The organism is Bradyrhizobium sp. USDA 4472, assembly GCF_054058595.1.
Genome location: NZ_JBSSAM010000001.1, coordinates 7,285,851 through 7,341,985 on the forward strand (window position 1 = coordinate 7,285,851; position 56,135 = coordinate 7,341,985).

Sequence of the window (56,135 nt, forward strand, 5' to 3'; positions counted from 1 at the left end):
CAAGAGCACGATCGCGCCCATCATGCGGTCAGCGCCCTACCATTTGAAAGCCGCGGAGATTTCGTAGGTTCGGGGCGCGCCCAGCAGGACCTGGTCGGGATAGAACGGGTCACCCCAGATCGCATAGCGCCTGTCGGTGAAGTTGCGGACCCTGACGGCCAGGCGAGCCTGGTCGACGGCAAAGAAGACCGTCTTGGGGACGTCGACGAAGGCGTAGAGATCGCCGACCGTGTAGGCATTCATGGTCACGGCGTTGGCATCGCAGTTGTAGCGGTCGCCGACATGGCGGCCGACGATGCCGAGCTCCACGGGCCACGGCGTCGAGAAGCGCCAGGATGCGCCCGCATTGGCGACGACGCGGGGCGCATTCGGCGGCGTGTTGCCGGAGAACGAGCCGCCGGCAAAATCATAATCGGCATAGCGCGCATCGACATAGGCGGCGTTGCCCCAGAGACGCAAAGGCTCGATTGGGCGGATCGATCCGGCGAGCTCGACGCCCTTGGACTCCTGCCGCCCCGCGATGTTGAGCGTCATGCCGCCGGCCGCCGCATAGACATTCTTGCGCAGGATGTCGTAGGCCGAGAACGACCACTCCGCCCTGTTGTCCCAAAACACGTGCTTGACACCGGTCTCGTAGGTGCGCGCGGTGGTCGGATCCAGATTCTGGGTCGGCGCGAGCAAGAAGATGTTGTTGGCCGAGATGTCGGCGCCGGTGGCGTACTGGCTGAAGAAGGTCAGGCCGGGAACGGCTTCCCAGCTGTAGCCGATGCGGCCGGTGACGGGCGCCCAGTCCTTTGTGAACGGGAAGCTCGCCTTCTCCAGGCCATTGACGTCGGTCGAGTTGCGGTCGAGCCCGATATGCTCGACGCGCAGGCCGCCGATCAGCGCGAAGGTCCGCGTCAGCTTCAGCCGGTCCTCGAACGACAGCGCCTCGTTGTCGATACGCGCTGTCTGCTGCTGCGTCGTGAGATCGCCGTAGAGGCCGCGATCGGGATCGACCAGCGAGACAAAATCGTTCGGGAAGTTTGCCGCGCCCGGCCGGACGAAGTCGAGATAGCTCGACGACAGCGTCGTGACCATGCGGTTGTCGAAACCCGCGATGTTGGCGTCCCAGACCAGATCAGTGATGTTGCCGACGAGGCGCTGGCTGTGCGCGACATAGAAGCGCTCGCGATAGACCTGGTTGTTTGTGGAATTGAACGCCTCGATCTCGTTGTTGAACCAGCTGCGCTCGGCGCCATAGCCGTAGGCTTGGCTCTTCAGTGTCAGGTCGGGCGCCAGCTTCAGCTCGAAACCGCCGCGCAGCCACACTTCCTGCGCAACGTTTCTATCGTCGAGGACATTGTAGTTCGTATTGAAGGTACGGTCATCGATCGTGACGGCCCCAAGGTCGGTTCTGTTGAAATAGCTGCCGGAGACGATGCCGCTCGTCGCGTGCGAACCGCTGAAGGCCGCCGGCACCAGCGGCGCGCCCCAATAGGCTTTTGAACGGTCCTCGCGATACTCGATCGCCCCCCAGACCTTGAGGCTGTCGGAGATGCGGTCATTGAGCTGGCCGGAGACGTCGAGTGTCTTGGTATTGGTGTCGTCGGCAAAGCCGTTGAGCGAGGACCGGCTGACGTCGAAACGGTAGTCCAGACCCTGCACGTTGGTGCTGCCCCCGGAACCGTAATGCGTACGGAAGGAATTCAAGGAATCGAACGAAAAGTCTGCTTCGTTCTGGATCGGCCCCGTGCGCGGCTGCTTGGTCACGAAATTGATGGCGCCGCCCGCGGCGCCCTCGCCCGACATCAGGGAGGCCGGACCTTTGAGGATTTCCACGGCTTCGAGATTGGCCGTGTCCATGATCCGCGAGGTCATGTTCTGCGGACCGATCTTGATGCCGTTGTAGAGCGTGTTGATCTGGCTGTTGGTGAAGCCGCGCATCGAGAACGCGGACGGCTCGGCCGGATTGTCTCCGGCAGTGACCCCGACCGCGCCTTGCGCGACGTCGGAGACGGTGCGGTAGCCCTGCTCGCGGATGGTCTCGGCGCGGATGACCTCGACGGTTGCCGGCGTCTCGCGCACCGTCAGGCCGAGGCGCGAAGCGCTCTCCGCGACCGCGTTGCTGTTGAGTGGCGTTGGCGCTGCGGAATTCGGCACGACCGGCTTGGACGCGGTCGATGCGGTCGAGGGTCGCCGCACGGCCCTACGGCGCGCGCTCTCTGCACTTTGGCCATTGGGTTTGGCCTGCTTGCGCGATTGCGGCGGCGACACCTCCACGGGCGGCAGGGGCTCGCGGGCCTGCTGCGCCAGGGCAGCCGTCATCTCGATGGTAGCGAAAGATGTGAGAGCGGCGGACGCCAGCAGAAAGCGGCGTGGTCGTACAATACGGATGGAAGACACGGTCCTGGACCTCGGTGTGACGTCAGTGGCACGTCACCGCGAACCAAGGTCCCACCATCAGGCTGTCAGCCTTCCGATGAAGCCGAATGTCTGTACTCCCCGACCGACATCTTCGCGTGTGACCACGGCTGACGGCAGGTCTCCTGGCTCGCGGGTCGTGACCGCTTCGTCGCCTTCCCGGGACCGAGGACCCAGTGGCTTTTCGACGAAGGATTCACCGCTTACAGTTGCGGGGGCAGCTGCGGCATTGGGGACAACGTCCCCGCACCGCATTCCCTTTTCATCCCCTTTCGGGGAAACCGTCACCGCCATCTAGGATTACGGCGAAGACAGAGTCAATGTGCCGGATGCGGCGATATTGCCGCGGCGGCGAGCTTCCCTGGGAGATCTGCATGGAAGGCGAGACCTTCCTTTGGCTGATACGCCATGCCCGCGTCGACGGTGTCGCGGGGACCATCCATGCGGCCGACGCTCCGGCCGATCTCGACGATCGCGCGCAGCTCGAGGCGCTGCGCCGTCTTCTGCCGCCGAATGCGGCGAGCTATGCCAGCCCGGCGCGCCGCACGGTCGAGACGGCGCGGGCGCTGGGGCTTGAGCCTGAACTGATGCCCGAATTCGGCGAGCAGGATTTTGGCGGCTGGACCGGCCGCCGGCATGACGAGCTCGCAGCCAGCGGGGGCGAAACCTATGCGCAGTTCTGGAGTGATCCGGCACGCCGACGGCCACCAGGTGGAGAGAGTTTTGAGGATCAGGTCGCGCGCGTCCGGCTCGGGCTTGCGCCGATAGGTGCCGGCCCCGCAACGCTCGTCGTGCATTCCGGCACCATCCGCGCCGCCCTCTGCATCGCCCTCGATCTCTCGCCGCAAGCAGCCTTGCGCTTCGTGATCGATCCGCTGTCACTGACCCGGATCGACCGGCTCGCGACCGGATGGCGGGTTGTGTCAGTCAATCGGCAAGTCAGCTAGCTCTGTCCGGCACATTGGCCTGCGCGAACGTCGCCATGTCATTGTGCAGCGCGCAGGCCGAACGCACCAGCGGCAGGGCGATCGCGGCGCCCGACCCCTCGCCGAGCCGGAGATCGAGGCTGATCAGCGGCTGCACGTTCAGCGCGCGCAGCACCAGCCGATGCCCCTGTTCCGCCGACTGGTGTGACGGCAGCAGGAACGGCTGGCACGACGGGTTCAGCCGCACCGCCGCGAGCGCCGCTACCGAGACGATGAACCCGTCGATCAGCACCGGAATCCGCGCTTGCGCGGCCGCGATGATGGCCCCGGATATGGCCGCGATCTCGAGACCGCCCACGGCGCACAGGATTTTTTCGGGCGCCGCGCCGGCCACGCCATGACGCGCGATCGCGGCATCGATCACGCGCGCCTTGTGCACGCGCCCCGCCGCATCGACGCCGGTGCCGTGGCCTGCGATCTCTTCGGCGCTGATGCCGAGCAGGCCTGCGGCGATCGCCGCAGACGTCGTGGTGTTGCCGATACCCATCTCGCCGAAGATCAGGAGATCGGGTCGATTGGCCTTCGCTCGCGTGACTGCGCGCTGACCGGCCTCGAAGGCGAATGCCAGCTCGGCGAGCGTCAGCGCAGGCTCAATGCTGAAATCCCGCGTGCCGTGGCGCGGCTTGTCCGTGACGATATCTGGCATCGGCTCTTGCGCCAGCGTTCCCGCGTCAACAACTTCAAGCGTCGAGCCGAGTTCGCGTGCCAGCACGGAGATCGCAGCGCCGCCCGAGGCAAAATTCGCCATCATCGCAATGGTGACGGCCTGCGGATAGGCCGACACGCCCTGGGCGACAATGCCGTGATCGCCGGCGAAGATGATGATCGGCACGCGTGCCGCGCGGGGGCGTTCGGTCGCTTGCAGACCGCCAAGCTCGATCGCGAGCTGCTCGAGTCGGCCGAGCGCGCCCGTCGGCTTTGTCAGTTGCGCCTGCCGCGCGATCGCCGCATCGCGATGAACAGCTGATGGCTCAGGGCAGTTTTGAGTGATCCATTCAGGGAGCATGCTGCCTCGCTTATGGCCTGCGTTTGAGAATATAACAGTCCATGATCCAGCCGTGCCGCTCGCGCGCATCCTGCCGCGCCGCCACGATGCGCGGACCAATATCGGCCAGGGCGCCGGACATGATGATCTGATCGGCCATGCCGAGATAGGCACCCCACCAGATTTGAATTCTGTCAGGATCGAGCGACTGGAACGCGGTGCCGCCGTCGAGCATCACAACGACCGTATCGACGCCTTCAGGCCAGCCGCCTTCGCGCAGGCGCCGTCCCGTCGTGACCAGAAAGGGCTCACCGATGTCATTGAGCGGCAGCGCATGCGCCGCGCAAAGCGCCTGGATCGAGGTGATACCCGGCACGACCTCAATGGTCGGCTGGGGAGCGAGCCGCCGCGCAATACGCAGCGAGGAATCGTAGAGGGACGGATCACCCCAGATCAGCAGCGCGACCTTGCCGTCACCGCCGAGATGATCGGCTATCGTCCGCGACCACGTGGCGGCGACCGCATCGTGCCAATCGTCAACGCCCTTGCGATAGTCGGCTTCGAGCGCGTCGCGCACGGGAAGCTCGAATTCGGCAATGCGCGTGGTGGCAGTGGTGAGCACGTCCGCGCAAATCGTTCGCCTGAGATCAGCGAGATCAGACTTCGCGGTGCCCTTGCGCGGGATCAGGACAAGATCGGCAGCATTGATGGCGTGAACAGCCGCGCGCGTGAGCTGCGCGGGATCGCCGCAACCGATGCCGATCAGCGAGAGGGTCATCATGATGATCCGCCCCCCGCCAGCGCGCCGAACATGATGACGGCCGCCGTGGACGCCGCGCCGCCGCGCGCCAGCTGCGCGGCCAGTTCGGCGATCGTGGTGCGCACTATCAGCTGGTCGGCGCGGCCAAGCGATTCGGCGAACAGTGCCGGAGTGCCAGGTGACAGACCGTGCTCGATCAATTTCGAGACCAGCGCCGGAAAGGTGCGTCGGCCCATATAGACCACCGTCGTTGCATCCGGATCGGCCAGCGCCGCCCAATTTAGATTCGGCGGCAGCTCGCCGGTGACATCGGCCCCGGTCACGAACTGCACCCGGCGCGAGGTATGGCGACGCGTCAGGGGAATGCCGGCTTGCGCGGCGGCCACGCAGGCCGAAGTGACGCCGGGAATGATCTCGTAGCCGATGCCCGCCTCGCGCAGCGTCTCCAGCTCCTCCTCGAGCCGGCCAAAGATGCCGGCATCGCCCGACTTCAACCGCACGACGCGGACGCCGGTGGCGGCATAATCGACCAGCAGCCGATTGACGTGGTGCTGCTTGGTCGAAGGCCGCCCTGCACGTTTGCCGACCGCGACGAGATTGGCGCCGGGCCGCGCCAGGTCGAGGATCGCGCCGGAGGCGAGATCGTCATAGAGCACGACGTCGGCCTCGCGCAGCCGCGCGGCGCCCTTGACCGTGAGAAGCTCGGGATCGCCGGGGCCGGCGGAGACGAAGGAGACAAAGCCGCTCACCGGTCCTCCGCGATCAGATGGAAGAACGTGCCGGTGGCGTGGCCACGCCGCGAGCCGGCCTCGGCGATGACCGCACCGGCTGCGTCGTGCACCACCGCCAGCGGCGTATCAGGCTGGGCGAGGATCGTCGAATAGTGGAATTCATGCCCACGCAGCCGCGCACCGGCCTGATGCCCCGGCATCGGCGCTGAGAGCGTGGCGAGACGATAGCCCAGATGCATGCGGCGCTTGGCAAAGCTCGTCTCCAGTCCGAGCAGACCCGTCATCTCATGACGAATACCTTCGGCATCGGTCAAAGCGGTGCCCAGCACCATATACCCCCCGCATTCGCCGTGCACCGGCCGTGTCTCGGCGAAGGCACGTAGGCCGTTGTGGAAGCGCGCATTGGCGGAGATCTTGCCGGCATGAAGCTCGGGATAGCCGCCGGGCAGCCAGCAGACATCCGCGCCCGCATCCGGCGCTTCATCGGCGAGCGGCGAGAATGTCGAGATCTCCGCGCCGGCCGCGCGCCAGGCTTCCAGCATGTGCGGGTAGACGAAGGAGAATGCGGCATCGCGGGCAAGCGCGATGCGCTGGCCGGGCGGCGTCACGTTCAGGCCATCGGTGGCTGATCGCACCGACCAGTCGGCAGCCGAGCGCAGCACCGCATCGAGATCGACATGCTCGGCGACGAAGCGCGCGGCCTCGTCGATCAGCTTGCCGATCTCCGCCTGCTCCTCGGCCTGCACCAGGCCGAGATGCCGTTTCGGCAGGCTGATCTCGGCATGGCGCGGCAGTGCGCCGAAGACGGCGATGCCGACGTCGTTGAGCGCGCGCCGCACGAGCTCTTCATGGCGCGGGCTCGCCACACGATTGAGCACGACGCCGGCAAGGCGCAGACCGGCGCGGTAATCGCGCAGGCCCGCCGCGATCGCCGCCGCCGTCTGCGCCTGTCCCGAGGGATCGATCACCAAAACCACCGGCCAGCCCAGCATCTCCGCGATGTCAGCGGTGGCGCCGGTGCCCGAGACGCCGCGCGCGGCAACGCCGTCGAACAGGCCCATCGAGCCCTCGGCGAGCACGATGTCCGCATCGCTGCCGCGGCTGACGAGATGCGCGATGGTCGCGCGGTCCATCGCCCAGCTGTCGACGTTGACGGAGGCACGGCCCGTGGCCGCGGCATGGAAGGCGGGATCGATATAGTCGGGCCCGCTCTTGAAGCACTGCACCTTCAATCCGCGATTGCGCCAGGCGCGCGCCAGCGCGAGCGTCAGCGTGGTCTTGCCGACGCCGGACGCTGGCGCGGATATGACGAGGCCCGCCGCCATCACGATGCCTCCGGGAAGCGCGGCTCGGCACCGATCGGGCGATAGCGCCGATCGTAGTCGGCGGCGTAGAGCCGGCTCTCGTCAAACTCCGCAGCGCCAAGCGTCTTGCCGACCAGGATCAAGGCAGTGCGCTCCATCTCCGTACCGACGGCGGCATCGAGCGTTGCCAGCGTCGCGCGGACGATGCGCTGGTCCGGCCAGCTCGCGCGCCAGACGATGGCGACTGGACAGCCGGCACCGTAGTGCGGCGTGAGCTCGGCGACGACCTGGTCGAGCAGATGGATCGACAAATGAATCGCGAGCACGGCGCCGGTTGCGGCGAACGCGGCAAGCTTCTCGCCCTCTGGCATCGCACTGGCGCGGCCCGGCGTGCGGGTCAGCACGACCGACTGCGCGAGCCCAGGCAGCGTCAGCTCGGCTTCGAGGGCGGCGGCGGCCGCGGAGAACGAGGGCACGCCCGGCGTGATCGTGACGGGAATGCCGAGCGCGCGCAGCCGGCGAAGCTGCTCGCCCATCGCCGACCAGATCGAGAGATCGCCCGAATGCAGCCGCGCGACGTCCCTGCCCTGCGCGTGCGCCGCGCCGATCTCGGCGATGATATCGTCGAGCGACAGCGGCGCCGTGTTGACGATGCGCGCACCTGGCGGGCAATGCGCCAACACGCCTTCGGGCACCAGCGATCCCGCATAGAGACAAACCGGACAGGCCGCGATCAAGTCCCGGCCACGCAGCGTCAGTAAGTCCGGAGCGCCCGGTCCGGCGCCGATGAAATGCACCGTCATGGGCCGTCTCCTTCCGCGATCGCAGCCGTCGCGGTGCGATCCTGCGAGATCGCGCGTGTCCCGATCAATCGCGCGTGCGGGCCGGCGGCAGCGAGCGCCGCTGCCTCGGCGAGGGATCCCGTACCAAATTTTTCGGTGACGAGCTTCGATTGCGTCGGCGTGTCGATACGAGCCAATATGTCGGCCGGTACCGCCTTGATCGGCACGCCGCATTCCAGCGCAAGCAGTATCAACGCCTCCGCATCGGCCTTCTCGCTGACAGTAGCCACAGCGGTGAGCCCTTCGGGACCGCCGGCTGCCAGCAGCGCTTCGCGCAACGAGGCCAGCGTCACATCTCTCTTGAATCCGAGCCCGGCGATTTTCATCGGACCGTACTCCACTGCAGCAACGGCCGTGCCGCCTCCCACGAGCGGTAACGGCCGAGCGGAGCGGCATGCGCGATCTCGACCCGCATCAACTCGCCACCATGCTGCCGGTGCAATCCGCCGAGCAGCGCCTCGGTCTCCAGCGTCACGGCATGCGCGACGAGCCGCGCGCCCGGTGAAAGACGCGACCAGATCGCATCGAACATCGCGCGATCGAGGCCGCCGCCGACGAAGATGGCATCGGGTGCCTCCAACGCGGCAAGTGCTTCGGGCGCCGTTCCCGTGATGATGGTGATCCTGTGCGTCAGCCCGAACGCCGCCGCATTGCTGCGGATGTTCGCAACGCGATCCTCGCGCGCCTCGATCGCAGTCGCCGCCCCCCCGCACAGCGCCCACTCCACCGAGATCGAGCCTGAGCCGGCGCCGATATCCCATAGGCGCTCGCCGGGGCGCGGCGCCAGCGCGGAGAGCGCGAGCGCGCGTACCGGCCGTTTGGTGATCTGGCCATCATGGACAAAGAGATCGTCTCGAAGACCTGAGCTGCGGGGAATCCCCTGCCCGCCTATCGCCAGGACCGCCACCGCAACGAGATTGCCGGCAATATCCTCGGCAAAGCGATCGGCGCGGTGCCGGTCGATGTATTCGCGCGGGCCGCCAAGCGCCTCGAGGGTCCATACGAGCGAGGCACCCCATCCTCGTTGCGTCAGCCATTTCGCCAGTTCGCCGACCGTCTTTCCGTCGCGCAGAAGGCAAATGATCCGCGCATCTTGCGCCAGATGGGCGATCAGACGCTCGAACGGCGCGGCGTGGAGCCCGAGACAGACGACGGACTCGAGCCGCCAGCCCAGCCGCGCGGCCGCGAGCGAGAAGGTCGATGGCGCCGGATATGCGATCCACTCGTCGCTGCCGAGCTTCTCGGCGAGGCCCGCGCCGGCGCCGTGCCAGAAGGGATCGCCGGAGGCGAGCACCGCCGTCGGCCGGCCGCGACAGCTCAACACGATGTCGGCATCGAACGGCACCGGCCACGCGCGGCCGCGGCTTCCTACGTCTGCAAGTGCAAGATGGCGCTCGCCGCCGAACACGGTTTCCGCGTTGGCGAGCGCCTTTCGGCTTGCGTCCGGCAGCCCGGCAAGGCCATCTTCGCCGATACCGATGATGCTCAGCCAGGGAACAGCCAAGGACTCAGCCATGATTCGCGCCCTCATTCTGGGCGGAATTGCCGATGCGAACGTGCTCGCCGCGGAGATCGCGCGCGTGGGCATTGACGCCGTGTATTCCTATGGTGGCCGCACGCGGGTCCCGGCGGATCAGCCGCTGCCGACCCGCATCGGCGGTTTTGGCGGCGTGAGCGGGCTTGCCGGCTACATCAAGCGCGAACGCATCACCCATGTGATCGACGCGACGCATCCCTTCGCGGCCGAGATGAGCCGTCACGCCATCGAAGCGTGCGCTGAGACCGGCACGCCGCTGATCGCGCTGGAGCGCGCGCCCTGGAGCAAGACGCCCGGCGACATCTGGATTGAGGCCAGCGATGTCAATGCTGCGGCGGCTGCGCTGCCCGAAGCGCCGGCAAACGTCTTCCTCGCCATCGGCCGCCAGCACATCGCCCCGTTCGCGGCCAGTCCGCAGCATGCCTACACGCTGCGGTTCGTCGATCCGCCGGAGGCGCTCCTGCCCTTCGCCGCCGATGTCATCGTATCGCGCGGGCCGTTCACGCTCGAGGGCGAACTGGAGATGCTGCGCACGCGCGGCATCGCATGGATCGTCGCCCGCAACTCCGGCGGCGACGGCGCCCGCGCCAAGATCGACGCCGCGCGCAGGCTTGGCCTGCCCGTGATCATGATCTCGCGGCCGCAATTGCCCGAGCGGCTGCGGGTCGAGAGCGTCGCCGAGGTGATGCAATGGCTCGATCATCGGACCTGCCTCGGCGCATAGACCCAGCGACCGACGCGGCGCGTCTGCGAATTGCCGACGATGACAAGCGTGCGCATGTCGGCCATCTCCGGCGTCGCATCGTTTAGCGTAACCGTCACGATTTTTTCGTCGGCAGCGCTGATCGCGCGCGCGAAGATCGCAAGGCGCTCACCACAGCCGGCTTCCTTCAACACCAAGAGCGCGCGACCAAATCCATCCGGCCGGCTCGCCGAGCGGGGATTGTACATCGCGATCGAAAAATCAGCTTCCGCGGCGAGCCGCAGCCGCTTCTCGATCACCGCCCATGGTTTGAGATTGTCGGAGAGGTTGATCGCGCAGAAATCGTGGCCGAGTGGCGCGCCGGCGCGCGCCGCCGCCGCCAGCATCGCGGTGATCCCCGGGAGCACGCGGATCGGCAGGTCCTGATATTGCGGCGCCAGTTCGAGCGCTTCGAACACGGCAGCGGCCATCGCGAAGACGCCGGGGTCGCCGGAGGAGACGACAACCACCTCGCCGCCATCGGCCGCGAGCCGCAGAGCCTCGGCGGCCCGTTGAAGTTCCGCACGATTATCGGACGGATGCAGGGTGAGCCCGGGCCGCGGCGCCACGCGCGAAACGTAAGGCGCATAGCCCAAGATGTCGGTCGCGGTAGCAAGCGCGGCCGAGACCTCCGGCGTCACCAGCGCGTCACTGCCAGGGCCGAGGCCCGCGATGGTGAGCGTGCCACTCATTCGGCGGCGGCCGGATGCCGGCCCTTACCGTGCACGAGCACGATCGCGAAGTAAGGACACTCAGTGGTATCGATCTCGGAAAGCCGCACCACGCGCTCGCCAGGCATGGTGCCGCGCTCGACCAGCCAGCCAGCATCGTCCAGCCGGCCCGCGGATGCAAGCGCGCGGCGCACCTTCGCGAGATTGCGGCCGGTCTTCATGATGACGAGGGCATCGGAATCGCGCATGCGCCGCTCGAGTTCCTCTTCGGCGAGCGTGCCCATCAGCACCGTCGTCACGTCGTCGCCGAGCGCAATCGGCTGTCCCACGCCGTTCCAGCAGCCGACCATGCCGGGAATGCCGGCGATCACCTCGATCTCGACGCGGCCCTGCAGGCGCGTGTGCAGGTGCATGAAGGAGCCGTAGAAATAAGGATCGCCCTCGCACAGCACGATGACGTCGACTGCGCGCGAGAGCCGCGCCAGGCGCTCGGCCCATTCATCGTAGAAGCCTGATAGCAGCTGGACATACTCCGGGCCATCGAAGGCGATCTCCGTGGTCACCGGATATTCCATGGGATATTCGGTGACGTCGGCAGCCAGCATCCCCTCGACGATGCGCCGCGCCTGGCCCGGCCTGCCCTTCTTGCGGAAATAGGCGACGTGCTTCGCGCCGCGCACGGTACGATCGGCGCGCACGCTCATCAGATCGGGATCACCGGGTCCGAGACCGCAGCAGATGATGCGTCCCATCTCTATTCGCTCCGGCTCGCCAGCGCGTTCACGGCAGCGACCGTGATCGCGGAGCCGCCGAGGCGGCCTTCGACCGTCAGCGCCGGCACGGGTGGATCGGCCATCAGCGCGGCCTTGGATTCGGCCGCGCCGACGAAGCCGACCGGGCAGCCGATGATGGCCGCTGGCCGCGGGCAGTCGCGGTCCTCGAGCATGTTGAGCAGATGAAACAACGCCGTCGGCGCATTGCCGATCGCGACGATCGCGCCGTCGAGATGCGGGCGCCACAGTTCCAGCGCCGCGGCCGAGCGCGTGTTGCGCATCGACTGCGCCAGCGCAGGAACGGCCTCCTCGCCGAGCGTGCAGATCACCGCGTTGGCCGCGGGCAGTCGCGCGCGCGTAATGCCTTCGGACACCATGCGCGCATCGCACAGGATCGGCGCGCCCTTCTGCAAGGCTGCGCGCGCCGCGGTCGCCATGCCGGGCGTGAAGCGGATATGCGCTTCGAGACCAACCATGCCGGCGGCGTGGATCATGCGCACCACGACCTGTTCTTCGTCGGCTGTGAAGCGCCCCAGATCGGCCTCGGCCCTGATGGTCGCAAAGGATTGCCGATAGATCGCAACGCCGTCCGTCTCGTAAGCATGCGGCATCAGTGGCCCCGCATCAGGATGGAGGGATCGCTGATCATGTCGTCGCGGTCGAGCCCACGCAGTATAGGCACGTCGCGGGTCGAGCCGCCGCGCACGAGATCGAACCCGGTCGCCGTCGCCACCAGCGTGATCGCGGCCGCGCCGGAATGGGCGCAGCCCTTGGCGCAGCCGGAGACATGCAGCTGGGCAGCTGCCCCGATATCAGGCGCGAGCGCCGCGGCCAGCGCGCGGGTATCGGCATGGGCCTCGCGGCAGCGCGGCGCGCCGCTGCAGGCGATGACGCGCAGCGCCGGATCGTCAGCCTCGGTGATGAGGCCCGAGGCTGACGGCATCGTCCGCTTGCCCTCGCTCAAGACCATCCGCCACGGCGTCATCCGCAGCGCATGCCCGCAGCCGGAGAGCTGGTCGAGCGTCGTATGCGGCACCTGCCCGAAGGCGATCCCGACCATCGCCCCTTGCGGATAGAGACCGGGGCGCACAGCTGCCATGATCGGCGCCGGCTCCGCCTCGCCACGTAGCGCCTCAGGCAGTTTTGCGCCCGCGGCAAGATGCGTTGCCATCCGCCCGCGTCCGCCGGAGGCGATAAACCAGCGAGCGACAGCAAGTGCGGTGGTCACCGCTTCGCCGCGCGCGACGCAGCGGCCGAACCTTGCGCCATCGGCACGCACCATGAGACCGCCTGCCGCGTCGCGCTCGATCCGCACATCGGCGGAATTGCCCGCGAGCACGCGCGAGGTGCCGTCATCGATGGCGAAGCCGAATTTCGTCGGCAACGCGAGCGCAGAGTTCGCCAGCGCCTCTTCGAGCTCCGCGACAAGCGCCTGGGTCTCGTCGCCGCGGCGCCAGAACGGGGTGACCAGGATATTGCGCCGGGATTCGGTGTCGGCGTCAGGGTCCAGCAGCGCCAGCTGTGCGAGACCATCAAGCAGCCGCCGATGGCTGCTCTCGCTGACGCCTCGGATCTGGAGATTGGCTCGGCTGGTCACGTCGATCAGACCATTGCCATGGCGCTCGGCGAGACGCGCGAGCCCGGCGGCCTGTTCCGCGTCGACTCGACCGCCGAACGGGCGCACGCGGACCACGAGCCCGTCGCCCGATTGCATCGGCCTGATAGCGCCGGGGCACCAGCCCTTCACTGACGCCACGCTCATGACGCCTCCTTCAGCGCGGCCGCGATCGAGTTGCGGCGCGTTCGCCAGAGCGAAGCCTCGTGCAGGCGGGTGAAGCAGGTCTGCATCGCGGCGAGCGCCGACGGGTTTTCGCGCGCCATGAAGGCGCGGACATCGGCATCGCCGAGCGTCGCGTCATAATACAGATCGAACAGATGCGGCGGTACGGCGCCGGCGAGATGGGCGAAGGCCGCCATGTGCTCCAGCGTCGCAGTGACCTCCGCCGCGCCGCGAAAACCGTGCCGCATCATGCCGGCGATCCAGGCCGGATTGGCAGCGCGGGCGCGCACGACGCGGGAGATTTCTTCCGTCAGCGTACGCGCGTGCGGCTCGTCGGGGCGCGTGGTGTCGAGGTGATAGAGCGATGGCCCTGCTGCGCCGAGATGCGCCGCCGCCGCGGCGATGCCGGCCTCGTGCGCGGCATAGTCGGCGGCGAGCAGCAGATCGGTCTCCGGCAGATCCTGGAGGTGAACGAACGCATCGGCGGACGCGAGCCGCTGCTCGATGCCCGCGCGATCCGGCTTGATCTCGCCATCGGCGGAAAACGCCCAGGACGAGGCCGACAGCCAGGCTTCACCGGCGGCATCGCGCGTCTCGGGCGAGAAGGCATCGGGGATCGCCGAAAGGCCGACGCCGTATTGTCCGGGACGCGGCGCGAACACGCGGGAGGCGCGGTGGCGATAGGGATTCGCCTCGCCCTCCTCGCGCGATGCGAGCGCCTCGGTGGCGGCTTCGAACATCTGGGCAAGGCCCGGGAAGACGTCGCGGAACAGGCCCGAGACGCGCAGCGTGACGTCGATGCGGGGACGGCCGAGCTCGGCCGGCGCGATGATGTCGTAGCCGGTGACGCGTCCGGAGGCATGATCCCAGCGCGGCGCGAGACCGGCGAGATGCAGCGCCATCGCGAATTCCTCGCCCGCGGTGCGCATGGTGGCCGAGCCCCAGAGATCGACGACCAGACCCTTCGGCCAATCGCCGTGATCCTGCAGGTGACGGCGCAGCAGCTCTTCGGCGAGTTTGATCCCCTGCGCATGCGCCGACGATGTCGGCACCGCGCGGGGATCGACGGCGAAGAGATTGCGCCCCGTCGGCATGACGTCCTGACGCCCGCGATACGGCGAGCCTGCCGGGCCCGACGCGATGCGCTGGCCTGCAAGCGCCGCGCACAGCGCATCCCGCTCGGCGTCACCGCAGGCGCCGCGGCCGAATACATGCAGGCCGTCGCCGAATTGGCTTTCCTTGAGATCACAGACGAAGCGGTCGATGCGAGGGATGGCTTCAGCCGGTGCGGCCGAAGCATCCAGGCCGAGATCGTCTTCGAGACCCGCCGCACGCGCCTCCTCGCGGATCGCCGCGATCAGGCGCTGGCGACGCGCGGGATCGAGACCATCGGCGGTCGAATATTCGTCGAGCAGACGTTCGAGCCGGCGCAAGCCGTCAGGCACGGCAGATTGTTCCAGCGGCGGCGGCAGATGGCCGATGGTGATGGCACCAATGCGCCGCTTGGCCTGCGCGGCCTCGCCGGGATCGTTGACGATAAAGGGATAGATGACGGGCAGATCGCCGACCAGCGCCTCCGGCCAGCAGTGTGAGGACAGCGCCACGGATTTCCCGGGCAGCCATTCCAGAGTGCCATGCGCGCCCATATGGACGACGGCATCAATCCCCTGCCCGCGGAGCCAGAGATGGAACGCGACATAGGCATGGCGCGGTGTGCGGGCGAGATCGTGATAGTCGGAATCGCGCGTAGCCGCATCGCCGCGCTCGGGCTGGACTGCGATGATCGATCGGCCGCACGGGATCGCAGCGAAGTGGAAGCCGCCGTCACGGCAGCTCGGATCGTTCTCCGGCGCGCCCCAGGCTCGCGCGAGATCGTCCTGCAAGGCTTGCGGCAGGCGCGAAAGCGCCGCGCGATAGTCGGCAACGGTCCACGTCAATTTTTGCTTGACCAGCGTCTCGCCAAGCGCTCCGACGGGCGAAAGGTTGAAGCCACCATCGGCAAGATCAGACGCCAAGGCTTCCACCGAGGCCAGCGCATCGAGACCAACCGCATGCGCGATCCGGTGCGGTCGTCCCGGATAGTTCGAGAGCACGATCGCCAGCTGCTTCTCCGCAGCGGGCTTCTCGGCCAGGCGATGCCAGGCCGCAACACGTGCCGCAACGGCCCTCACGCGCTCCTCATCCGGCCGATGAGCCAGATGCGAGAACTGCAGATCGGGATCGCGCATCCCGGCCGATTTGAAACTCGCCACGCCCGCAAACAGGCGGCCGTCGACCTCCGGCAGCACCACATGCATCGCGAGATCGCCGGGCGACAGGCCGCGCAGCGACTCCGTCCAGTCCTCGCGCTGCGCCGATGAGAGCGCGACCTGGAACACGGGGCACGGCGCGGCATCGAACGGCGTCGTGCCGTCGTCGCCCCTCGCCGAGAACGCCGTCGCATTGACGATCGCGGCAGGAGGATTCCTGGCGAGATGGTCTCGCAGCCAGTCAGCGACGCCCGCGGCCTTCAGCGAGGTGACGAACACGCCATAGGCGTCAAACCCCTTCTCGCGCAGCGCAGCGATCAACGCGTCGATCGGCCCAGTGTCCGCGGCAGTGAGGTAAGAGCGATAGAACGTCACCAGCGCGGACGGCTTCCCCCCGCTCGGGACGGCGGCGATCACGCCTCGCGCGGAATCGTAAAAGCCCATCTCTGGCACGGTCATTTCGCCGACGACGGGCCCGGCATAGAGACCCGAGGCCAGCGCAAGCTGCGCAATCGCCGCCTGCGCCGCAACGGGACCGCCGGTGTCGCACAGCACCTTGAGCCGGCGCAGCGTCGAGACCGGCAAAGTCGAATAAGCGTCGAGCCTGATATCGTCGCGGCCATCGGCCGGCAGCACGGCGAGCACGATATTGCGATCTTTTGCCAGTTGCTGGAGTGCCGCGAGCCCGTAGGGCCAATAAGACTCGCCTCCAATCAAGCGCACCAGAATGCCACGCGCCTGCGACAGCGTGCGCTCGATATAGGTGTCGACCGAGAGCGGATGACGTAGTTCCGCGAGATTGGCGAGCCGCAACGACGGCAGGCTGTCACGGCCACGCCGCCAGCCCGCTGCAAAGGCGGCAAGGTCGGAATCCGAGAACGAGAGCACCACGAGATCGGCCGGGTCCTGGCCGATGTCCCTTGGCGTCGCGGTCTCCTCCAGACCGCGGCTCTCGCGGAAGACGACGTGCATCAGACTCCCAATCCCGCCTTGATCGCAGCCTCGTCGATATCGCCGTGCTCGCCGATCACGACGAGCTTTGATTGCCTGAGACCTGCGCCCCAGGGCCTGTCGAACTGGTGGCGCACGCGCTCGCCGACCGCTTGCAGCAGCAGCCGCATCGGCTTGCCCGCGACCGCGATATAGCCCTTGGCGCGCAGCACGTTCTGCTCGCGCGCCAGCTTCTGGACCGATGCGAGCAACGCATCGACGTCAGCAATCTCAGGGAGATCGATCACGAGAGAGGCGAAATCGTCGTGCTCGTGCTCCTCCTCGCCGTCGTGATGCGAGGGACGCGCGGCGAGATCGTTCTCGGCGGCGGCGCCAAGGCCAAGGATGACGCGTGCGTCGATCGCACCATCGGTAATGGGCAGCATCGGCACGCGGCGCGGCATCTCGGCGGTGATCGCGGCCTTGGCGGCTTCAATGCCCGCAGCACCCGCAAGATCGGCCTTGGTGAGCAGCACGATGTCGGCGCAGGCGATCTGATCCTCGAACACCTCCGACAGCGGCGTCTCGTGATCGAGATTCCCGTCGGCCGCGCGTTGCGCTTCGACGGCATCCGGGTCCGGTGCAAAACGGCCGGCGGCGACAGCCTCGGCATCGGCGAGCGCGATCACACCGTCCACGGTGATGCGCGAGCGGATCTCGGGCCAGTCGAATGCCTTCAGCAGCGGTTTCGGCAATGCCAGGCCCGAGGTCTCGATCAGGATGTGATCGGGCTTCACAGGGCGAGCGAGCAACTTCTCCATGGTCGGAATGAAATCGTCGGCAACGGTGCAGCAGATGCAGCCATTGGCTAGCTCGACGATGTTCTCTTCCGGACAGTTCTCGTCGGCGCAGGACTTCAGGATCTCGCCGTCGACCCCCTCGCTGCCGAACTCGTTGACCAGCACGGCGAGCTTCTTGCCTCCGGGATTTCCGAGCAGATGCTGGATCAACGTCGTCTTGCCGGAGCCGAGAAAGCCGGTGACGACGGTCACCGGGACTTTTGCGAGCGAGTTCATTCGGCGGCCTCCGGCAACGCGACAATGGGGGGAATGCGGGCAAGCGATTGCTTGCGGAAGATTTCAGGCCGGCTGCGCCAGGGCACGAGGCCATCTGGCGCGGCGGCATACGCGGCGGCGCCGGCAACGACGTCCTGCGCGTTGGCATCCGAGAGCCGGCCATACACATAGGACCAGCGGCCGGGCGCGCTGAGCGCGACCGAGCAACCCTGGCTACAGGCAGAGAGGCATTCGACGGGAACCAGTTTGACACCGTCGGGAACACCGGCCTCGAGGATCGCGCCATGCAGACGCTTGCCGGGCGTAACCTCGCCTTCGCCGAGCGTCTGGCCGGCGCGACAGGTGATGCAGACATGCAGTGTGACGGTCATCGCCTCTTCCAGAAGTATCAGCCGGAGGCGAAGAGGCCCACGAACCGTTCTTGCGAAGGCTCGTTTCCCCGTCGCGGAACACCCCGTCCGCCGGTCCAAAAATCGTCCGCGCTGGCAGGTCTCCCGGCTTGCGGAGCAGGGCTTTGCCCTTCGATCCCCGCCTTCCCGATCCCCTGGGGGTTCAGTGGCTTTGGGCATCTCTCCGGTCACGGTCGCGGGGGCGGCTGCATTTTGGACCCAATCTTGCCGATTCGGACCCTATCGCATTCCCTCTTCGCCTGTCATAGGACAGGAACCAACGCCGGGCCACCATTTGCCCCCGGCCGCCTCTTGTCAAGCCGAAGGACCCTGTCAGATGACGCCTGAACCGGATAGCCAAACGGCCGACGAAACCGACGCCAAGACCCACGCCAAGACAGACGCCAAGACCCACGCCAAGACAGACGCGAAGAACGAGGCGAAGCACGCCGCAAAAATGGCGAAGATCAAGGTCGCCCGCGACAGGATCATGGCGACCAAGAGCGGCGAAAAAGGGCTCATCATCGTCCACACCGGCGCCGGGAAGGGCAAGTCGTCCTCCGCCTTCGGCATGATCGTGCGCTGCGTCGCTCATGGCTTCCCCTGCGCGGTCGTGCAGTTCATCAAGGGCGCCTGGGATACCGGCGAACGACGCCTGCTCACCGGCCATTTCGGCGAACTGTGCCAGTTCCACGCCATGGGCGAAGGCTTCACCTGGGAGACGCAGGACCGCGCGCGCGACATCGCGGCTGCGCGCGCCGGCTGGGAGAAGGCAAAGGAGCTGATTCTCGATTCCAATCTGCGCATGGTCGTGCTCGATGAGATCAACATCGCGCTGCGCTACGATTATCTCGACATCGGCGAAATCGTCGATTTCCTCAAGACGTCGAAGCCGCCGATGACGCATGTCGTGCTCACCGGGCGCAACGCCAAGGACGAGCTGATCGAGATCGCCGACCTCGTTACCGAGATGACGCTGGTGAAGCATCCGTTCCGCTCCGGCATCAAGGCGCAGGCCGGCGTCGAGTTCTGAAACGTGACGGCACGCGCGCTGATGATCCAGGGGGCCGGTTCGGACGTGGGCAAGTCGCTCATCGTCGCCGGCCTCGCGCGCGCGTTTACGCGGCGCGGCTTGCGCGTGCTCCCGTTCAAGCCGCAGAACATGTCCAACAATGCCGCCGTCACCGTCGATGGCGGCGAGATCGGCCGCGCCCAGGCGCTGCAGGCGCTCGCCGCGGGCGTCGAGCCGCACACGGACATGAACCCGGTGCTGCTGAAACCCGAGACCGATGTCGGCGCGCAAGTCATCGTGCATGGCAAGCGCATCGCAACCGCGCGCGCGCGCGACTATGCGGCGATGAAGCCACAGCTGATGGGCGCGGTGCTGGAGAGCTTTGAGCGGTTGAAGGCGCGCAGCGATCTGGTGCTGGTCGAAGGCGCCGGCAGCCCGGCCGAGGTGAACCTGCGCAAGGCCGACATCGCCAATATGGGTTTTGCCCGCAAGGCCGGCGTGCCCGTGGTGCTGGTCGGCGACATCGACCGTGGCGGCGTCATCGCCCAGCTCGTCGGCATCAAGACGGTCATCGAACCTGATGATGCCGCGATGGTCCAGGGCTTTGTCATCAACAAGTTCCGCGGCGATCCCACGCTGTTCGATGACGGCTACAGACTGATCGAGCAAAGGACCGCCTGGCGCGGCTTTGGCGTACTGCCGTGGTTCGCACGGGCCGGCGAGTTGCCGGCCGAAGATGCGCTGGGCCTAAGCGATGCCCGCAAGCCGGGCCAGCGCAAGATCGCCTGCCTCGCATTGTCGCGGATCGCCAATTTCGATGATCTCGATCCGCTGAAGCTCGAGCCTTCAGTCGATCTCGTGATGGTGCGTCCGGGCGAAGCGATACCGGGCGACGTGCGTCTCGTCATCATCCCCGGCTCGAAGTCCACGCGTGGCGACCTCGCGTTCCTGCGCGCGCAGGGCTGGGACATCGACCTGCTCGCGCATCACCGCAGGGGTGGCCATGTGCTCGGCCTCTGCGGCGGCTACCAGATGCTCGGACGCAGCGTTGCTGATCCCGACGGCATCGAAGGACCCGCGGGCGACACGCCGGGCCTCGGGCTGTTGGATGTGGAAACGGTGATGAGCCCGCAGAAGACGCTGACACGGGTCGCGGCTGTGCACGCGGCGACCGATCAACCGATCCACGCTTACGAAATCCACATCGGCCGTACCGACGGGGCTGATCGTGCGCGTCCATTCGCCAAGCTGAATGGCGAGCTCGAAGGCGCGATCTCGCGCGATGGGCGCGTGCAAGGCAGCTATCTGCATGGCCTGTTCACGTCGGACGCCTTTCGCAAGGCATTCCTTGCAGGGCTCGACATTCCCGCGGGTGAGGACCCGTATGGCGCCCGGGTCGAGAGCGCGCTCGATGCGTTGGCCGATCACATCGAAAGGCATCTCGGCGTCGAAGGCCTGCTCGCGCTAGCGCGCTAAGGCTCCGGCGAGGCGCATCCATTCGGACTCGACGCCCGGAAGACCGAGGCGCAACCAGGTCCGATTTTGCGCGAAGACGCGCGACCAGATCTGGCGGCGCGCGAGCTTCTCCTGCGCGGCCATTGCGTCAGGCGTTTCGTAGAGACGAAACAGCGGCGCGCCGCCGGCGAGCCGCCAGCCCTGCCCTTGCGCCATCTCATCGAGGCGCGCGCAATCCTGCGCAAGCCGCACCGTCGTCGCCTTGGCCCAGGCGTCATCGCGCAAGGCGCGGCAGCCGATCGCGATCGCCGCGCCCGACACAGGCCACGGACCCGATGCTGCCGCGAGCTTGGCGATGTCAGTCGCATGGCCAATCGCGAAGCCGAGCCGGAGGCCGGCAATCCCATAAAACTTTCCAAACGAGCGCAGGATCAAGAGCCCCGGCCGCCCCGCTTCCGAAGCGAGCGAGAGCTCGGGAACAGCATCGGCAAAACTCTCGTCGACGACGAGATGACCGACGCGCGGCAAAAGCGCGAGCAATTCCTTCGGCGCGGCACGGCGCCCGTCGGGATTGTTGGGATTGACGACGATGGCGAGGCTCGCGCCGGCGAGCGCATCGAGCTCACCGGCGTCCTCGACCTCCCATCCCGCGGCCGACAGCACAGGGGCATATTCGTTGTAGGTCGGCCCGAGGATGCGCGCCCGTCCGCGCGGCGCGAGCTGCGGCAGCAGTTGAATGGCGGCTTGCGCACCGCCCATCGCGACAACTGGCGCGATCGTGCCATAGGCACGTTGAGCCGCCTGGTGCAGGGCCTCGATCTCGGAACGCGACGGCAGAGCCTGCCAATGATGTGCTGATATCTCGCCCACGGGATAAGGCCGCCGGTTGATCCCGGTCGACAGGTCGATCCAGTCTTCAGCGCGTCCGCCGAAACGCTGCCGGGCCAGATCGAGATTTCCACCGTGCTCGCGCATGCCTTCTTCTTTCACGCGAAGGCGAGGATCGCAAGGACGCCCGCGAGCAGCACCATGGCGCGGCGATAGACCGTCAGTCCCTCGATGATGTCGCAGGCCTGCGGATCGCGCGCGCCTTCGTTGAGCCAGGGCTCATCGGTCGCGCAGCCGTGATAGATCCGCGGGCCGCTGAGGCGCACGCCGAGCGCGCCGGCCATCGCCGCCTCCGGCCAGCCGGCATTGGGCGAGCGATGGCGCCGCGCATCGCGCGTCATGCAGGACAGCGCCTCCGATCGTCGCGGCGCGAGCAGCACGAAGAGAAAGCCGGTCAGGCGTGCCGGAACGAAGTTGGCGACATCGTCGATGCGGGCGGCGGCCCAGCCGAACGCTTCGTGGCGTTCGCTGCGATGGCCGATCATGGAGTCCAGCGTATTGATCGCCTTGTAGCCGAGGATTCCCGGCAGGCCGAACAGCGCGCCCCAGAACACCGGCGCGACGATGCCGTCAGAGGCGTTTTCGGCGAGGCTCTCGATCGCCGCGCGTGCGATACCGGCCTCGTCGAGCGCAGCCGGATCGCGGCCGACGATGCGCGACACGGCTCCGCGCGCCGCAGCGATGTCACCGCCCAGCAGAGGATCAGCGACGGCGGCGACGTGATCATGCAGCGAGCGCAGCGCCACCAGCGGCCAGGCCAGGATGCCGACCAGCACGATCTGGATCCAGCCCGGGGAAAGCGCGGACTGGAGCACGCAACCGAGCACAAGCGCCATCGCAATCACCAGAAGCGCGCCGGCAACGCCTGCCGCGCGGCGGAGGCCCGGCGGATCGGACGCGCGATTCCAGCCACTGTCGATGGCAGCGATGAGCCGGCCCAACCAGGTCACGGGATGGCCGATTCGTGCAAATAGCGGCGACGGCCAGCCCGTGAGGGCATCTACCGCCATCGCCACCACCATCGCACCCGCAAAACCCACGCCTGCCTCCTGTCACGCCCCTGTTGCGCAAAGCGCGGGGCGAGCGCAAGCCCCTCGCCGCCTGATTTCGGCTTTGTCTTTGGCCGCGTTTGGTGATTAGTCAGGCCAACAGGAGAGTTCATGGCCGTCATCTTGATCACGGGCGGAGCGCGATCGGGCAAGAGCAGGCGCGCGGAAACGCGCACGCGGGCCTTTCCCGGGCAACCCGTCTATCTCGCGACGGCCGAGGCGCTCGATGCGGAAATGGACGCGCGCATCGCGCAACATCGCGCACGGCGCGGAACCGACTGGATCGAACGCGAGGTGCCGCTCGATCTCGTGCCCGCGCTGGTCGCAACCGATGGCGCCGGCGCCCGGCTCGTCGACTGCCTCACGCTGTGGCTCTCCAACCTGATGCATGCTGAACGCGGCTGGGAGCACGAGGTGAGTGAACTCGCCGCCACCCTGCCCCGGCTCAAAAGCCCTGTCGTCCTCGTCACCAACGAGGTGGGCCTCGGCATCGTGCCCGACAACGCTTTGGCGCGCAGCTATCGCGACGCCGCCGGCATCATGAACCAGACCATCGCCGGTGTTGCCGACGAGGTCGAGTTCGTCGTTGCCGGCCTGCCGATGAAACTGAAATGATGCCGCCCGCCCACATTTTGAAAGACCTCGTCGCCGATCTCAGGATCGCGGCGTCCTTCATCACGATCGTGCCGGTGACCTCGCCGAAGCCTGCCAGCGACGGCGCCGTCGCGCGCGCGACCTGGGCGCTGCCGGTTGCGGGATTGATGGTCGGAGTTGCAGGCGCCGCGGTCTACGCGCTCGCGAGCAGACTGGGACTGACACCAGGCACGGCCGCCCTGCTCGCGCTCGGCACGACGGCGCTCATCACCGGCGCGCTCCACGAGGACGGGCTCGCCGATACCGCCGACGGCCTCGGCGGCGGCCGGACGCGTGAGCGCAAGCTCGCGATCATGCGCGACAGCCGGATCGGCAGCTACGGCGTCTGCGCGCTGATCCTGTCGTTCGGTCTGCGCTGGTGCGCGCTTGCCGCGATCGCCACGCCGTGGGCCGTGATGCTCGCGCTCGTCTCGGCCCATGCCGCGGCGCGCGCGGGCGTGCCTGCGTTCATGTCGCTCGTGCCGCCGGCGCGGCCAGACGGATTGTCGGCAAGCGCCGGATCGCCGCCGGGCCGCAGCGTGGCCATCGCGTTCGCGGTTGGAACCCTTGTGCTGGCGCTGGCGCTCGGGCCGGCCAAGGCGCTGGTCGGCCTGGTCCTGCTGTCGCTGGCCGGACTGATCCTGACGCGGCTCGCCATCGGTCAGATCGGCGGACAGACCGGCGATATCCTCGGCGCGTTCGAACAGGTCGGAGAGATCCTGATCCTGCTGGTCGCCGCAGCCTTCCTTCACACGGGAGGATAGATCATGGTCGCGTTCGACGACGCCTTCCGCCAGCACTTGCGCGAGCTGTTCGTGTGGCGCCGCGATGTGCGCCGCTTTCGCAGCGATCCATTGCCGGGCGGCGCCATGGAGCGGTTGATCGAGACGGCCTGCCTCTCGCCCTCGGTCGGCCTGAGCCAGCCATGGCGCTTCGTCATCGTCGATGATGCGGTACGGCGGCGCGCTGTGATCGACGATTTCAAGGCCTGCAACGCCGAGGCGCTCAGCTGCTACTCCGGCGAGCGCGCCGGCCGCTACGCGGCGCTCAAGCTCTCGGGCCTCGAACAGGCTCCCGGCCATCTCGCCGTGTTCGCCGACAAGGCCAGCGACATCGGCCAGGGCCTCGGCCGCATGACCATGCCGGAGACCACCGAATATTCCGTGGTCGCCGCCATCACCGCGATGTGGCTCGCCGCGCGTGCCGAGGGAATCGGACTCGGCTGGGTCTCGATCCTCAATCCCGAGCACATCCGCGGCGTGCTCGACGTGCCCGCCGCCTGGAAATTCATCGCCTATCTCTGCATCGGCTATCCCGAGGAGGAGTGCGACCAGCCCGAGCTCGAACGGGCGAAGTGGGAACACCGGCGCGGTGCGGGCGAATTCACGCTACGGCGCTAGTCAGATCGCACGCATCACTCCGCAGAGACCGTCCGGATCGACAGCTTCCGCTGCAACCGATGCCCCGGATCATCGTCGTGACCGCCGACGTGGCGCGCAGCACGAGAGCGTGGCTCAAATACGCGGGGATCAGCCAGGTCGTCAGCAAGCGCGCCCGCAGGGCAGCGTTCGGTCAGCTGGCGCGCGCGTTCGCTGAGCCCATCTCCTCCCGCCCAAACCGCGCCACCAGAAAATCGATGAACAGCCGCACCTTCACCGACAAATGTCGCGTCGGCGGATAGACCGCATAGAGCGAAAGCGGCGGTGCCGAATAATCGTCCAGCACCGTCCGCAGCTCGCCTTTCCGCAAAGGCTCCGCCGCAATGAAGTCAGGCAGAAGCGCGAGTCCCCTGCCCTTGATCGCGGCATCGCGCAGCACCTCCGCATTGTTGACGCAGAGCGACCAGGCCGGCTGGATCCAGTGGTCGCCATCGACGCCTGTAAGCTTCCACTGATTGCCCGTCAGGAGGAAGCCGTAGGTCAGCGAGGCATGCTCACGAAGATCCTGCGGATGCCCTGGCGTGCCGTGACGCGCGAGATAATCAGGCGAGGCGCAGATCATGCGCGGCACCGGCATGATTTTCCTCGCGATCAGGCTCGACGATTCCAATTCCGCAATCCGCAGCGTCACGTCAAAGCCGTCCTGGACGGGATCGAGCAGGTCGTCGCTGAGCACGATCTGAAGCTGAAGCTCCGGGAACGCTTCCATGAAGTCCGCGAGCACCGGCCCAAGCCGCATCGTGCCGAATGACATCGGCGCGTTGACGCGCAACAGTCCCCGCGGCGACGACTGCGCCTGCGTCACCGCCTGATCGGCGGCCTCGATCTCCGAGAGGATCACGACCGCGCGCTCGAAATAGCGCTGGCCGTTCTCGGTCGGGCTGGCGTGGCGGGTGGTCCGGTTCAGGAGCTGGACGCCGAGGCTCTCCTCGAGGTCGGCGATGTATTTGCTGATCGCCGAGCGCGATAGCCGCAATTGCCCGGCCCGCCTCGGCAAAGCTACCGCTTTCGACCACCTTCACGAAGGCGCGGAGGCTGGCGACCTTATCCAAGGGCCGGTCCCGATTGTTTCCAAATCATAGACATAGACGTCATATTTGCATGGATTGTCTCCAATCCAAAGCGGAACGATATTTCTACCCAGAGCAAGACCGCTCCCTGAGTTGGAGGACGACAATGTCTGGACTGCACCACGTGACCGCGATCGCCGGCGATCCCATCCGCAATTTCGGATTCTACACCAGGGATCTCGGCCTGCGCTTCGTCAAGAAGACGGTCAATTTCGACGATCCCGGCACCTATCATTTCTATTACGGCGACGAGACCGGCCGCCCCGGCACCATCCTGACCTTCTTTCCCTGGGCCGGCGTGTCGCCCGGGCGCCGCGGCGTCGGCGAGACCCATCAGACCGCGTTCCGCGTGCCGCAGCGCTCGCTCGGTTACTGGACGCAGCGCTTCATCGAAAAGGGCATCGCTTACGAGGCGCTTGAGAAGCGCTTTGGCGAGTCCGTGCTGCCGTTCACCGACCCTGACGGCATGGCGCTCGCGCTGGTCGGCATATCAGGCGCGGAGAACGAGCCCGGCTGGAGCAATGGCGACGTACCGGCCGAGCACGCGATCCGTGGCTTCCACGGCGTGACCCTGCTGCTCGACAGCGCGGCGAAGACGGCTGCCGTCCTCACCGACGTGTTCGGCTTCAAGGAGACGGGGCGCGAAGGCTCGGTAATCCGCTTCAAGGCATCAGGCGATGCCCAAGGCAGTGTCCTCGGCAGCGTCGTCGACATCTACGAGGCCAAGGGCTTTTTGCGCGGGCATCAGGGTGGCGGCTCGGTGCACCACATCGCCTTCCGCGCCGCCGACGATGCCGAACAGGGCAAGATGGCGCAAAAGCTCGTGAGCAATCATGGCCTGCATCCGACCGAGCAGCGCGACCGCAACTACTTCCGCTCGATCTATTTCCGCGAGCCCGGCGGCGTGCTGTTCGAGATCGCAACCGATATCCCCGGCTTCGCCGTAGACGAGCCCGTCGAGACGCTCGGACGCGATTTGAAGCTGCCTGTTTTCCTCGAACAGCATCGCAAGCAGATCGAGGGCGTGCTGCCGAACCTGGAAGAGACCGCCGCATGACCGACTTCATCCATCGTTTCGAGCCCGCGACCAGCGCGGGCTCCCCTCCGCTCCTGCTGCTGCACGGCACCGGCGGCGACGAGAACGACCTGCTCGGGCTCGGCAAGATGATCTCACCGGGCTCGGCGCTGCTCTCGCCGCGCGGCCGCGTGCTCGAGCACGGCATGCCGCGCTTCTTCCGTCGCCTCGCCGAGGGCGTGTTCGACGAGGACGATTTGCGCCGGCGCACGGTCGAACTCGGCGAATTCATCGCCCATTCACGTGAGCGCTACGGCATCCCCGCACCCATTGCAGTCGGCTTCTCCAACGGCGCCAACATCGCCGCCGCGCTGCTGCTGCTGCAGCCGGATGTGCTGGCCGGCGCGATCCTGCTGCGGGCCATGGTGCCGTTCTCGGAACCAACCAGGGCCGGGCTCAACGGCGAGCCTGTTCTGTTGCTGTCCGGGCAGGCTGATCCGATCGTGCCTGCGAGCAATTCGGCAAAGCTTGCGGCGTTGTTGTCCGAGGCAGGAGCGCGCGTCGACCATAAGGTGCTTCCAGCAGGGCATCAGCTGTCGCAAGCCGACGTGACGCTGGCCCGCAGTTGGATCAGCGAGGTCGAGTCGAAGGCGGCGTGAGCGAGCAGCGGCGCATCGTTTCCGGACCATGCGCCGCGATGTTTTTCGACCTTCGGACGGAACATCGACTTCAGCCGCTTCTCGACGAGCCGCTTCTCCTCCGCGTTCGCATCGACGAGATCGGCCCCGACGATCTCAGGCTTTATCTCACCTCATTAGGAACCATCGCACTCCGCGCAGCATGAATTCGCGGAAGCAAAGGCTTTGTCCTGCGGCGACGTGACTCCATTCGCGTGGCGGAGCGGGCGTCGTTTGCCTGGCCGCATCTGTCGGCTGTCGGCCGCTCGTGAACCTAAACAATCATTTAGCCTGCAACATTCGACGTTGCTTCCCGTTTGACTTCATATCCAACCGGTCATCGCCGATCGACATACGGGAACCTTTCCGATGAATGTTAGCGACTATGTTTGGCATCGCCTGTCCGAATGGGGTTTGAAGCGCGTGTACGGTTATCCCGGCGACGGGGTGGGCGGCCTCGATGTCGCCCTCGAAAAGGCCAAGGACAAAATGGAGTACGTGCAGGTTCGCCATGAGGAGATGGCAGCCTTCATGGCCTCGGCCCACGCCAAGTTCACGGGCGAAGTCGGGCTTTGCTACGCGACGTCGGGCCCTGGCGCGATTCACCTGCTCAACGGGCTTTACGACGCCAAGATGGATCACGTTCCCGTGGTCGCGCTCGTCGGCCAGCAGGCGCGGAGCGCAATCGGCGCGAGCTATCAGCAGGAGGTCGATCTCCAGACCTTATTCCAGGGCGTGACCGAATACGTCGCTATGGCCAGCGTTCCCGAACAGGTTCGCCATCTGATCGACCGCGCGGTACGCATCGCCAACACCAAGCGCGCGGTCACCTGCGTGATCCTGCCCAACGATCTGCAGGAGCTCGACTACAAGGATCCGCCGGTGGCGCATGGCGCCACCCACACGGGCGTCGGTTATGCCGGGCCGGCGAAGCTGCCGGACGAGGCTTTGCTTCGTGCCGCTGCTGATGTCCTCAATGCCGGCAGCAAGGTTGCCATGCTCGTCGGTGCGGGCGCGCTCGATGCAACGGACGAGGTGATCGAAGTCGCCCAGCGCCTGCAGGCGGGCGTCGCCAAGGCGCTGCTCGGTAAGGCCGCGGTGCCCGACGATCTGCCGTTTGTCACCGGTTCGATCGGGCTGTTGGGAACGCGCCCGAGCTGGGATCTCATGAAGAACTGCGACACGTTCCTCATGGTGGGTTCCGCTTTCCCCTACAGCGAATTCCTGCCCGAGCCGGGCGATGCGCGCGGCGTGCAGATCGACATCGACGGCAGCCGGCTCAGTCTGCGCTATCCGATGGAGGTCAACATGGTCGGCGACAGCGCGACGACGTTGCGCGCATTGTTGCCGCTGCTCAGGCAGAAGAAGCCGTCGTCCTGGCGGCGCGACATCGAGAAAGGCATGGCCGATTGGTGGGACACGCTGAAGCAACGAGCGATGAATTCCGCCGAACCGCTCAATCCGCAGCGGGTGTTCTGGGAGTTGTCGCCGCGTCTGCCTGATAATGCCATCATCACCGCGGATTCGGGCTCCGTCGCCAACTGGTACGCCCGTGATCTCAAGATGCGGCGCGGCATGAAAGCGTCGCTGTCCGGCGGCCTTGCCTCGCTCGGCGCCGGCACGCCTTACGCGCTTGCGGGAAAGATGGCCTACCCTGAGCGCACCGTGATCGCCTGCATGGGCGACGGCGCGATGCAGATGAACGGCCTCAATGTCATGATCACCATTTCCAAATACTGGCAACGCTGGTCGAACCCGCGGCTGATCGTGCTGGTGCTCAACAACCGTGATCTCAACCAGGTGACGTGGGAGGAGCGCATCCAGCTCGGTGCCGGAAAGACCGAGTCGACCCAGAGCATTCCGGATTTTCCCTATCATCGCTACGCCGAGCTGCTCGGCCTGAAGGGTATCTTCGTCGACAATCCCGATCGCGTCGGTGCGGCTTGGGACGAAGCGCTGGCGTCCGATCGGCCTGTGATCCTCGAAGCCTATACCGACCCCAACGTGCCGCCGCTTCCGCCGCACATCACCCTGAAGGACGCCAAGAATTTCGTCAGCATGATCCCGTCCGAGCCAGAGTTGGGAAGCGTGCTGAAGAACAGCGCCAAAGAGCTGCTGACGGGTGTTCTGCCCGGAAAAGACTGATGCTGTGCGAGGTCCCAATCCGGAGCGTGCGCGCGCAGGCGTACACGGTGCCGACCGATCGCCCCGAGGCGGACGGCACCATCGCCTGGAATTCCACCACCCTCGTGCTTGTCGAGGTCGAGGGTGGAGGGCAGGTTGGCCTCGGCTACACCTATGCCGGTGCCAGCATTGCGCCGCTGATCCGGGACACGCTCGCCGCGGTGATCGCGGGCAAGGACGCCCTGGCGCCGCAGGCCTGTTTCGAGGCGATGCAGCGCGCAGTCCGCAATCTGGGACGTGAGGGCCTTGCGGCGACGGCCATCTCCGCGGTGGATACCGCCCTGCATGATCTGAAGGCGCGTCTGCTCGCGCTGCCGCTCGTCGTTGCTCTCGGCGCGCGGCGCACCTCCATTCCGATCTATGGCAGCGGCGGCTTCACCACCTATTCCGACGACGAGCTGGAGCATCAGCTCGGCGGCTGGGTCGCGCAGGACGGCTGCGCTTACGTCAAGATGAAAATCGGCTCCGAGCCGGAGCGGGACCCACATCGCGTCGCGGTGGCCAGGCGCGCGATCGGCGATGCGGACCTGTTCGTCGATGCCAATGGCGCCTGCACCCCCAGGCAGGCGATCCGGCTGGCGCACATCTTCCGTGAACAGGGCGTCAGCTGGTTCGAAGAGCCCGTGTCGTCGGACGATCTGCCTGGCTTGGCCATGGTGCGGCAGCACGCTCCTGATGGAATGGACGTGGCGGCCGGCGAATATGCCTACACTGTCGACTATGTGCGCGCGATGCTTGCGGCCGGTGCCGTCGACGTGCAGCAGGCGGACGCGACCCGATGCGGCGGCTTCACCGGCTTTCTCGGGATTGCGGCGCTGTGTGACGCCTTTCACGTCGACCTTTCCGGTCACTGCGCGCCGGCGCTGCATCTCGCCGTCGCCTGTGCTGCCCCCCGCATGCGCCATCTCGAATGGTTTCACGACCATGTCCGGATCGAGCGCATGTTTTTCGACGGCGCGCCGCAGCCGCGCGATGGCCGGATCGCCCCCGATCTGACGGTGCCGGGTAACGGGTTGGTCTTCAAGCGGAGCGATGCCGCCGCTTACGCCGTGTCGGAGGCCGCATGAAGCTTCCCGCGGAGCGCAATCTGATTGCTCTGGCCGGGATCGCTGCATCCGGCATGGCGCTTGTCTCACTGCTTTCGGCAGCCGCGCCGGCTCGCAGCTCCGGCTCGCGCCTCGCGCCGCGTCGCATTCGTGCCAGCCGCGCAGCAACGGTCAAAACAGCGCGGGAGCTCAACCGGGCCGCGGGAACGCTCGCCGCCTCCGTGCTCGCCGATTCCAGCGTCGAGCATTACCGCGGCTCGTTCAAGAACAAGGCCATGTACACCCCGCTTGCAGTTTCGGCGCTGACCCTGGCGACGAGCCTGCACGGCACGGCCGATATGCGTCCGCTCGCCCACAAGGCGCGCGACGCGACCTACCTGCTGGCGGCAGCCACCGGGCTGGTCGGTTCCGGATTCCATCTCTACAACGTCGGCAAGCGCGTGGGCGGCTTCAGCTGGCAGAATTTGTTTTACGGTGCGCCGATCGGCGCGCCGATGGCGATCCTGCTCTCGGGCCTGCTCGGCTTCTGTTCCGAACGGGTGCGGGAGGCGAGCCGAACGCGGCCGCGCATCTTCGGTCTGCCGGCGGGACGCACGATCGCCGCGGTCGCGAGTGCGGGCCTGCTCGGCACCACCGGCGAGGCCGGCCTGCTGCATTTCCGGGGCGCCTATCACAACCCCTTCATGCTTCTGCCGGTGACGCTGCCGCCAATCGGCGCAGCGCTGCTGCTGTCGGCGGCCGGGAGCGGTTCCGGCGGGACGCATCGCTTCACCCGCTGGTGGATGCGTGTGCTGACGGCCATGGGTGTGGCCGGTGTCGGCTTCCACGCATACGGCGTGTCACGAAACATGGGCGGCTGGCGCAACTGGAGTCAGAACATCCTGAACGGACCGCCGATCCCCGCGCCGCCGAGCTTCGCCGGCCTCGCATTGGCCGGCCTTGCCGCACTCGGTCTCATGAGGGCGCATCCCGATGCATGACAGTCGCGACCGCTATCCCGAATATGACGTTCTCGCCAAATGGTCGGGACCATCCTGGAACGACAAGACGCGCGAGGTCATCACGCGGCGGCTGTCGATCGCGCCCGAACCACGCTTCTTCACACCCGACGAATACGAGACCGTCGTGGCGATCGCGAGCCGCATCGTTCCGCAGCCATCCGATCGTCCGCCCGTGCCGATTGCCGCGCTGGTCGACCGCAAGCTGCACGACGGAATCATGGACGGGTTTCGCGTGCCCGATATGCCCCGGGACGGCGCAGCCTGGCGTCTCGGCCTGAAGGCGCTGAACGCCGAGGCCGCCGCGGCATACGGCAAGCGCTTTGCGCAGTTGCCCGAAGCCTTACAGGGTAAGCTGCTGCGCGCCGCCCAATGCGGCGAGTTGAAAGCGCCCGAATGGGGCGGCTTGCGCTGCGACGTCTTCTTCAAGGCGCGCATGGGGCGGGACATCGTATTCGCCTATTACGCTCACCCGACCGCCTGGAGCGAGATCGGCTGGGGCGGCCCTGCGAGCCCGCGCGGTTATGTGCGCCTCGGTCTCGACGAGCGCGATCCCTGGGAAGCGGCCGAGGCGAAAGAGGGGAATGATGCCACAGCCCGCCGGAGCAATCGCCGTGTCCGATGATCCCCTCCATGCGCCGCGGGCGCACGATGGCCGGGCGCCGGACGTGTTCCGTCCAGGCGGCTGGATACCGATGCGGCAATACCGCGAGAGCGAGCCGGTCGATTTCGCCATCGTCGGGACCGGCGCAGGCGGAGGCACGCTCGCCTGCAAGCTTGCCGAATACGGCTTCTCCGTCGTCGCCCTCGACGCCGGCCCCTATTTCAGGCCGCTGGAGGATTTCGTCTCCGACGAATCCGAGCAGACCAAGCTTTACTGGACCGATGACCGCATCGTCGATGGCGCCAATCCGCTCCATCTCGGCAGCAACAACAGCGGCAAGGCCGTGGGCGGCTCGACGGTGCACTTCGCAATGGTCTCGCTGCGCTTCCGCCCCGAATGGTTCAAGTCGCGCACCCTGCTCGGCTACGGCGCCGACTGGCCACTCGATTGGCGCGAGATGTGGGACTACTACACCGAGGTCGAGCAGGCCCTGAAGATATCGGGTCCGGTGACCTATCCCTGGGGCCCGCCGCGTCCGCGCTACCCCTACCGCGCCCATCCGTTGAACGGCGCGGCGCGAGCGCTGGCCAAGGGTTGCGAGGCACTGGGCATCCAATGGACCGAGACGCCGCTCGCGACGCTGTCGGCGCCCCGGGGTCTGGCCCATCCTTGCGTCTATCGCGGCTTCTGCGTCACCGGCTGTTCGACCAACGCCAAGCAGAGCGCGCTGGTCACATGGATTCCGCGCGCGATCGCCGCGGGCGCGGAAATCCGCGATCTCGCGATGGTCGGTCGCGTCGAGGTCGAGCCGTCGGGGCTCGTGTCCGGGGTTCACTATCATCGGGACGGCGCATGGCGCTTTCAGCGTGCCCGCAACGTCGTGGTCGCTGGCTATGCCATCGAAACGCCCCGGCTTCTCTTGAATTCCGCGACGTCCCGCTTTCCGGACGGCCTCGCCAACAGCTCGGGCCTGGTCGGAAAGAACCTGATGGCGCAGTCCAATCAGGCGGTGTGGGGGCGGCTGGAGCACGAGGTGCGCTCCTACAAGGGGCCGCCGTCGCTCGCCATTACCGAGCACTGGAACTACGAAGACAAGGGCAAGGATTTCTTCGGCGGCTATTCCTACATGAGCCAGGGCCCGCTACCGCAGCTCTGGGCGAACACGCTGTTCAGCGCTCGCGGGCTCTGGGGGGAGCGCCTGGTCGAGGCCATGAAAGACTACAACCACGTGGTCGGTCTCAAGATCGTCGGCGAGATGCTGCCGCAGGAATCCAATCGGGTCACCCTGGCCGACGAGGTCGACCAGTATGGCTTACGAATTCCCCGCATCACCTATTCCTGGTGCGACAACGACAAGCGTCTGATCGATCACTCCCTCAAGTTCATGGGCCGCGCGTTGGAGGCGATCGATGCACACGACATATGGATCCAGGACGACGATACCTGCCACCTCAACGGAACCGCGCGCATGGGGAGCGACGCCCGGACCAGCGTCGTCGATGCCGACTGTCGCAGCTGGGACATTCCGAACTTGTGGATCTGTGACGGCTCGGTCTTTCCGACGGTCGGAGGTGCCAATCCGTCACTGACGATTCAAGCGATCGCCTGCAGGACCGCGGACCGCATTCGTGTTCTGGCGCGACGGGGCGAACTCGACGCCGCCGTCCCACGGCGGACCTCACTCCATCAACGTTCAACGGAGGTGCACAGATCATGAGCATGGTGCCACTTCACTCGGGCCGGGTCGTCGTCATCACCGGAGCTTCGGCGGGCGTCGGGCGGGCCATCGCGCATCGCTTCGCCCGCGACGGCTGGCGCATCGGCCTGATCGCGCGTGATGCGGAGGCGCTCGAGGAAACCCGGCGCGAGGTCGAGCAGATGGGTGGAACGGCGCTGCCCATGCCGTCCGACGTCGCCGACGCGGACGCCATGACCGCTGCGGCAGACCGCGTCGTCCGGACGTTCGGGACGATCGACGTCTGGATCAATGATGCCATGGTCACGGTGTTCTCGCCGGTATGGAAGATGACCGCCGAGGAGTTTCGCCGCGTCACAGAGGTGACCTATCTCGGCTTCGTGCATGGCACGATGGCGGCCCTGCGTCACATGCGGCCGGCTGATCGCGGGCACATCATCCAGATCGGGTCCGCACTGGCCTATCGCGGCATCCCGCTGCAATCGGCCTATTGCGGCGCCAAGCACGCCATCCGCGGCTTCACCGATTCATTGCGGACCGAGTTGATCCACGACCGGAGCCGCATCCGGCTCACCATGATGGAGCTGCCCGCGGTCAACACGCCGCAATTCGACTGGGCGCGAACCCACATGCCGCGAGAACCTCGTCCGGTCGCGCCGGTGGTGCAGCCGGAAGTCATCGCGAATGCGGTTTATCAGGCTGTCCTCCGTCCCGGCCGCGAATACTGGATCGGACTCAGCACGCTCAAGGTTATCCTGGGCAATACCGTGCTTCCGGCGTGGCTCGACCGCTATCTTGCGAAGGTGGCGTTTTCGGCGCAGGAAACGCCCAAGCCCGTGGGGTCCGAACGCGCCGACAATCTGATGCATTCGGTTCGGTCTTTGCACCGCACGCGCGGGCGCTTCGGCGCGGAGGCGGACGATCGTGCGGTCGTCGTCGACGGCCCCCTGGCGCGCGTCGTGCCCCTGGCGGTCGGCGCTCTCATGGCTTTCGCAGCCGGCCTTCTGCTCGGCACGCGGACGGGCCGGATCGGACGGCATCAACTCGAAGGACGTGGCATGGCTGGACGCGACCATTGACGAGAGCCGCCCGCGATCTCGCGCCCCGGTCACCCCGACTGCAATGATGGCATCATGCCAGTGTTTTGCCCGACGGATCAAGAAATATTTCGGTTTTTACGCAAATATCCGGGTGGGTCGCGCAAGTCCTTGAAAGAACCGGCCCCGGCTTCGGTGCATGGGGTTGTTTTGCAGATTCTGTTTTGATGCGTCCAAAAAAAGACCTCTCCCGATCAGGGAGAGGTCATTGGTGTTGGATCTGACTTCAGCGACTGGCCCTACTCCCAGGACCAGGCCGAGAAATCGTTCTCGAACTGCGGGACTTCCTTCCAGACGCCCTTCAGCTTCTTGTTGATCACCGTCGGCCATTGCGGCTGGAACAGGAAGCCGGCCACCGCGTCGGTCGCCAGCATCTTCTGGGCATCGCCGAGCAGCTTTGCGCGGGCGGCCTCGTCGGGGGTCGATACGATCTGCTTGTACAACGCGTTGAACGCGTCGTTGTTGTAGCCGAGGTAGAAGTCGGGCTCCGTCAGCTTGACGAGATCGAACGGCTCGACATGCGAGACGATGGTGAGATCGTAGTTGTGGGGGCCGCTGGGCGCGAACACCTGCGACAGCCACTGCGCCCATTCGACGTTCTCGATCTTGGCGACGATGCCGACCTTGGCGAGCTGGGCTGCGAGGATCTCGCCGCCCTGCCGCGCATAAGGTGGCGGCGGCAGCTTCAGGCTGAGCTCGAGCGGCGTGGTCACGCCGGCCTCAGCCAGCAGCTTCTTTGCCTTCTCGGGGTCGTAAGGGTTGATGCCTGTGGTGTCGAGATAGCCGAGCGAGCCCGGCGTGTAGAAGCTGCCGATCGGTGTGCCGAAACCTTCCACAGCGCCGTCGATGATCGCCTTGCGATCGATCGCGGCGAGGATCGCGCGGCGCACGCGCACGTCGTCGAGCGGCTTCTTCTTCTCGTTAATGGCGACGATGGTCTTGGCCTTGGAGCCGCCGACCAGCACCGTGAAGCGCGGGTCGGCCTTGAATTGGGCGACAACGCGGGTTGCGATGCGCGGAAACGCATCCACGTCATTCGACAGGAGAGCCGCGGCCTGAGCGGCGGGATCGGAGATGAAGCGGATCGTCACCTTCGCGAGCTTGATCGCCGAGGCGCCCCGATAGTCGGCCCATTTGTTGAGCGTGAGCGAGGAGCCCTTGACCCAGGCGCCGAGCTGGTAGGGGCCGGTGCCGACCGGCTGCGTCACGTTGGTGGCCGCGCTCTTCGGCTCGACGATCGAGGCGCTCGCCTGCCCCAGCAGGAACGGCAGGTTCGGCTCCGGATATTTCAGCGTGAGCACGATCGTGTCGGCGTCGGGCGCGTCGACCTTCTCGAAAGCCTGGAACAGGCTCTTGTCCTTGTTGGTGCTGTTCGCGGCCGCGTTGCGCTCGTACGAGAATTTGACGGCGGCGGAATCGAAGGCTTCGCCGTTCTGGAATTTGACGCCCTTGCGCAGCTTGAACGTGTAGGTCTTCAGGTCGGGCGATGCGGTCCAGCTCTCGGCGAGCAACGGCGAGACCGAGCCGTCCTCGTTGATCTTGGTCAGGGTCTCGTAGATGTTGTAAAGCGTGACCTCGGCGATTGCGGCGGCGGCTGCGTTGGTGGGATCAAGCCCCGGCGGCTCCAGCGTCATGCCCATGACGACGCTGTCCTTCTTGCTCTGCGCCAGCACCGGCAGCGGCGCCGCGGCCAGCGCTGCGGCGAAAGCGACGATCGATAGCTTCTTCAACATGCCTAACTCCCGGGCCTTCTTCTGCTTCTCGAGGCTACGCCAAGTCTGTAGCCGACATTAACCTTCCATGGCCGCCTGCGGCAATGCCATCACGGCCTCCGCCTTGTGGCAGGCGGCAAGGTGTCCCTCGCCCACCCTGCGTAGCAAGGGCGGAACCTCGCGGCAATGCTGGTCGGCGTGCGGACATCGCGCGACATAGGGGCACCCCGTCGCGACCGCCGATTGCGAGGCGATCGCCTGGGCCCCGCGCCGGCGCCGGCCGCCACCGGCACGCGCCCGCGGCACGGCATCCAGCAGCGCCCGCGTGTAGGGATGTGCGCAGTGCTCGAACAGATCCTCAGGCCGCCCCTGCTCGACGATACGGCCGAGATACATCACCGCGACCTCGTCGCAGAGATGGTCGACCACCGCGAGGTCGTGGCTGATCAGGATGTAGCTCAGCCCGAACTGCTCCTGGAGGTCCTGCATCAGGTTCAGGACCTGCGCCTGGACGGAAACATCGAGCGCGGAGACCGGCTCGTCCGCGACGATCAGTTTCGGTTGCGTGATCAACGCGCGCGCGATCGCGATGCGCTGGCGCTGGCCACCGGAGAATTCGTGCGGATATTTGTCCATGTCCGCTTCGCGCAAGCCGACCTGCTTCAGCACCGCCGAGACGCGAGCGCGGAACATCCTGCGGTCGGCGTCGTCGAGCACGGTGAGCGGCTCGGCGACGATGCGCGCAATGGTCTGGCGTGGATCGAGCGATCCGTAAGGGTCCTGGAACACCATCTGGAAATCGCGCCGGGCGCGGCGCAATTCGTCGGGAGAGATGCGATTGAGATCGCGGCCGAGCAGCGTGACCTCGCCCGCCGTCGGCCGCTCCAGCGCCATCACCACGCGCGCGAACGTGGATTTGCCGGAGCCGGACTCGCCGACGATGCCGAGGCTCTTGCCAGCCTCAACCTGGACGCTGACGCCGTTGAGGGCACGGACCTGCCCGGGCGGGCGGAACAGACTTTCGCGCGGCAGCGTGTAGCGCTGCTCGAGATTCCTCACGTCGAGAAGGGGCGCTGCGGTCATGCGGACAGCGCCCCGACATTCGCAGCCATGGAGACATCGGTTCTGATGCAGCGCACGCCATGCAGCGGTCCGACCTCGACCATCGGCGGCAGCGCCGCCCGGCACGCGTCGATCACGAGCGGACATCGATCGGCGAATGTGCAACCGACAGGCAGATCGGCGAGCTCCGGCACCGTGCCCGAGATCGTCGTCAGTCGCGTCCCCCTGCGCGCGCCGAGCCGCGGGCGCGCTCGGAACAGGCCCTGCGTGTAGGGATGGCCCATGCGGCGAAACACCTGGTCCGTCGGCCCGCTCTCGACGACGGTGCCGCCATACATCACCATCATGCGCTGCACGTTCTCGGCGATGACGCCGAGATCATGCGAGATCAGGATCATCGACATGCCGCGTTCTTCGACGAGATCGGCGATGAGATCGAGAATCTGGCCCTGGATGGTAACGTCAAGCGCAGTGGTCGGTTCATCTGCGATCAAGAGATCAGGCTCGCAGGCGAGCGCCATCGCAATCGTGACGCGCTGGCGCTGGCCGCCGGAGAACTGATGCGGATAGGCATCGATACGTTTGGCCGGATCGGGCAGCCCGACGCGGTCGAGCAAGGCGATCGCCTCCTTGCGCGCTTGGGCTGTGGAATAATTCTTGTGACGCCGCAGCGGCTCGGCGACCTGATGGCCGATCGTGTGCATCGGGTTCAGAGCCGTCATGGGCTCCTGAAAAATCATGCTGATGCGGTTGCCGCGCAGCTTACAGTAATCCGCGTCCGGGAGGCGCGCGAGCTCGCGTCCATCGAGCTTGATGCTGCCGCTGACAACGGCGCTGTCAGGCAGCAGCCCCATCAGCGACAGCGCCGTAACCGACTTGCCGCAGCCGGATTCGCCGACGAGCCCGAGCGTCTCGCCGCGTTTCAGCGCAAAGCTCACGCCGCGGACCGCCTGTGCCGGACCGCGGCTGGTGTTGAGACGGACGCCGAGACCAGCGACTTCGATCAGGGTTGCGGGATCAACCATCGTCACCGCTCCCGCGCCAGTCTGGGATCAAGCAAATCTCGCAATCCATCACCGAGCAGATTGAGGCCGAGCACGGCGACTGCGATCGCAGCACCGGGATACACCGCGAGCATTGGGGACTGGAACAGCATGGTCTGCGCATCGTTCAACATGCGGCCCCATGAAGGCTGCGGCGGCTGCGTGCCGAGGCCGAGATAAGACAGCGCGGCTTCGGCGAGAATGGCCAGCGCAAACTGGATGGTCGCCTGCACGATCAGGATCGACAGGATGTTCGGCAGCACATGCTCGACGGTGATGCGGAAGGCGCCCTTCCCTGACGCGCGCGCGGCCAGCACGAATTCGCGCGCCCAGACCGCGTTTGCCGAACCGCGCGTCAGCCGGGTCAAGGTCGGGATCTGGAAGATACCGATCGCGATGATCGAGGTCACCATGCCTGGACCCGCGACCGCGGCAAGCATGATGGCCGAGAGCACGGCCGGAAAGGCGAAAGTGAAGTCGGAGAAGCGCATGATGATCTCTTCGGTCCAGCCGCGCTTGGCCGATGCGATCAGGCCGAGACAGACGCCGAAGGTCAGACCGATGCTGACGGCGATGACGCCGACCAGGATGGTCGAGCGCGCGCCGGCGAGCAACAGCGATACGATGTCGCGACCGAACGTATCGGTGCCCAGCCAATGCGCCGCCGACGGCGGCTGGAGTTTCGAGGCGATGTCGATCTCATAGGGCGACCACGGTGTCCAGACCAGCGAAAGCAGCGCGGAGATGACCACCAAAAGGCTCAGCGCGCCGCCGATCACAAAGCTGGGGTGCCGCAGCGCGCGACCCCAGAACGTCTGGGCCGACAAGGGTTGCGTTGCGACCGTTGCGTCGGCAGAGGTGGTCAGGGGCGCACTCACAGGTCGTGCACCTTGATGCGAGGATCGATGAAGGCATAGAGCACGTCGACCACGAAATTGACGATGACGACCATGGCCGCCAACAGCATCACGCAGTTGCGCACCACGATCAGATCGCGGTTGGCGATCGACTGGAAGATCAGGCGGCCAAGCCCCGGCAGGTAGAACACGTTCTCGATCACGATCGTGCCCGCAAGCAGATTGGCGAATTGCAAGCCCATCACTGTCATGACAGGAATCATGGCATTGCGCAGCACATGGCTCCACAGCACCTCGCGCCTGCCGAGCCCCTTCGCGCGCGCCGTGCGGACAAAGTCTTCGCGCAGCACTTCCAGCACCGCAGACCGCGTGACACGGGCAAGAATGGCGGCCTGCACCACAGCCAATGAGATCGACGGCAGCAGCAGCGACTTGACGCCGGGCCAGATGCCGTCGTCCCAACCGGCAAAACCGCCGGCGGACAGCCATTGCAGCCGAACGGCGAACAGCAGCACAAGGAGAATGGCGAACCAGAAATTCGGCAGCGCGATGCCGATTTGGGTTAGCGACATCACCCCGACATCGCCGAGCTTGTTATGGTTGGCGGCAGTGTAGATGCCGGCCGAGAGCGCCAGCACCACCGTGATCAGCATCGACATGATTGCGAGCGGAACGGTCAGCACCAGCCGTTCCGCGATCAGGCTCGCGACCGGCGTGCCGTAGACATAGGAGTTGCCGAGATCGCCGACGAGGAGACCCGTGATCCAATGCAGATAACGAACCGCCAGCGGCTGATCGAGCCCGAGCTTGACGGTGAGCGCGCGCACCGCATCGGGCGACGCATCGGCACCCATCAGCATCTGCGCGGCATTACCCGGCAGCGCGTCCAACACCAGGAAAATGATGACGGATGCGCCGACCAGCGTTGCCAGCAATGTCAGGACACGTCGGAGGACAAATACGCTCATGCGCGCTCAGCTTCAGGGCTCATCCGCGGCACGATCAACATGTCCGGACGCCGGACGCAAGCCCTTTGCGGCCCATCGTCCCCTCCTAGGCCGGCCGACGGGACAGGAGACTGGACGAGGCCTCAAACAGCGCGCTGACGTGCAGCAATTCCGCGTCGCCCCGGAAGCGGCCCACGAGCTGGAGCCCAATCGGCATTCCGTCGCGACCAAAACCGCAGGGTAGACTGATCGCGGGGTGGCCGGTCATGTTGAACGGCATGGTCCAGGGGAACCAGTGCGGCCGGACGCTGTCAAACTGCTGGCCGTCGATCTCGATCCGGCCGAACAGGTCCTGGTCGATCGGCAGCGCGGTGCGGGTGAGGGTTGGCATCGCCAGAAGGTGCCCGCGCGCAAGCAGGGATTGCACGCGACGGAACAACGCGGTGCGCGCGAACATCGCCTCCTGGTAGTCGACGCCGCTGACATCAGTCGCCAACGCGATTTGCTTGACGAAGGCTTCGCTGAGGACGTCACCATGCTCGGCCACCAGCTTTGAAAATCGCGAGCGCCAGACGGTGTGGTTGATAGCGCGCCAGATCGGCTCGACGTCGTATCCCTCGCCCGAAAACTCCTCGAGCTCCGCGCCCAGACCCGCGAGGCGATCAAGGCTCGCCCTGAAGGCCGTGGTCACATCCGAGGACACGGGTCGGCCCGGCGGCGACGCGCAGAACAGGATCTTTTGTCCGCGCAGATCGCCGCGCGGGGCGGCCATGCCGATGAAGTCGGGCACGGGCACGCCGATCGACCAGGGATCGCAGGCATCCTCGCCGGCCATTGCCTGCATCATCAGCGCGGTGTCCGCGACGGTGCGCGTGGTCGGCGTGACATAGGTCTGGTTTCCGAACGCATCCAGCGCCTGACTGTGCGCGATCACGCCATTGCTCTGCTTCAGCCCGACCACGCCGTTGCAGGCCGCGGGAATCCGCGTCGAGCCGCCGCCGTCGGTGGCAATCGCCAGCGGCGCGATGCCGCTCGCCACGGCCACCGCCGCGCCGCCGCTGGAGCCGCCGGAGGAGCGCCGCGCGTCCCAGGCGTTGCGGGTGCGGCCGAACAGCGGCGAGTCGGTCAGGCACTTGCTCCCGAACTCCGGCGTCGTGGTCTTGCCGATCAGGATCGCACCTGCGCTGCGCAGCTTTGCGACCGCGACAGCATCCTCGGCGGGCACATTGTCCTTGTAGGGAACGGCGCCGAAGGTCGTCTTCACCCCCTTGGTGTTGACGATGTCCTTGACGGTGACGGGCAGCCCATGCAGCAAGCCGAGTGGCTCGTCAGACATGACCTTGCGCTCGGCTTCGCGCGCCGCGGCCATCGCTTCGTCGCCGCACAATGTGATGAAGCAATTCAGCTCGGGCTGCAACGCTTCGGCGCGCGCGAGCACCGCGGTGGTGATTTCGACCGGCGACACCTTCTTGCGGGTGATACGTTCGCGCAGTTCCGTGGCAGAGAGGAAACAGAGGTCGTCGCTCATCAGGACAGGCTCGCGTCAGGATGTGCGGACCTTGCCAGCGCGCAACTCACCTGTCCATTTCGGCGGACGCATGGCCGCAATCCGCCGGGACATCCCGGGAATCGCGCGGACTACCAGCTCCAGCTGATCTCGTGGCTCCAGGGCGGATCGGCACCGGGGCGGGTGCAGGTCAGGCCGGCGCAGTTGGCGGCAAAGGACAGCGCGCGGCGGAGCTCGTCTGGGCCGATGTCCTTCAATTGCGCCCGGGCGATACGCTCTTGCTTGTAAAGCGCGAACAGCAAGGCAGCCTGAAAGGTGTCGCCGGCGCCGATGGTGTCGGCGACCTCAATCTTCGGCGCCTCGACCTCGATCTGCCCGGCCTTTGCATGCCAGGCAATGGCGCCGTTGTTGCCGCGGGTGACCACGACAAGGCTCGGACCCCGCCCCAACATCGCGCTCGCGCGCTGTTGATACGACTCTTCGCCGAAAAGATAGGCGAAGTCGACGTCTGACATTTTGACGAGATCGGCGCTGGCAGCGAACTCATTCATTCGTGCGAGATAGGCCGGTTTATCCTTGACGAGGTTGGGCCGGCAATTCGGATCGAAGGAAATCGTCGACGAGGCCTTCGCATCCGCAATCAGAGCCTTCGTTTCGGCAGCGCCCTGGTCGTTGACCAGCGTGGTCGAGCCGACATGGACAGCCGCCACCTTATTGAACGGAATGGTCCCACGCAGAAACCTCCAATTCCGCGTCGCGGTCTCGGCGTCATAGAAGGCGTAATTGGACTCGCCGGCGACGATGCGCACGAAGGCCAGCGTGGTCTGATGATCGCCGCGGGTGGCGAGACCCAGATCGACGTTCGACGCCACGGCGTGCTCCGCGATCATGCGTCCGAACATGTCCGTCGAGATGCCGCCGACGAAACCCGTCGGAGCGCCGAGCCGCGCCATCCCGATCGCAACGTTGAGACAGGAGCCGCCAACCGCCGGCATCACGGCCTCGCGTCCCTCCGCGTTTCTCGTCGGCACGAAATCGATCAGCGCATCGCCGCAGGAAATCAGCATGTCCCTCAACCCTTGACGATATCGCGCATCGCCGCGCGGCTGCTGCGATCGACGTCGCGCAACAGCTTATATACCTCGCGCTTCCTCGTGTGAAACGCCGCCATTTCAGGCGTCGTCGGCTCGCTCTTGCGCCCAAGCGCCGACATCTTTGCCATGGTCTCGCCGATCGAGGCATAGGCGCCACCGGCGACCGCGCCGAGCATCGCTGCACCCAGCAGCACCGGCTCCTTCGTCTGGGGCAACGCGACGGTGAGGCCGGTGGTATCAGCCATGATCTGCCGCACCAGCGGGCTGCGGCTGGCGCCGCCGCCCATGATCATGATGCCGGCATGCACGCCATGTGCGGCAAAGGCCTCGATCACCTCCGCGAGCCCATAGGCGAGCCCGCACAGACCCGCGATGAACAGCCGTTCCATCGAACCGACATCGGTGTCGAGATCAAGGCCTGCGATCACCGCGCGCGTATCGGGATCGGCGTAAGGCGAGCGATTGCCGATGAATTCGGGGAGCACGTGGACGTCGCGGGCGAGCAGCGCTGCGCGGCTGGCATCGCCGGCACGCGCGATGATGCGGCGTTCGAGGAACTCGATGAGGTCGACACCCTCGGTCTTCGCCGCCGCGCTCGCCTTCGCGTGTCCCGGATGCGACTTCAGGAGATGGTCGATCGCCGCGCCGGCGGCCGACTGCCCTCCCTCGTTGAGCCAGAAGTCCGGCACCATGCCCGAATAATAAGGACCCCAGACGCCGGGCACAAAGCAGGGGTCCTTCGTCGTCGCCATGATGCAGGCCGACGTCCCCATGATGTAGGCCAGGCGGTCCGTGACATCGGTCGTTCCGCCCGACCCGTCACGGCCGCCAATCGCGCCGATGCCGCCGGCATGGGCATCGATCAAGGAAGCACCAACCGGAATGCCTGCGGACAGGCCGAGATCGGCGGCGGCCTCGCGGGTCAGACCAGCACCGAGCCGTGTGCCGGGTGCGACGATCTCGGTGCCGATGCGGGCGTAGTTCTCGCTGACGAAGTCGGCCAGGCCAATGCGCTTGAAGAACGGGGCACTCCAGCCGCCGCCATCATGCGCGAGGTAGTTCCATTTGCAGGTAACGGTGCAGGTCGAGCGCTGCAGCGATCCGGTGGCGCGCCAGGTCAGATAGTCCGCCAGATCGAAGAAATGCCCGGCGGCGTCAAAGCTCGCACGCATGTGCCGCTTGAGCCACAACAGTTTCGGCATCTCCATCTCGGGCGAGATCGAGCCGCCGACATAGCGCAGCACGGCGTCTTCGGTCTCGTTGATCAGCCGCGCCTCCGCGATGGCACGGTGATCCATCCAGACGATGACGTTGCGCTGCGCCTCGCCGGAGGCGCTGACCGTAACCGGCTGGCCCCTGATATCGAGCACCACCAGGGAACAGGTTGCGTCGAAACCAATGCCGCCGACGCTCTCAGGCGCAATCGCTGCTTCCGCGATCGCCGCCCGTACCGATTTGACGCAGGCCTCCCAGATATCTTCCGACGACTGCTCGACGATGTCGCCGGCCTCGTGCCAGATCCGAATCGGATGCCTGGCGGTCGCAAGCAGCGTTCCCGCTTCGTCAAACACCCCTGCCCGCGTGCTCGTGGTCCCTACGTCGACGCCGATATACGCTCGCGGCATTGTCGCTCCCGGTCGCTTCCGTCAGTCTTGACGCAAGCCTACCAGCAAGTGTAGCCGCCATCCACCAGCACGATGCTGCCGGTCATCAGGCTGGCAGCCTCGGATGCCAGGAACAGGACGACCGAGGCGATCTCCTCGACCTGCCCCATCCGCGCCATGGGGGTTCCACCGATCCAGGCGTCGTACATCTTGGCGTTGCTTTTCACGAAGGCGTTGAGCGGCGTCTCGATATAGGTCGGCGCCACCGCATTGACGCGGATGCCCCGGGCGCCCCATTCGGCGGCCAACGACTTGGTCAGATGGTGCACGCCGGCCTTCGAGGCATTGTAAAAGCACTGCTCCTGCGGCTTGTTGACGATGAAGCCGGACATCGAGCCGACATTGACGATAGCGCCGCTCTTGGCCTTGAGCATGTGCTTGCCGAACTCGCGGCAGCACCAGAAGGTGCCGTTGAGGTTGACGTCGATGACATTGAGCCAGTGCTCGTCGGTCACCGTCTCAGCCGGCGTTTCGCTGCGGGCAATTCCGGCATTGTTGACGAGGACGTCGACCCTGCCGTGGCGGGCAACGAGATCGTTCGCCACCTCCGCCACCCGTTTGGTGTCGGTGACGTCCATAATGGCGGTCTCGATATCGTAACCTTTCGCCTTCAGGCTGGCCCTGGCATCGCCAGCGACCTTGCCGTCGCGGTCGCCGATGATCACTTTGGCTCCGGCCTCGGCCAGCGCTTCGGCGCAGGCCAGGCCAATGCCCTGCCCGCCGCCGGTGATGAACGCGGTCTTGCCGCTCAGCTTGAATTTCTCCAGATACATGGTCGTCTTCCCGTTTCTTGTTAGTTCCTGATCGCATTGCCGCTGGCATCGAAGCGGTGAATGCGGGCGGGATCCGGCACCAGCGACACGCGGTCGCCGGCATGCAGGCTCAATTCGCCGATGTAACGCGCCGTCAACATCCCGAGCGGCCCCGCATCGACGTAAAGAAAGGTGTCGCTGCCGAGGTGCTCGGCCACCGCGATCGTGCCCTGCCAGCCGCCACCACCGTCGCGCTCAATCTTGAGATGCTCTGGCCGAACGCCGATCGTAGCGGCGCCCTGCTGCGCGGCGCTTTCGCCTGTCACGAAGTTCATCTTGGGCGAGCCGATGAAGCCGGCGACGAAAAGGTTGGCAGGCCGCTCGTACAGCTCCAGCGGCGAGCCGTATTGCTCGATTTTGCCGGCGTTGAGCACGACGATCTTGTCGGCCATGGTCATGGCCTCGACCTGGTCGTGGGTGACGTAGATCGCCGTGGTGCCGAGCTGCTTCTGGAGCCGTGTCACCTCGATGCGCATCTGTACGCGCAATGCGGCGTCGAGATTGGACAGCGGCTCGTCGAACAGGAACCCCTTGGGCTCGCGAACGATGGCACGGCCGATCGCGACGCGCTGGCGCTGGCCGCCGGAGAGCTCACGCGGCTTGCGGTCGAGGTAAGGCGTGAGGTTCAGCGTCGCAGCGGCGGCCTCGACCTTGCGGTTGATCTCGTCCTTGGGCAATCCCGCCATCTTCAGGCCGAAGCCGATATTGCCACGCACGCTCATATGCGGATAGAGCGCGTAGGACTGGAATACCATCGACAGCCCGCGCCTGGCGGGCGGCGTGTCGACGACATTCTTGCCATCGATCAGGATGGCGCCGCCCGTGACATCCTCAAGGCCCGCTATCAGCCGGAGAAGCGTAGTCTTGCCGCAGCCGGACGGACCGACGAAGACAACGAAAGATCCGTCGGCGATATCAAGATCCGCGCCCTTGATGATGTGCACCGGGCCAAACGATTTCTGTACGCCCTGAAGTGTGATCTGACCCATGTTCCGCCAGCCCCTTTTACTTCACCGCGCCGAAGGTGAGCCCGCGCACGAGCTGCTTCTGGCTGAACCAACCGAGGACGAGAATGGGAGCGATCGCCAGCGTGGATGCCGCTGACAGCTTTGCCCAGAACAGTCCTTCCGGACTGGAATAGGACGCGATGAACGTCGTGAGCGGCGCGGCATTCGAGGTCGACAGGTTCAACGTCCAGAACGCCTCGTTCCAAGCCAGGATCAGATTGAGCAGCAAGGTCGACGCGAGCCCCGGGATCGCCATCGGCGTCAGCACGTAGACGAGCTCGCGGCCGATCGTGGCGCCGTCCATGCGCGCCGCTTCGAGGATGTCGCGCGGGATCTCTTTGAAATAGGTGAAGAGCATCCAGATGACGATCGGAAGATTTCCGAGGCAAAGGATAAAGACGAGGCCGATGCGGGAATCGAGCAATCCAAACATCTTGTAGATCAGGTAGATCGGGACCAGAACGCCGACCGGCGGCATCATCTTGGTCGACAGCATCCAGAGCAGGAGATCCTTGGTGCGCTTGGTCGGCGAGAACGCCATCGACCAGGCCGCGGGGACCGCGATCACGAGCGCAACCAGCGTCGAACCGCCGGCGATGATGATCGAGTTCATGGCGTGGAGCAGATAGTCGCTGCGCTCCTGCACCGTCGCATAGTTTTCCGTGGTCCAGTGGAAGAATAGGAAGGATGGCGGGATGGCAAAGGCCTCGAGCTCGGTCTTGAAGCTCGCCAGCACCATCCAGAGGATCGGGAAGAAGATCAGGAAGCCGAAGAACCATGCCCCGATCGTCGAGATCGCTACCTGCTGTGTGGTTGACTTGCGCGCCATGATGTCAGGCTTCCAGGTTGCGGCCGACGATGCGGACGAGGAAGAAGGCGACGACGTTGGCGATGACCACAGCCACGAGGCCGCCTGCGGATGCGCTGCCGACGTCGAACTGGATCAGCGCCTGCGAATAGATCAGGAAGGCGATGTTGGTGGTTTGCAGGCCGGGCCCACCGCCGGTAGTAACGAAGATTTCGGCGAACACGGTCAACAGGAAGATGGTCTCGATCAGGATTACCACGGTGATCGGGCGTGCCAGATGCGGCAGCGTGATGTAGATGAAGGTCGAGATGGCGCTGGCGCCATCCATCTCGGCTGCCTCCTTCTGCTCCTCGTCGAGCGATTGCAGCGCAGTGAGCAGGATCAGGGTCGCGAATGGCAGCCATTGCCAGGCCACGATCAGGATCACCGAGAACAGCGGCAGGTCGTTGAACCAGTCCACTGGCGTCAGCCCGATCAGCTTGGCGAGCCAGGCGAACAGGCCAGACACCGGGTGCATCAGCAAATTCTTCCAGACCAGCGCGCTCACCGTCGGCATGACGAAGAATGGCGCGATCACCATGAGCCGGACGAAGTTACGGCCGATGACGGGCTGGTCCATCAACAGCGCCAGGGGAATACCCAGCAGGATCGTCAATGCCAGCACCGAACCGACCAGCACCAGCGTGTTCTGAAGCGAGGCGAGGAAGGCCGGATCGGTGAGGAAGTAGCGGAAGTTTTCAAGCCCGACGAACGATTCCGAGCCGGGATCGAGCAGGCTGTAATGCAGCGTCGCAAAATAGATCGTCAGCGCGAGCGGAACGATCATCCAGATGAACAGCAGTCCGACGGCCGGGGTCAGGAGCGACCGCGCCAGGAATTGCGTCTGCCGGGTTGCCATCCTCAGGCTCTCCGCTTGGAGGAAGAAGGCGGCCATCCATCGCGCAAGGAGTGGATGGCCGCGAGTTTGAGCTCAGGGAGAGCTCGGGTTCATTTGATGTAGCCGGCGCGCTTCATCTCACGCTCGGTTGCGGATTGCGCAGCGGCGAGCGCCGCATCGACCGTCATCGAGCCCGCAAGCGCGGCGGAGAACTGCTGCCCCACCTGCGTGCCGATGCCCTGGAACTCGGGGATCGCGGCATATTGCACGCCGACATACGGCACCGGCTTCACGGTTGGATGGTTCGGGTCCGCCGCGTCGATCGAAGCCAAGGTCATTTTGGCGAACGGGGCGGCCTTCAGGTACTCAGGGTTCTCGTAGAGCGAGGTGCGCGTGCCCGGCGGCACGTTGGCCCAGCCTTCCTTCGAGGCCACGAGCTTGGTGTAGTCCTTGCTGGTGGCCCAAGCGATGAACTTCTCGGCGGCTTCGGCCTTCTTCGAGCCGGCGGGTATGGCGAGGCTCCACGCCCACAGCCAGTTGGCGTTCTTGCCGAGTCCGGCGTTGGGCGCGAGCGCAAAACCGACCTTGTCGGCGACCTTGGAGTCCTTTGGATTGGTGACGAAGGATGCCGCCACCGTCGCATCGATCCACATGCCGCACTTGCCGGCGTTGAACAGCGCCAGATTCTCGTTGAAGCCGTTCGAGCTCGCGCCGGGAGGGCCGGCCTCCTTCATCAAATTGACGTAGGTCGTGAGCGTCGTCTTCCATTCCGGCGTGTTGAACTGCGGCTCCCACTTCTCGTCGAACCAGCGCGCGCCGTAGGAATTGGCCATGGCCGAGAGGAAGGCCATGTTCTCGCCCCAGCCGGCCTTGCCGCGCAGGCAGATGCCATAGACGCCAGCGTTCTTGTCGGTCAGCTTCTTGGCGGCGTCGATGATGAAGTCCCAGGTCGGCTTCTCCGGCATCTTCAAGCCGGCCTTGTCGAACAGGTCGGTGCGGTACATCACCATCGAGCTCTCGCCGTAGAACGGCGCGGCATAGAGCTTGCCGTCGACGGAGACCGCATCCCTGATCTTCGGCAGGAGGTCGGCGACGTCGTAATCGGCGCCGAGATTGGCGAGCGGCACCAGCCAGCCCTTCTTGGCCCAGATCGGCACCTCGTAGGTACCGATGGTCAGCACGTCGAACTGGCCGCCCTTGGTGGCGATGTCGGTGGTGACGCGCTGGCGCAGGACGTTTTCCTCGAGGGTCACCCATTTCACGGAGATGTCGGGGTTTGCCTTGGTGAATTCGCCGGTCAGGCCCTGCATCCGGATCATGTCGCCGTTATTGACGGTGGCGATCGTCAGGGTCGTTTCAGCCATCGCGGGGACGGCAAGCAGTACGTATGCGCCGCAGACGGCGCCCAGAACGTGTTTCACGGTGTCCTCCCTCAACTCGCGCTTTGAGCATATGCCCACGCGTTGAGCGTATGTTCGGCCGAGGTGCGGCGGATGTCAAGCAGGCGCGCACGCATCTCGGCAACTTATGAGTGCTGCGGTGCGGGAGCGGACGGCGTAGTGCGTGCGCGGATGATGATCATTATTCGAGCCGAGCGCCCACGGCTTGCTCGACCTCTTCCGCAAGCGGGAGAGGGAGCCGAATCCCGTTGCCGCGCCAGCTCAGCGCTCCAGGATCGCCCTGGCGGTGGCCTCGTCGGTGATCAGGCCGTTGATCAGCCGCCCGTTCAGCGCGGCCGCAATCGCCGGCACCTTGGCCGCACCGATTGCGGCCCCGATCGTCGTGGTCTTCGCCGGCACCTCCGGCGGAATGCTGGTGAGGCGCTTGTTGGTGCCGGCCTTGAGCAGTCGCCCCTTGGAATCATAGGCCCAGCCGGTGATCTCGCCGATGGCACCCTGCCGCATCATCTCGAACAATTCGTCACGCGTGACAAAACCGTCGACATGGACCTGCGCCTTCTGGTCCATCTGGCCGATGCCGACGAGGCGCAGATCCGCCTTGGCTGCGACCGCCTTCACCTTGGCGATCGGCTCGATCCGTACCATCTTGTTGCGCTCGTCTTCGGACGACATCAGGAACGGCAGCGGCATCGGATAGTGCCGCGCGCCGGTCCGGTCGGCGAGACGGCCGACGGTGTCGTAGAAGCTCGCCGAGCCGTCGGCCGAGATGTTGCCGACCAGCGAGACGATCTGATGGTTGGGCCGGTCGATCGGCGTGACGCGCTCGACCGCGGCGCGCACCGCCCGCCCCGTGCCAAGCGCGACGATCACGGGCGTCTCCGAGCGTAGCGTCGCATCGAGCAGGTTGGCGCAGCGCTCGGCGATACCGGCCGTGGCCTGGGGCGCAGCAGAGTCGGCCGGCACGACCTCGCAATGGCTGAGGTGAAACCGCTCCTTCAACCGTGCGGCCAGTTCCATGCAGGCAGCGATCGGATGATCGAGTCGAAAGGTGATGAGCCGTTCGGCGAGGCACAGCGACACCAGCCGCTGCGCCGAGGCGCGCGATACCTGCAGCATCTTTGCGATCTCGTCCTGGGTGTGGCCGGCAATGAAATAGAGCCAGCCGGCGCGCGCGGCGTCATCGAGCCTTGATTTTTCGTTCTCCGCGGCCATACGGCCTCACGCCTCCCAGAAATCGCTCATGTGCGCGAAGACCCGATCGGCTCCGGCAGCGGATAATATAGCCCGGCCATCGCGGGCGCGATAATGGCCACCGCCGACAAATCCCCAGACCGTCATGCCCGCCGCCTTGGCGGCCTGTACGCCGCTGACACTGTCCTCGATCACCAGCGTGCGCGAAGGGCTGGCCTGCATCTTCCCGGCGGCGTGCAGAAAGAGATCCGGCGCCGGCTTGCCGCGCCTGACCATCTGCGCGGTGTAGAGCCGATCGCCGAAATGCGGCGCGAGGCCGGTGACATCAAGCGACAAGGAGACACGGTCGAGGTCGCTCGACGATGCGACACAGCGCGGCGTATTCAATTCGGACAGGACCGCGCCGACGCCGGGGATCGGCTGGAGCGCGCCCGCAAACGTCTCGAGCACACGGGCCTTCAGGCGCGGAAGAAAGTCGTCAGGCAAGGCCTGGCCGAGATCGCCATAGTGCTCCTCGATCGCCTTGGTGCTGCGTCCGAGAAATAGCTCGAGCGCCTGCTCCACGCTGAGTTGAAAACCGAACTCCGCCAAGACGTCGGACAGGCAGCGACAGCTGAGCAACTCGCTGTCGACGAGCACGCCGTCACAATCGAAGATGATGAGATCGGGTTCAGGCCGGCGCTGGTCCATCCCCGCATTCGATCATATACCCAGATGATGAGCAATAGCTCACAAGGGAACAGAGCGTCTCGGGGCGTGGCGGGCCTTTCCGTCAGGTAGGCGGGCAAAGCGACTTGTCCGCCGTCGGTCGAAGGAGCGAGGGCAGAGGCGCGCCCACCACTTCTTTTCAATCGGGGAAAGATGGTGGGCCCGGTGCTGCGCGCCGATGCCCACCCACGAGACCACCTACCGCCGCTGGTTATACACGTCGATGCAGACGGCTCCGAGCAGGACCAGGCCCTTGATGACCTGCTGGTAGTCGATGCCGATGCCGAGGATGGACATGCCGTTGTTCATCACACCCATGATCATGGCGCCGACCACGGCGCCGCCGACCCGGCCCACGCCGCCATAGGCCGAGGCACCGCCGATGAAGCAGGCGGCGATGACGTCGAGCTCGAAGCCGAGACCCGCTTTCGGCGTCGCGGTGTTGAGGCGTGCGGCGAAGACGAGCCCGGCGAGCGCGGCCAGCACGCCCATGTTGACGAACGTGAAGAAAGTCAGCCGCTCGGTCTTGATACCCGACAAGCCAGCCGCCTTGGCGTTGCCGCCGACGGCATAGATATGCCGGCCGATCACGGTACGGCGGGTGACGAAGCCATAGAGCGCGATCAGGACGCTCATGATCACCAGCACGTTGGGCAGGCCACGATAGGTCGCGATCAGATAGGTGAAGTACAGCACGGCGCAGGCGAGCACCACGCTCTTGCCGAGGAAGAACGCGTAGGGCTCGACCTCGATGCCGTGCGAGACCTCGCGCGCGCGGCCCTTGGCGCTGGCGTAGACCAGCCCCAGCGCCAGCAACGCGCCGATCAGCATCGATGTCGGATGCAGCGTACCGGTCTCGGGCAGCAGTTCCGGAATGAAACCCGAGGACAGTTTCTGGAATGTCGACGGGAACGGCCCGAGCGATTGGCCCTGCAACACCGCGAGCGCGAGACCCTTGAACACGAGCATGCCGGCCAAGGTCACGATGAAGGACGGGATCTTGAAATAGGCCACCCAATAGCCCTGCGCGGCACCAATGGCCGCGCCGACGATGAGACAGGCGATGAAGGCGAGGGTATAGTCGACCTTGTAGGTCACCATGAGGAGAGCGGCGACTGCGCCGACGAAGCCGGCGACCGATCCGACCGACAAGTCGATGTGCCCGGTGACGATCACCAGCAGCATGCCCAGCGCCATGATGACGATGTAGCTGTTCTGCAGCACAAGGTTGGTCAGGTTGAGCGGCTGCAGCAGCGTGCCGCTGGTCATGACCTGGAAAAACAGCATGATCGCGATCAGCGACATCAGCATGCCGTAGTTGCGCAGATTGTTCTTGATGAAGCTGCCGTGCCGGCGCTCCTCAGGCAGCGAAACCGTCTTGTCGGTCATGGCTGCGACCCTCCCATCTCCGCGGCCTCGACCGCGCCGTTACCGTTGCTTCGTTCGTTGCGCATGATGGCGCGCATGATCTTTTCCTGTGTCGCATCCGCGCCCCGGAACTCGCCGACGAAGGCGCCGTCGTTCATGACGCAGATGCGGTCGCAGATGCCGAGCAGCTCGGGCATCTCCGAAGAGATTACCACCACGCCGCGGCCGGCCTCCGCAAGCTCGTTGATGATACAATAAATCTCGTATTTGGCACCGACGTCGATGCCCCGTGTCGGCTCGTCCAGGATCAGCACCTTGGGGTCGGTCATCAGCCATTTCGACAGGACGACCTTCTGCTGGTTGCCGCCTGAGAGCTGGCCGGTCTCCTGGTAGACGTCGGAACAGCGGATCCGCATGCGGTTGCGGTAGTCGCTGGCGACCTTCAGCTCGGCGATATCGTCGATCACCCGCCGCGGCGCGACCTGGTCGAGGCTTGCCAGGGTAATATTCTTGCGGACATCGTCAGCCAGAATCAGGCCGAGCTGCTTGCGGTCCTCGGTGACATAGGCAAGGCCGGCGTCGATCGCGGCGGCAACGCTCGGCAGCGCGATCTCATGGCCCTCAAGCACGATCCGGCCGCTGATATTGGTGCCCCAGGAGCGGCCAAACAGACTCATGGCGAACTCGGTGCGGCCTGCCCCCATCAGCCCGGCGATTCCAACGACCTCGCCGCGCTTCACGCCGAAATTGACGTTCTTGATCACCTGCCGTTCGGGATGAATGGGGTGGTAGACCGACCAGTTCGAAACCTCAAGCACAGGCCCGCCGATCTGAGGCTTGCGCTCGGGAAAGCGATGGGCGAGATCGCGGTTGACCATGCTGCGGATGATGCGGTCTTCCTGAATCGGCTCGGCGCGGCAGTCGATACCGTCGACCGTGCGGCCGTCGCGCAGCACGGTAATGTGGTCGGCAACGCGGGCGACTTCGTTCAGCTTGTGGGAGATCAGGATCGAGCCGATGCCCTGCTCGCGAAACTTCATCAGCCGTTCAAGCAGCGCGGCGCTGTCGGCCTCGTTGAGGCTCGCGGTCGGCTCGTCCAGGATCAGCATCCGCACGCGCTTGGATAGGGCTTTCGCAATCTCGACCAGCTGCTGCTTGCCGACGCCGAGATCGGTGATCAGCGTATCCGGCGACTCCTTGAGGCCGACCTGCGCGAGCAGCTCGCGCGTGCGCCGGTAAACCTCGTCGCGATCGATCACGCCGAGCCTGGAGGGCGGGTGCGAGAGAAAGATGTTTTCAGCGATCGACATCAGCGGGATCAGCGCCAGCTCCTGGTGGATGATGATGATGCCGAGCGCCTCGGAATCGTTGATGTCGCGGAAGCGGCGCTCCTCGCCCTCGAAGACGATGGTCCCCTCGTAGCTGCCTGCCGGGTAGACCCCGCTCAGCACCTTCATCAAGGTCGATTTGCCGGCGCCGTTCTCGCCGACCAGGGCGTGGATCTGGCCAGCCTCGACCGAGAAGTTGACGTCGCGCAGCGCCTGCACACCAGCAAAACTCTTGCTGACGTTCCGCATCTCCAGCATGGCGGTCATTGGTTTCGTCCCGTCTATTCAATTCACCTCTCCCCGCTTGCGGGGAGAGGTCGCGGCCGTTGGTACGGGTGAGGCGCAGGCCCCGCGAGAGCGGCTGTCACCGCCCCGTGGAGAGCCCCTCACCCTAACCCCCTCCCCGCACGCGGGGAGAGGGAAGAAAGTCTTACTGGAACTGCGACTTCTTGTAGTAGCCGCTCTCAACCAGGACCTTCTCCCAATTGTCCTTGTACACCACGACCGGCTTCAGGAGATAGGACGGAACGGTCTTGGCGCCGTTCTCGTAGGTCTTGGTGTCGTTCACCGTGACCTGCTTGCCGGCGAGCGCGGCATCGACCATGTCGGCGGTCACCTTGGCGAGATCGCGGGTGTCCTTGAAGATGGTCGAGTACTGATCGCCGCGCAGCATCGCCTTGATCGAGGGCACTTCGGCGTCCTGACCCGAGATGATCGGCATTGGCTGATCGGCGCTGCCGTAGCCGACGCCCTTCAGCGAGGAGATGATACCGATCGAGAGGCCGTCATAGGGCGACAGCACCGCGTTGACCTTCTTGTTGCCGTAGTAGGCGCTGAGCAGGTTGTCCATGCGGGCCTGGGCGGTGGCGCCGTCCCAACGCAAGGTCGCAACCTTGTCCATGCCCATCTGGCCGGACACGACGACGAGCTTCTTGCTGTCGATGAGGGGCTGAAGCACCGACATCGCGCCGTTGTAGAAGAAGAAGGCGTTGTTGTCGTCGGGCGAGCCGCCGAACAGTTCGATGTTGAACGGTCCTTCCTTCCCGTCCTTCAGGCCGAGTCCCTTCACGATCGATTCCGCCTGGAGCACGCCGACCTGGAAGTTGTCGAAGGTCGCATAGTAATCGACGTTCGGCGTACCGCGGATCAGGCGGTCATAGGCGATGACCGTGATGCCCTTGGCCTTGGCCTGCTTGAGCACGTCCGACAGCGTGGTGCCATCGATCGCGGCGATCACCAGCGCCTTGGCGCCCTTGGTCACCATGTTCTCGACCTGCGAGAGCTGGTTCGGAATGTCGTCCTCGGCATATTGCAGGTCGGTGTTGTAGCCGCGCTCCTTCAGCACCTTCACCATGTTGTCGCCGTCTGCGATCCAGCGCGCGGAGGATTTCGTCGGCATGGCGATGCCGACGGTTGCCTTGTCCTGCGCGGAGGCGGTGAGGCCCGAGGCCATAGTTGCGGCGCCGGCCAGCGCCATCGCGAGAAACGTGGTCTTCAATTTCAACATGCTTCACTCCCTTTGGGTGTCAGACTGTTTGTTGGGTTTTGGTCCAGTACGCAGGTAGAGGTCGGTTTCGGATCTCCTATGCAAGCTTGACGTCGGGCTCCGCGCGACCGTGCGCGGAGGCTTGTAGCACAAAAGTGGAGCCGGCCAGCGAATCGGCGGCGCGCGCCTCCGCATCCATATCCTGCCAGGCAGACGTGACGAGCAGCCGCGACAGATCCGGAC

At 65.8% G+C, this 56,135-nt stretch carries 53 protein-coding genes, 1 pseudogene and 2 riboswitches (2 of these 56 cut by a window edge); of the genes and pseudogenes, 16 read left to right on the plus strand and 38 right to left on the minus strand.

Features of this window, described 5'->3' with window-relative positions; translation table 11 throughout:
- Both ACVWZ4_RS34410 and ACVWZ4_RS34415 read right to left on the minus strand, forming a co-directional pair.
- A protein-coding gene (locus ACVWZ4_RS34410) for a PepSY domain-containing protein (RefSeq protein ID WP_456742115.1) crosses the window boundary here: on the minus strand, positions 1–24 show its start. 1,419 nt of this gene lie to the left of the window's left edge; 24 of the gene's 1,443 nt are visible here — the first part of the coding sequence; it begins with the start codon at positions 22–24; its stop codon lies beyond the left edge, outside the window.
- Between the two features lie 12 nt (positions 25–36).
- On the minus strand, positions 37–2,385 hold the full coding sequence (locus ACVWZ4_RS34415; protein WP_456742116.1) for a TonB-dependent receptor domain-containing protein: 2,349 nt from the start codon (positions 2,383–2,385) through the stop codon (positions 37–39).
- Positions 2,386–2,501: 116 nt separating this feature from the next.
- Positions 2,502–2,704, minus strand: a riboswitch (cobalamin riboswitch).
- Between the two features lie 73 nt (positions 2,705–2,777).
- Between ACVWZ4_RS34415 and ACVWZ4_RS34420 the strand changes: the two genes are divergently transcribed.
- Positions 2,778–3,350, plus strand: a complete 573-nt coding sequence (locus ACVWZ4_RS34420; RefSeq protein WP_456742117.1) for a histidine phosphatase family protein — start codon at positions 2,778–2,780, stop codon at positions 3,348–3,350.
- On the opposite strand, the gene cobT is transcribed toward ACVWZ4_RS34420, so the two are convergent.
- Genes cobT through cbiE form a run of 7 tightly spaced genes read right to left on the minus strand, consistent with a single transcriptional unit; the run spans position 3,343 to position 9,515 of the window.
- Positions 3,343–4,395 (minus strand): nicotinate-nucleotide--dimethylbenzimidazole phosphoribosyltransferase, encoded by a 1,053-nt coding sequence (gene cobT / locus ACVWZ4_RS34425; RefSeq protein WP_456702756.1) that lies wholly within the window; start codon positions 4,393–4,395, stop codon positions 3,343–3,345. The genes ACVWZ4_RS34420 and cobT overlap by 8 nt on opposite strands.
- 10 nt (positions 4,396–4,405) lie before the next feature.
- A complete protein-coding gene (cobF, locus tag ACVWZ4_RS34430) occupies positions 4,406–5,155 on the minus strand; it encodes a precorrin-6A synthase (deacetylating) (protein WP_456702755.1) in 750 nt (249 codons plus the stop codon).
- Positions 5,152–5,883, minus strand: coding sequence for a uroporphyrinogen-III C-methyltransferase (gene cobA, locus ACVWZ4_RS34435; RefSeq protein ID WP_456734637.1), 732 nt, complete (start codon positions 5,881–5,883; stop codon positions 5,152–5,154). Before cobA ends, cobF begins: the two co-directional genes overlap by 4 nt.
- Positions 5,880–7,190 (minus strand): cobyrinate a,c-diamide synthase, encoded by a 1,311-nt coding sequence (locus ACVWZ4_RS34440; RefSeq protein ID WP_456742119.1) that lies wholly within the window; start codon positions 7,188–7,190, stop codon positions 5,880–5,882. Before ACVWZ4_RS34440 ends, cobA begins: the two co-directional genes overlap by 4 nt.
- Positions 7,190–7,972, minus strand: coding sequence for a precorrin-4 C(11)-methyltransferase (cobM, locus tag ACVWZ4_RS34445; protein ID WP_456742120.1), 783 nt, complete (start codon positions 7,970–7,972; stop codon positions 7,190–7,192). Before cobM ends, ACVWZ4_RS34440 begins: the two co-directional genes overlap by 1 nt.
- Positions 7,969–8,337 (minus strand): cobalamin biosynthesis protein, encoded by a 369-nt coding sequence (locus ACVWZ4_RS34450; protein WP_456734634.1) that lies wholly within the window; start codon positions 8,335–8,337, stop codon positions 7,969–7,971. The genes cobM and ACVWZ4_RS34450 overlap by 4 nt, the downstream gene beginning before the upstream one ends.
- Entirely contained in the window at positions 8,334–9,515 is a 1,182-nt protein-coding gene (gene cbiE, locus ACVWZ4_RS34455; protein ID WP_456742312.1) for a precorrin-6y C5,15-methyltransferase (decarboxylating) subunit CbiE, read from the minus strand. Before cbiE ends, ACVWZ4_RS34450 begins: the two co-directional genes overlap by 4 nt.
- Before the next feature lie 10 nt (positions 9,516–9,525).
- On the opposite strand from cbiE, the gene ACVWZ4_RS34460 reads away from it, so the two are divergent.
- On the plus strand, positions 9,526–10,272 hold the full coding sequence (locus ACVWZ4_RS34460) for a cobalt-precorrin-6A reductase (RefSeq protein WP_456742121.1): 747 nt from the start codon (positions 9,526–9,528) through the stop codon (positions 10,270–10,272).
- Here ACVWZ4_RS34460 and cobJ read toward each other — a convergent pair.
- The 7 genes from cobJ to ACVWZ4_RS34495 are packed head-to-tail and all read right to left on the minus strand — an operon-like array spanning position 10,248 to position 18,140.
- On the minus strand, positions 10,248–10,982 hold the full coding sequence (gene cobJ, locus ACVWZ4_RS34465; RefSeq protein ID WP_456734633.1) for a precorrin-3B C(17)-methyltransferase: 735 nt from the start codon (positions 10,980–10,982) through the stop codon (positions 10,248–10,250). The genes ACVWZ4_RS34460 and cobJ overlap by 25 nt on opposite strands.
- Positions 10,979–11,713, minus strand: a complete 735-nt coding sequence (locus ACVWZ4_RS34470) for a precorrin-2 C(20)-methyltransferase (protein WP_456790465.1) — start codon at positions 11,711–11,713, stop codon at positions 10,979–10,981. Before ACVWZ4_RS34470 ends, cobJ begins: the two co-directional genes overlap by 4 nt.
- Before the next feature lie 2 nt (positions 11,714–11,715).
- The gene (locus ACVWZ4_RS34475) at positions 11,716–12,345 is read right to left on the minus strand and encodes a precorrin-8X methylmutase (protein ID WP_456702747.1); all 630 of its coding nucleotides are present in this window, start codon (positions 12,343–12,345) and stop codon (positions 11,716–11,718) included.
- On the minus strand, positions 12,345–13,496 hold the full coding sequence (gene cobG, locus ACVWZ4_RS34480; RefSeq protein ID WP_456763608.1) for a precorrin-3B synthase: 1,152 nt from the start codon (positions 13,494–13,496) through the stop codon (positions 12,345–12,347). The genes ACVWZ4_RS34475 and cobG overlap by 1 nt, the downstream gene beginning before the upstream one ends.
- Complete coding sequence (gene cobN / locus ACVWZ4_RS34485; RefSeq protein ID WP_456763607.1) at positions 13,493–16,735, minus strand: cobaltochelatase subunit CobN; 3,243 nt, start codon at positions 16,733–16,735, stop codon at positions 13,493–13,495. The genes cobG and cobN overlap by 4 nt, the downstream gene beginning before the upstream one ends.
- Entirely contained in the window at positions 16,735–17,769 is a 1,035-nt protein-coding gene (cobW, locus tag ACVWZ4_RS34490; protein ID WP_456702744.1) for a cobalamin biosynthesis protein CobW, read from the minus strand. Before cobW ends, cobN begins: the two co-directional genes overlap by 1 nt.
- Positions 17,766–18,140: a DUF1636 family protein gene (locus ACVWZ4_RS34495; RefSeq protein ID WP_456734628.1), complete on the minus strand. Its 375-nt coding sequence runs from the start codon at positions 18,138–18,140 to the stop codon at positions 17,766–17,768. The genes cobW and ACVWZ4_RS34495 overlap by 4 nt, the downstream gene beginning before the upstream one ends.
- A 96-nt stretch (positions 18,141–18,236) precedes the next feature.
- Positions 18,237–18,455: riboswitch (cobalamin riboswitch) on the minus strand.
- Between the two features lie 40 nt (positions 18,456–18,495).
- Here ACVWZ4_RS34495 and cobO point away from each other — a divergent pair.
- Together cobO and ACVWZ4_RS34505 are read left to right on the plus strand one after the other, a co-directional pair.
- Positions 18,496–19,191: a cob(I)yrinic acid a,c-diamide adenosyltransferase gene (gene cobO / locus ACVWZ4_RS34500; RefSeq protein ID WP_456702742.1), complete on the plus strand. Its 696-nt coding sequence runs from the start codon at positions 18,496–18,498 to the stop codon at positions 19,189–19,191.
- A gap of 21 nt (positions 19,192–19,212) precedes the next feature.
- Positions 19,213–20,646, plus strand: a complete 1,434-nt coding sequence (locus ACVWZ4_RS34505; protein WP_456738141.1) for a cobyric acid synthase — start codon at positions 19,213–19,215, stop codon at positions 20,644–20,646.
- Here ACVWZ4_RS34505 and cobD read toward each other — a convergent pair.
- Positions 20,635–21,600, minus strand: a complete 966-nt coding sequence (gene cobD / locus ACVWZ4_RS34510) for a threonine-phosphate decarboxylase CobD (protein ID WP_456742123.1) — start codon at positions 21,598–21,600, stop codon at positions 20,635–20,637. The two genes, ACVWZ4_RS34505 and cobD, sit on opposite strands and share 12 nt — an antisense overlap.
- A gap of 11 nt (positions 21,601–21,611) precedes the next feature.
- A complete protein-coding gene (gene cbiB / locus ACVWZ4_RS34515; protein ID WP_456734625.1) occupies positions 21,612–22,553 on the minus strand; it encodes an adenosylcobinamide-phosphate synthase CbiB in 942 nt (313 codons plus the stop codon).
- Between the two features lie 120 nt (positions 22,554–22,673).
- On the opposite strand from cbiB, the gene cobU reads away from it, so the two are divergent.
- From cobU to bluB, 3 genes are read left to right on the plus strand one after another with little or no spacing between them, the layout of a single operon-like run.
- A complete protein-coding gene (gene cobU, locus ACVWZ4_RS34520; RefSeq protein ID WP_456702739.1) occupies positions 22,674–23,177 on the plus strand; it encodes a bifunctional adenosylcobinamide kinase/adenosylcobinamide-phosphate guanylyltransferase in 504 nt (167 codons plus the stop codon).
- Positions 23,174–23,959, plus strand: a complete 786-nt coding sequence (gene cobS, locus ACVWZ4_RS34525) for an adenosylcobinamide-GDP ribazoletransferase (protein ID WP_456702738.1) — start codon at positions 23,174–23,176, stop codon at positions 23,957–23,959. The genes cobU and cobS overlap by 4 nt, the downstream gene beginning before the upstream one ends.
- 3 nt (positions 23,960–23,962) lie before the next feature.
- On the plus strand, positions 23,963–24,595 hold the full coding sequence (gene bluB, locus ACVWZ4_RS34530) for a 5,6-dimethylbenzimidazole synthase (RefSeq protein ID WP_456702737.1): 633 nt from the start codon (positions 23,963–23,965) through the stop codon (positions 24,593–24,595).
- A gap of 172 nt (positions 24,596–24,767) precedes the next feature.
- On the opposite strand, the pseudogene ACVWZ4_RS34535 reads toward bluB, so the two are convergent.
- A pseudogene (locus tag ACVWZ4_RS34535) lies at positions 24,768–25,686 on the minus strand (LysR substrate-binding domain-containing protein).
- A gap of 124 nt (positions 25,687–25,810) precedes the next feature.
- Here ACVWZ4_RS34535 and ACVWZ4_RS34540 point away from each other — a divergent pair.
- The 9 genes from ACVWZ4_RS34540 (at position 25,811) to ACVWZ4_RS34580 (ending at position 35,003) form a co-directional block, all read left to right on the plus strand.
- Complete coding sequence (locus ACVWZ4_RS34540) at positions 25,811–26,761, plus strand: ring-cleaving dioxygenase (protein ID WP_456702735.1); 951 nt, start codon at positions 25,811–25,813, stop codon at positions 26,759–26,761.
- The gene (locus ACVWZ4_RS34545; RefSeq protein ID WP_456742124.1) at positions 26,758–27,378 is read left to right on the plus strand and encodes an alpha/beta hydrolase; all 621 of its coding nucleotides are present in this window, start codon (positions 26,758–26,760) and stop codon (positions 27,376–27,378) included. Before ACVWZ4_RS34540 ends, ACVWZ4_RS34545 begins: the two co-directional genes overlap by 4 nt.
- Positions 27,375–27,563 carry a hypothetical protein gene (locus ACVWZ4_RS34550; protein WP_456742125.1) on the plus strand — a complete coding sequence of 63 codons (189 nt, stop codon included), beginning with the start codon at positions 27,375–27,377 and terminating at the stop codon, positions 27,561–27,563. Before ACVWZ4_RS34545 ends, ACVWZ4_RS34550 begins: the two co-directional genes overlap by 4 nt.
- A gap of 202 nt (positions 27,564–27,765) precedes the next feature.
- Positions 27,766–29,541, plus strand: coding sequence for a thiamine pyrophosphate-requiring protein (locus ACVWZ4_RS34555; protein WP_456763606.1), 1,776 nt, complete (start codon positions 27,766–27,768; stop codon positions 29,539–29,541).
- Complete coding sequence (locus ACVWZ4_RS34560) at positions 29,541–30,647, plus strand: enolase C-terminal domain-like protein (RefSeq protein WP_456742127.1); 1,107 nt, start codon at positions 29,541–29,543, stop codon at positions 30,645–30,647. The genes ACVWZ4_RS34555 and ACVWZ4_RS34560 overlap by 1 nt, the downstream gene beginning before the upstream one ends.
- Entirely contained in the window at positions 30,644–31,606 is a 963-nt protein-coding gene (locus tag ACVWZ4_RS34565) for a hypothetical protein (protein ID WP_456702731.1), read from the plus strand. The genes ACVWZ4_RS34560 and ACVWZ4_RS34565 overlap by 4 nt, the downstream gene beginning before the upstream one ends.
- On the plus strand, positions 31,599–32,249 hold the full coding sequence (locus tag ACVWZ4_RS34570; protein ID WP_456790466.1) for a gluconate 2-dehydrogenase subunit 3 family protein: 651 nt from the start codon (positions 31,599–31,601) through the stop codon (positions 32,247–32,249). The genes ACVWZ4_RS34565 and ACVWZ4_RS34570 overlap by 8 nt, the downstream gene beginning before the upstream one ends.
- Positions 32,239–33,945 carry a GMC family oxidoreductase gene (locus ACVWZ4_RS34575; protein ID WP_456742129.1) on the plus strand — a complete coding sequence of 569 codons (1,707 nt, stop codon included), beginning with the start codon at positions 32,239–32,241 and terminating at the stop codon, positions 33,943–33,945. Before ACVWZ4_RS34570 ends, ACVWZ4_RS34575 begins: the two co-directional genes overlap by 11 nt.
- 5 nt (positions 33,946–33,950) lie before the next feature.
- Positions 33,951–35,003 carry an SDR family oxidoreductase gene (locus ACVWZ4_RS34580; protein ID WP_456742313.1) on the plus strand — a complete coding sequence of 351 codons (1,053 nt, stop codon included), beginning with the start codon at positions 33,951–33,953 and terminating at the stop codon, positions 35,001–35,003.
- 257 nt (positions 35,004–35,260) lie between these two features.
- On the opposite strand, the gene ACVWZ4_RS34585 is transcribed toward ACVWZ4_RS34580, so the two are convergent.
- From ACVWZ4_RS34585 to ACVWZ4_RS34675, 19 genes are all read right to left on the minus strand, one after another.
- A complete protein-coding gene (locus tag ACVWZ4_RS34585) occupies positions 35,261–36,754 on the minus strand; it encodes an ABC transporter substrate-binding protein (RefSeq protein WP_456742130.1) in 1,494 nt (497 codons plus the stop codon).
- 57 nt (positions 36,755–36,811) lie between these two features.
- Entirely contained in the window at positions 36,812–37,816 is a 1,005-nt protein-coding gene (locus tag ACVWZ4_RS34590) for an ABC transporter ATP-binding protein (RefSeq protein ID WP_456742131.1), read from the minus strand.
- Positions 37,813–38,820, minus strand: coding sequence for an ABC transporter ATP-binding protein (locus ACVWZ4_RS34595; protein WP_456702727.1), 1,008 nt, complete (start codon positions 38,818–38,820; stop codon positions 37,813–37,815). The genes ACVWZ4_RS34590 and ACVWZ4_RS34595 overlap by 4 nt, the downstream gene beginning before the upstream one ends.
- 2 nt (positions 38,821–38,822) lie before the next feature.
- Positions 38,823–39,716: an ABC transporter permease gene (locus ACVWZ4_RS34600; protein ID WP_456702726.1), complete on the minus strand. Its 894-nt coding sequence runs from the start codon at positions 39,714–39,716 to the stop codon at positions 38,823–38,825.
- Positions 39,713–40,663, minus strand: coding sequence for an ABC transporter permease (locus ACVWZ4_RS34605; protein ID WP_456702725.1), 951 nt, complete (start codon positions 40,661–40,663; stop codon positions 39,713–39,715). Before ACVWZ4_RS34605 ends, ACVWZ4_RS34600 begins: the two co-directional genes overlap by 4 nt.
- An 85-nt stretch (positions 40,664–40,748) precedes the next feature.
- The gene (locus ACVWZ4_RS34610) at positions 40,749–42,170 is read right to left on the minus strand and encodes an amidase (protein WP_456702724.1); all 1,422 of its coding nucleotides are present in this window, start codon (positions 42,168–42,170) and stop codon (positions 40,749–40,751) included.
- 110 nt (positions 42,171–42,280) lie between these two features.
- Positions 42,281–43,216: a carbohydrate kinase family protein gene (locus tag ACVWZ4_RS34615; protein WP_456702723.1), complete on the minus strand. Its 936-nt coding sequence runs from the start codon at positions 43,214–43,216 to the stop codon at positions 42,281–42,283.
- A 5-nt stretch (positions 43,217–43,221) separates the two neighbouring features.
- Positions 43,222–44,868: an FGGY-family carbohydrate kinase gene (locus ACVWZ4_RS34620; protein WP_456742132.1), complete on the minus strand. Its 1,647-nt coding sequence runs from the start codon at positions 44,866–44,868 to the stop codon at positions 43,222–43,224.
- A 38-nt stretch (positions 44,869–44,906) separates the two neighbouring features.
- Positions 44,907–45,680, minus strand: a complete 774-nt coding sequence (locus ACVWZ4_RS34625) for an SDR family NAD(P)-dependent oxidoreductase (protein WP_456742133.1) — start codon at positions 45,678–45,680, stop codon at positions 44,907–44,909.
- Between the two features lie 20 nt (positions 45,681–45,700).
- A complete protein-coding gene (locus ACVWZ4_RS34630; RefSeq protein ID WP_456702720.1) occupies positions 45,701–46,708 on the minus strand; it encodes an ABC transporter ATP-binding protein in 1,008 nt (335 codons plus the stop codon).
- Between the two features lie 16 nt (positions 46,709–46,724).
- A complete protein-coding gene (locus ACVWZ4_RS34635; protein WP_456702719.1) occupies positions 46,725–47,555 on the minus strand; it encodes a carbohydrate ABC transporter permease in 831 nt (276 codons plus the stop codon).
- A gap of 4 nt (positions 47,556–47,559) precedes the next feature.
- Positions 47,560–48,432 (minus strand): carbohydrate ABC transporter permease, encoded by an 873-nt coding sequence (locus ACVWZ4_RS34640; protein ID WP_456702718.1) that lies wholly within the window; start codon positions 48,430–48,432, stop codon positions 47,560–47,562.
- An 89-nt stretch (positions 48,433–48,521) separates the two neighbouring features.
- Positions 48,522–49,775, minus strand: a complete 1,254-nt coding sequence (locus ACVWZ4_RS34645) for an ABC transporter substrate-binding protein (RefSeq protein WP_456705230.1) — start codon at positions 49,773–49,775, stop codon at positions 48,522–48,524.
- A 297-nt stretch (positions 49,776–50,072) separates the two neighbouring features.
- Complete coding sequence (locus ACVWZ4_RS34650; protein ID WP_456702717.1) at positions 50,073–51,023, minus strand: sugar-binding transcriptional regulator; 951 nt, start codon at positions 51,021–51,023, stop codon at positions 50,073–50,075.
- A gap of 6 nt (positions 51,024–51,029) precedes the next feature.
- On the minus strand, positions 51,030–51,692 hold the full coding sequence (locus tag ACVWZ4_RS34655; RefSeq protein ID WP_456734611.1) for an HAD family hydrolase: 663 nt from the start codon (positions 51,690–51,692) through the stop codon (positions 51,030–51,032).
- 216 nt (positions 51,693–51,908) lie between these two features.
- Positions 51,909–53,099: a multiple monosaccharide ABC transporter permease gene (gene mmsB, locus ACVWZ4_RS34660; protein WP_456702715.1), complete on the minus strand. Its 1,191-nt coding sequence runs from the start codon at positions 53,097–53,099 to the stop codon at positions 51,909–51,911.
- Positions 53,096–54,673, minus strand: a complete 1,578-nt coding sequence (gene mmsA / locus ACVWZ4_RS34665) for a multiple monosaccharide ABC transporter ATP-binding protein (RefSeq protein WP_456702714.1) — start codon at positions 54,671–54,673, stop codon at positions 53,096–53,098. The genes mmsB and mmsA overlap by 4 nt, the downstream gene beginning before the upstream one ends.
- A gap of 163 nt (positions 54,674–54,836) precedes the next feature.
- Positions 54,837–55,913 carry a multiple monosaccharide ABC transporter substrate-binding protein gene (gene chvE / locus ACVWZ4_RS34670; RefSeq protein WP_456702713.1) on the minus strand — a complete coding sequence of 359 codons (1,077 nt, stop codon included), beginning with the start codon at positions 55,911–55,913 and terminating at the stop codon, positions 54,837–54,839.
- A 76-nt stretch (positions 55,914–55,989) separates the two neighbouring features.
- Positions 55,990–56,135, minus strand: the final stretch of a protein-coding gene (locus ACVWZ4_RS34675) for an SMP-30/gluconolactonase/LRE family protein (RefSeq protein WP_456705229.1). 733 nt of this gene lie beyond the right edge of the window; the window shows 146 of its 879 coding nt (coding positions 734–879); its start codon lies off the right edge, out of view; it ends in the stop codon at positions 55,990–55,992.

Excerpts from the sequence above, each read along its gene's own strand:
- ACVWZ4_RS34420 (WP_456742117.1), top strand. The coding sequence starts at position 2,778 with ATGGAAGGCGAGACCTTCCTTTGGCTGATACGCCATGCCCGCGTCGAC.
- cobT (WP_456702756.1), bottom strand. The coding sequence starts at position 4,395 with ATGCTCCCTGAATGGATCACTCAAAACTGCCCTGAGCCATCAGCTGTT.
- cobF (WP_456702755.1), bottom strand. The coding sequence starts at position 5,155 with ATGATGACCCTCTCGCTGATCGGCATCGGTTGCGGCGATCCCGCGCAG.
- ACVWZ4_RS34440 (WP_456742119.1), bottom strand. The coding sequence starts at position 7,190 with ATGGCGGCGGGCCTCGTCATATCCGCGCCAGCGTCCGGCGTCGGCAAG.
- cobM (WP_456742120.1), bottom strand. The coding sequence starts at position 7,972 with ATGACGGTGCATTTCATCGGCGCCGGACCGGGCGCTCCGGACTTACTG.
- ACVWZ4_RS34450 (WP_456734634.1), bottom strand. The coding sequence starts at position 8,337 with ATGAAAATCGCCGGGCTCGGATTCAAGAGAGATGTGACGCTGGCCTCG.
- ACVWZ4_RS34460 (WP_456742121.1), top strand. The coding sequence starts at position 9,526 with ATGATTCGCGCCCTCATTCTGGGCGGAATTGCCGATGCGAACGTGCTC.
- cobJ (WP_456734633.1), bottom strand. The coding sequence starts at position 10,982 with ATGAGTGGCACGCTCACCATCGCGGGCCTCGGCCCTGGCAGTGACGCG.
- ACVWZ4_RS34470 (WP_456790465.1), bottom strand. The coding sequence starts at position 11,713 with ATGGGACGCATCATCTGCTGCGGTCTCGGACCCGGTGATCCCGATCTG.
- ACVWZ4_RS34475 (WP_456702747.1), bottom strand. The coding sequence starts at position 12,345 with ATGCCGCATGCTTACGAGACGGACGGCGTTGCGATCTATCGGCAATCC.
- cobG (WP_456763608.1), bottom strand. The coding sequence starts at position 13,496 with ATGAGCGTGGCGTCAGTGAAGGGCTGGTGCCCCGGCGCTATCAGGCCG.
- cobN (WP_456763607.1), bottom strand. The coding sequence starts at position 16,735 with ATGCACGTCGTCTTCCGCGAGAGCCGCGGTCTGGAGGAGACCGCGACG.
- cobW (WP_456702744.1), bottom strand. The coding sequence starts at position 17,769 with ATGAACTCGCTCGCAAAAGTCCCGGTGACCGTCGTCACCGGCTTTCTC.
- ACVWZ4_RS34495 (WP_456734628.1), bottom strand. The coding sequence starts at position 18,140 with ATGACCGTCACACTGCATGTCTGCATCACCTGTCGCGCCGGCCAGACG.
- cobO (WP_456702742.1), top strand. The coding sequence starts at position 18,496 with ATGACGCCTGAACCGGATAGCCAAACGGCCGACGAAACCGACGCCAAG.
- ACVWZ4_RS34505 (WP_456738141.1), top strand. The coding sequence starts at position 19,213 with ATGATCCAGGGGGCCGGTTCGGACGTGGGCAAGTCGCTCATCGTCGCC.
- cobD (WP_456742123.1), bottom strand. The coding sequence starts at position 21,600 with ATGCGCGAGCACGGTGGAAATCTCGATCTGGCCCGGCAGCGTTTCGGC.
- cobU (WP_456702739.1), top strand. The coding sequence starts at position 22,674 with ATGGCCGTCATCTTGATCACGGGCGGAGCGCGATCGGGCAAGAGCAGG.
- cobS (WP_456702738.1), top strand. The coding sequence starts at position 23,174 with ATGATGCCGCCCGCCCACATTTTGAAAGACCTCGTCGCCGATCTCAGG.
- bluB (WP_456702737.1), top strand. The coding sequence starts at position 23,963 with ATGGTCGCGTTCGACGACGCCTTCCGCCAGCACTTGCGCGAGCTGTTC.
- ACVWZ4_RS34540 (WP_456702735.1), top strand. The coding sequence starts at position 25,811 with ATGTCTGGACTGCACCACGTGACCGCGATCGCCGGCGATCCCATCCGC.
- ACVWZ4_RS34545 (WP_456742124.1), top strand. The coding sequence starts at position 26,758 with ATGACCGACTTCATCCATCGTTTCGAGCCCGCGACCAGCGCGGGCTCC.
- ACVWZ4_RS34555 (WP_456763606.1), top strand. The coding sequence starts at position 27,766 with ATGAATGTTAGCGACTATGTTTGGCATCGCCTGTCCGAATGGGGTTTG.
- ACVWZ4_RS34560 (WP_456742127.1), top strand. The coding sequence starts at position 29,541 with ATGCTGTGCGAGGTCCCAATCCGGAGCGTGCGCGCGCAGGCGTACACG.
- ACVWZ4_RS34565 (WP_456702731.1), top strand. The coding sequence starts at position 30,644 with ATGAAGCTTCCCGCGGAGCGCAATCTGATTGCTCTGGCCGGGATCGCT.
- ACVWZ4_RS34570 (WP_456790466.1), top strand. The coding sequence starts at position 31,599 with ATGCATGACAGTCGCGACCGCTATCCCGAATATGACGTTCTCGCCAAA.
- ACVWZ4_RS34585 (WP_456742130.1), bottom strand. The coding sequence starts at position 36,754 with ATGTTGAAGAAGCTATCGATCGTCGCTTTCGCCGCAGCGCTGGCCGCG.
- ACVWZ4_RS34590 (WP_456742131.1), bottom strand. The coding sequence starts at position 37,816 with ATGACCGCAGCGCCCCTTCTCGACGTGAGGAATCTCGAGCAGCGCTAC.
- ACVWZ4_RS34595 (WP_456702727.1), bottom strand. The coding sequence starts at position 38,820 with ATGGTTGATCCCGCAACCCTGATCGAAGTCGCTGGTCTCGGCGTCCGT.
- ACVWZ4_RS34605 (WP_456702725.1), bottom strand. The coding sequence starts at position 40,663 with ATGAGCGTATTTGTCCTCCGACGTGTCCTGACATTGCTGGCAACGCTG.
- ACVWZ4_RS34610 (WP_456702724.1), bottom strand. The coding sequence starts at position 42,170 with ATGAGCGACGACCTCTGTTTCCTCTCTGCCACGGAACTGCGCGAACGT.
- ACVWZ4_RS34615 (WP_456702723.1), bottom strand. The coding sequence starts at position 43,216 with ATGCTGATTTCCTGCGGCGATGCGCTGATCGATTTCGTGCCGACGAGA.
- ACVWZ4_RS34620 (WP_456742132.1), bottom strand. The coding sequence starts at position 44,868 with ATGCCGCGAGCGTATATCGGCGTCGACGTAGGGACCACGAGCACGCGG.
- ACVWZ4_RS34625 (WP_456742133.1), bottom strand. The coding sequence starts at position 45,680 with ATGTATCTGGAGAAATTCAAGCTGAGCGGCAAGACCGCGTTCATCACC.
- ACVWZ4_RS34630 (WP_456702720.1), bottom strand. The coding sequence starts at position 46,708 with ATGGGTCAGATCACACTTCAGGGCGTACAGAAATCGTTTGGCCCGGTG.
- ACVWZ4_RS34635 (WP_456702719.1), bottom strand. The coding sequence starts at position 47,555 with ATGGCGCGCAAGTCAACCACACAGCAGGTAGCGATCTCGACGATCGGG.
- ACVWZ4_RS34640 (WP_456702718.1), bottom strand. The coding sequence starts at position 48,432 with ATGGCAACCCGGCAGACGCAATTCCTGGCGCGGTCGCTCCTGACCCCG.
- ACVWZ4_RS34645 (WP_456705230.1), bottom strand. The coding sequence starts at position 49,775 with ATGGCTGAAACGACCCTGACGATCGCCACCGTCAATAACGGCGACATG.
- ACVWZ4_RS34650 (WP_456702717.1), bottom strand. The coding sequence starts at position 51,023 with ATGGCCGCGGAGAACGAAAAATCAAGGCTCGATGACGCCGCGCGCGCC.
- ACVWZ4_RS34655 (WP_456734611.1), bottom strand. The coding sequence starts at position 51,692 with ATGGACCAGCGCCGGCCTGAACCCGATCTCATCATCTTCGATTGTGAC.
- mmsB (WP_456702715.1), bottom strand. The coding sequence starts at position 53,099 with ATGACCGACAAGACGGTTTCGCTGCCTGAGGAGCGCCGGCACGGCAGC.
- mmsA (WP_456702714.1), bottom strand. The coding sequence starts at position 54,673 with ATGACCGCCATGCTGGAGATGCGGAACGTCAGCAAGAGTTTTGCTGGT.
- chvE (WP_456702713.1), bottom strand. The coding sequence starts at position 55,913 with ATGTTGAAATTGAAGACCACGTTTCTCGCGATGGCGCTGGCCGGCGCC.